The following is a 57,671-nucleotide window of genomic DNA, read 5'->3' on the forward strand; positions in this document are numbered from 1 at the left end:
TTGTGGATGATCAGGTTCGGCGTCTTGAAGTTGGCCGCGAATTTGTGCGGCGAGAACTTGTCGGCGTCGGGCGTCTCCCACGGGATGCCATGCTCCCACTCGTCGAACCAGACCTCCTCAGTGGTGCCATACATGCTGGAGAGGTTGAACACGCCGCAGTGCGTGATGAGCGTGCGGAAGCGGTCGGTGTGGCCTTGAAACCAGTTCATCATGTAGCCGCCGTAGCTCGCACCCGCCGCGGCGGCGCGCTTCGCGTCGATGAACGGCTGCTGCTCCAGCCAATCCATGCAGGCCATCAGGTCGGTGAAGACCTTGCCGCCCCAGTCCTTGGAAATCTCGTCGGTGAACTTCTGGCCGAAACCGGTCGAACCGCGCGGATTCGGCATCGCGAGCACGTAGCCCTGCGCGGCCCAGATTTGCGGATTCCAGCGCGTGCTCCACGCATCCATCCACGCGCCTTGCGGGCCACCGTGGACCCAGAAGACGAGTGGATACTTCTTCGCGGGGTCGAAGCCCGGCGGCTTGAGCAGCCACATCTGCACCGGCGTGCCACCCGCTCCGGCGACGGTGACGGACTCCAGCGCGTTCAGCTGCACGCCGGCGAGGAGCGCGGCGTTCGCTTGCGAGAGAGCGCGCGGTGCGTCGGCATCGGCGCCGACGAGGTTCAAGGCGCCGACTTCCGCCGGACGCGTGGCGCTGGCCTGCGTGAAGGCGAGCACGCCGCCGTCCGCCGTGATGCTCAAGCTGCCGAACACGCCGCCGCCGCTCGTCACGCGCGCAGGCGCGGACGCGGAACCGCTCGCGGCATCGATTGCCCACACCGGTTCGACGCCGGCGTCCTGCGCGGTGAAATAGAGTTTCTTGCCGTCCGGCGCCCAGACGAACGCCTCGGCGGAGCGGTCCCACTTTTGCGTGAGGCTGCGCGACTGGCCGGTGGCGAGGTCGAGCACCTTCAACTCCCAACGCTCCGCCTCGAAGCCGCTGCGCTCCTGCGCGCGGTAGGCGAGCGTCTTGCCGTCGGGCGAGAAGCGCGGATAACCCTCGGCGCCCGGCGCGGTCGTGAGGCGCTTGCGCTGGAGCGTCGCAAGATCGACGAGCCAGATGTCGTGATTCGTGCTCCACGCCTGCTCGCGTGTCGGCAGCGTCGGCGCGGTGAAGGCGAGCGATTTGCCGTCGGGTGAAAACGCAAACTCGTCGCCCGCGCTGAAGGTGTCGGAAGTCGGCACACCGTCGTTCTCGCCGGGCGTGACATTGCGCGGCGCGCCGGCAGCGGCACCGTCCTTCACCGGCACGACGAAGACATGCTGGCGCTTGCCCTCGACCCAGGAATCCCAGTGGCGATAGAGGAGCTGCGTGACGATGCGGGCCTTCACCTTGCTGGCTTCGCGCGCGGCGAGCTTCTCTTTGTTCAGCTTGTCCGCCTCGGCGAACGGCTGGTCGGAAAACTCCGGGAATACTTCCGACACGAACGCGATCTGATCGCCTTGCGCGGACCACACCGGCGAAGAGGCGCCGGTGGAGAACGTCGTGACCTGCCGCGCTTCGCCGCCTTCGAGCGGGAGCACGAACACCTGGTAGTCGTCGCCCGCGCGGTTCGATTCGAACGCGATCCACTTGCCGTCCGGCGACCAACGCGGGTGCCGTTCGTTTTTCGGCGTCGCGGTCAGCGCGCGGAGGCTGCCGCCCGTCGTATCGGCGATCCAGAGGTCCGACTGGGTGCGGTTCTCGGCGAACAGCACTTCGGTGACGACATAGACGACGTGACGACCGTCCGGGGAGATCTGCGGATCGGACACGCGCTTGAGCTTGAACATGTCGTCGAGCGACAGCGGCCGCGGATCGGCCGCCACGGCAGTCAGGGCGACCGCGAAAAACGAAACGCAAAGGGCGGCGCAGCGGCCGCGAAGAAGGCGGGAGAGCATAGGCGAGCCGCGAACGTAGCGAGCGCGCGCCGCAAGGAAAGCGTCTGTTTGAGGGGATCGGGAAATTGTCCGGCGCTGTGCGGGCGCGCCCGGCGATGCCCGCTTGTCACACCCATCGTCCTCTGTCTTCTGTGCTCCGTCCTCCGTCTTCCGTTTCCCGTCCTCCATCCCCATGCCCGCCCTGCTCTACACCGTTCGCGCGACCTGCAAGGATCTTCAACAACGCGGCCGCTTTCTCTCGTGGCTAACGCCGAATCACGTGGCCGAGGTGATGGCCGGCGGCGCCACCGCCGTGCGCATCGTGCTGCCCGACCGCGAGAGCGACACCGCGCCCGCGATCGTGGAGACCCAATACGTGTTTCCCTCCCGCAAGGCGTTCGACGCCTACGTGCGCGACCACGCGCCGCGGCTCCGCGCGGATGGCTTGAAGCATTTCCCGCCGGAGAGCGGCGTCACCTACGCCCGTCAGGTCGCGGAGATCGCGACGGAGCTCGGCGGCGAGTGAACTAGCGCGACTGGAGCGACCAAGGTCGCTCCCACGACAAATCACTGCGGGCGAAGGCTCACGGCGAGGCATCCATCGCGCTGTAGCCGAGGTCGCTGATCCCGGCCCGAGGGAAGAAACACCGACCGGGCTCAGCGAGCCCAGCTACAGCGATGCGGCCCGCGCTCAGAAGCGATAGCTCGCCGTCACGCCGATCTGGCGCGGGTCAGCGCGGTTTTCGTAGCGCGTCTCGATGTAGTCGGGATCCGCGTTGCCGAAGAAATACACGCGCTTGTCGTAGGTTTCGTCGCAGAGGTTCTTGGCCCACAGCGTCAGCGTCCACTCGCGCCAGGCGTAGCCGAAGCTGGCGTTGACGACATGGAAGGCGCGGCGCGCTTCGTTCTGGTTGTTCGAGTCGAACTGCTGTGCGCGCGCGACGAGTTCGGCGTTGGCGAAGAAGCCCTCGGCGGCTCCGTAGCGCGTGCCGAACGTGTAGCCGTAGTGCGGCGTGTTCGCGAGGTCGCGGCCGCCGCCGGTGTTGCCGTTGCGGAGCGTGAAACGGTTCAGCTCCGACTGCATGAGCGCGAGCGAGCCGCGCACCGTCCAATCGCGCGCGAGCGCGTAGGCGCCGGCGGCTTCGAGGCCGGTGACGTGCGAGTCGCGGCCGTTGTCGGTGAAGAATCGGTAGTTGCCGCCGAAGCCCGCAGAGTCGCGCACCTGCGTGTTGCGGCGCGCGAGATAGAACGCCGTCAACTCGCCCGTGAGGCGGCGATCGAGCCAGTGGCCGCGCAGGCCGGCTTCCCAGTTCCACAGCGTCTCGGTGCCGTAGGTGAGCGGGTCGGCGGCGACGTCGATGCGCGCGTCGACGTTGATGCCGCCGGCCTTGTAGCCGCGCGTCACCGAGGCAAACACGAGCGTGTGCGCGTCGAGGTCGTGCTCGAGCGTGACCTTGCCGCCGAAGAGCGTGTCGTCGAACGCCGGGCGCACGACGACGGGCGTGTCGAACGTGCCGCGACTGACGCGGTAGCGGGTCTTAGTGCCGTCGCCGTCCATCTCGATGCGCTCGCCGCGGAGGCCGACGATGAGGCGCGTGGTGGGCGAGAAGTCGTGCTGCACCTGGCCGAAGAGCGCGGCGTTTTCCGAGCGATAAACCGTGCGCAGGCCGCGAACGTTGCCGGGATCGGTGTTGGTGTAGCGCGACCACTCGCCGATGTCGGCGTAGAACGCGCCGGCGGTCCAGCGGTCGATCCAGCTCAGCGCGTGGCCGGGCTCGGAATCGAGGCGGAGTTCCTGATTAACCGTCCAGCGCGTGCGATGCAGATCCGAGAAACCCATGTAGGACGCGGCGGTCCAGTCGTCGTCGTAGGCGTAGCGCGAGCGCGTGCGGGCGACGCTCGTGACGGTCGTGAGGCGCGCGGCGCCGAGGCCGCGATAGGTGCCGCGCAGGCTGGCGGCGAGCGAGCGCTGCTCGTCGCGGCCGGGCTGATCGCTGTAGGTGAGCTTGCCGTTGTTATCGAGGGCGAACTCGTCGTAGCCGTTGTCGAAATCCGCGGCGAAGAGTGCGGCGTCCCAGCGCCAGAGGTCGTTGGGATTCCACGTGAGGCGGAGGCGCGCGGTGGTCTCGTCGCGGGCGTTGGTGTCGCGGTTGAGCGTGACGTTGCGCCGAAAGCCGTCGGCGCGCGTCTGCTGCACGGCGAGGCGCGCCATGAGTTCGTTCGGGCGCGCGGCGATGAGCGGGCCGCCGAGGGCGAAGGCGCCGCTGCGGAGATCGTCGCCGCCCACCGTGGCCTCGGCGGAGCCGGTCCAGACGGGCGTGGGGGCGTTCGTCACGAGGCGGACGAGACCGCCCGCGGCGTTGGCGCCGAACGCGCCGGCTTGCGGGCCGCGGAGCACTTCGACTTGTTGGACGTCGAACGTGCTCGCGACGGTGCCGAGGCCGGTGAAGTCGAAGTCGTCCACGAGGAAGCGCACCGCGGAATCGGGCGTCTCGCCCTCGAACTGGGAATTCTCGCCGATGCCGCGGATCTGGAGATAACGCGGGCGCGACGTGCCGCCGGTGTAAGTGAGGTTCGGGATTTGATCGACGAGATCGCTGAAGTGGCGGACGACGCCCGTGCGCAGGGCGTCGGCATCGTAAACGGAGACGCTCGCGGGGATGGTCGCGAGGGGCGATTGCCAGAGGTCGGCGGTGACGCGGAGAGCGTCGAGTTGGACGGGGGCGGTGGAGGGTAGCCCGGCCTCTCCGAGGGCGGGTGTAGCGCTGGCACTCGTCGAGCCCGCGCCCGGAGGTCGCGGGCTACCTTGCGGCGCGCGGGTTTCGTCGGGGCGTAAAGCCCCTCCCACATTCTGGGCGTGCGCGACGGCGAGTGCCGTCAGCGCGAGGGTGATGGAGATGATTCGTGTCGGGTGTTGCATCGTTTGATGCCCGACCCAAATCGGACTCCCGTTGAAGGGGCGCCGCTCCGACGCCACTCGGCGCGTTTCGCGGCGCCTGCTGTTTCCTTCGTCGGCATGATCCGTTCAGGTTCCAAGGGTCGAGCGGCCGTTCGCACCGCAATCTCAGCCTTCCGCGGAAGACACCCCTACAGGCGACGCGGAACGAAACGCCCCCCGCCCCTGCCGTCAATGGTGCAGTTCGTCACCGGAGGAATTGCCCCTCGATCGCGAGTGCAGTCCAGCACGCAGCGGACTGCGCCAACCATGGGCACAACGCGGCATGAATCGTTCATGGCAAGGCAGACGTCGGAAGATTCCTGCAATACTTATCCGGCATGACGAAGGAGAGGTAGGAAGCATTTCTCGCCTTCGCGTTCGGAAGCTAGAGTGGCCTTGCCATGAAACGCACCGAGTCTCTCGCCGCTCACGCTCTCCTCGCCATCGCCCGCCAACGCAGCGGATTCGATGCGGAGCGCTGCCGCTTGGTGCTGGAACATCTGGATACCAGCGCCGCAGTGCACGCCGCGATTCATCAGGCGCTCGCTCCGTATCGGCTCAGTGAGCTGCAGTTCGCCGTTCTCGTCGTTTTGTTTTCGTTGGACCCCGATCCCATCGGCTCCGCCGACCTCGCCGTGCACACGGCGGTCTCACGGTCCGCGATCACGGAGGCGCTGGACCATCTGGAGGCGCGAAAATTCGTCACCCGCACGCGCGACACGCGCGACCGCCGCATGATCTACGTGCGACTCTCCGCCGCCGGCCGCAAGGCCGTCGAGCCCGCCACACTCGGATTCCTCCAGGCGGTCCAAAACATCACGCGCCTGATCGACGCCAAAGTCCGGCAAGACGTGCTCACCGGCTGCGCTCTGCTGCAAGAAGGCGCGGTCACCGCTCAATCCTGAAATTTATCACCATGAATAAACGCGTCGTTCTCACCGCCGTCATCGCCCTCGCCGTTTTCGCTGCGATCTTCGGCTATAAATTCTATTCCATTCGGCAGACGATGGCCGCGATGGCCGGCATGAAGCCGCCGCCGGTCACCGTCAGCGCCGCCTCCGTGCGCGAGGAAACCTGGCCGAACACGATCCAAGCCGTCGCCGCGCTCAAGAGCTTCCGCGGTATCGTCGTGAAAACGGAACTCGAGGGCGCCGTCCGCGAAATCGCCGCCACTTCCGGCAGCGTCGTCGCGGCCGGCGCGTCGCTGGTGCGCCTTGACACTTCCGTCGAGGACGCGCAGCTCGCCGGCCTCGAAGCCCAGGCGCACCTCGCCGAGATCAACCTCGGCCGTGCCCGCGAACTCCGCGCCAACGGCACCAACACACCCAACGACCTCGACACCGCCGAGACGACGCTGCAGCAGACTCGTTCCGCGGTCGCGCAGCTGAAAGCCACGATCGCCAAGAAGAACATCGTCGCGCCGTTCGCCGGGCGCCTCGGCATCGTGCAGGTTTATCCGGGCCAGTTCCTCAGCAAGGGCGACGCCCTCGTCGTTCTCGAAAGCACCGACCCGATCTACGTCGATTTCTCGCTGCCGCAGCAGGAAGTCGCCCGCATCGCGGCGGGCCAGACCGTCCGCCTCAGCGTCGACGCCTTCCCCGACCGCCCGTTCGAGGGCAAGATCGTCGCCATCAGCCCCCGCCTCGACGATGCCACGCGCAGCATCGACATCCGCGCCGAGCTGCCCAATTCCGACGAAGCGCTGCGCGCCGGCATGTTCGCCCGCGTCCAGGTTCTGCTCGCCGCCAGCGAACACTCCGCCGTCATCCCGTCCGCTGCCATCGTCCACAATCCCTACGGCGAAACCGTCTACGTGATCGCGGAGGGCGCCGTGCAGCAGCGCTTCATCAAAACCGGATCCAGCCGCGGCGACCTCACGCAGGTGCGCAGCGGCCTCAAGGTCGGCGACCAAGTTGTCACCTCCGGCCAGATCAAGCTCCGCAACGGTGCCGCCGTGAAAGTCGACAACTCCGCCGCACCGCAGGCCAATCCCGCGCCCAAACCCGTCGAAAGCTAACCGGACGCCACCATGCGCTTCACCGATCTCTTCATCCGCCGTCCGATTCTCGCGACGGTGGTCAACCTCTTCCTGCTGCTCGGCGGCTGGCTCGCCTTCAAGGCGATGGTCATCCGGCAATACCCGCAGACCAACAACGCCGTCGTCAAAGTCACGACAGCGTATCCCGGCGCCAGCGCCGACCTCATCCGCGGCTACATCACCACGCCGCTCGAGCGCGAAATTGCCTCGGCCGACGGTCTCGACTACGTCGAATCCGTCAGCGGTCCCAACGTCTCCGTCATCACCGCCAAACTGCGCCTCAACTACGACCCGAACGCCGCGCTCACGCAGATCACCTCCAAGGTGAACCGCGTCCGCAGCGAGCTGCCCGCCGCCGCCGAGGATCCGATCTTCGACGTCTCCGTCGGCGAGACCACGGCGTCGATGTATCTGAGTTTCTCCAGCGACACGCTCGAAGCGAACCAGATCACCGACTACCTCGTCCGCGTCGTGCAGCCCAAGCTCTCGACGGTCGAGGGCGTGCAAAAAGTCGACATCCTCGGCGGGCGCACCTTCGCGATGCGCATCTGGCTCAAGGACGACCGCATGGCCGCGCTCGGCCTCAGCGCCGCCACCGTTCGCGCGAAACTCGCCTCGCAAAACTACCTCTCCGCCGTCGGCCAGACGAAGGGCTCGATGATCTCCGTCAACCTCACCGCGAAGACCGACCTGCATTCCGCGGAGGAATTCCGCCAGATCGTCATCGCCGAGAAAGACGGCCGCATCGTCCGCCTCGGCGACATCGCCGATGTTGTGCTCGGCGCCGAGGACTACAGTTCGAGCCTCACCTTCAACGGCCTGACCGCGACGGGCATGAGCATCAGCGTGCTGCCGACCGCCAACTCCATCGACGTGATCAAGCGCGTGCGCGCCGTCTGGCCCGACCTCGTCAGCCAGTTTCCCGCCGGCCTCCAGGCCGCGATTCTCTACGACGCCACCGAGTTCATCAACTCGTCCATCACCGAGGTCATGCATACGCTCGTCGAGGCGATGATCATCGTCATCATCGTAATCTACCTGTTCCTCGGTTCGTTCCGCTCCGTCGTCATCCCGATCGTCGCGATCCCGCTCTCGCTCGTCGGCTGCGGCATCCTGATGCTCGCGATGGGCTTCTCGATCAATCTCCTGACGCTGCTCGCCATGGTTCTGGCCATCGGCCTCGTCGTCGACGACGCGATCGTCGTCGTGGAGAACATCCACCGTCACATCGAGGAGGGTCTCACCCCCTTCGACGCCGCAATCAAAGGCGCCCACGAACTCATCGGCCCCGTCATCGCCATGACGATCACGCTCGCCGCCGTCTACGCGCCGATCGGCCTGCAGTCCGGCGTCACCGGCGCGCTTTTCCGCGAGTTCGCCTTCACGCTCGCCGGCTCCGTGCTCGTCTCGGGCTTCGTGGCGCTGACGCTGTCGCCCATGCTCAGCGCGAAGCTGCTGCGGCATAACCCGAACCCGAAGGGCATCGAGCATTTCCTCGATGTCACGTTCACGAAACTCCGCACGCGCTACGAACGTTTCCTCGATCACGTGCTCAACACCCGCGTCGCCGTCGTGCTCGTCGCCGTGATGATCTTCGCAAGCCTCGTGCCGTTCTTCCTCATGACCAAGAAGGAGCTCGCGCCCGCCGAAGACCGCGGCTTCGTGCTCGGCATCATCGGCGGCGCGCCGAACGCCACGCTCGAGCAAACGCAGCTCTACACCGGAAAACTGAATCCGATGGTCGCTGACGCGCTGCCCGAAGCCCGCGTGCGGTTCATGATCCTCGGCTTCGATCCCACCACCGGCCTCTCCAATCCCTCCGGCGGCATGATGGGCCTCGTGCTCAAGCCGTGGGAGCAACGCACCCGCAGCGCGGCGCAGGTCGCCGCCGCCACCACCGCGCTCGCCGGCAACGTTTCCGGCTTGAAGCTCGCGGCCGTCCTACCGCCGTCGCTGCCCGGCGCCGGCAACGGTTTGCCCGTGCAGTTCGTCATCAGCTCGACCGCCGACCACGCGCAAATCCTCGAAGTCGCCAACGAGCTCATGCAGCGCGCGCTCGCCAGCGGCAAATTCGTCTACGCCGACAACAGCCTCAAATACGACATGCCGCAGGCCGACCTCGTCATCGACAAGGACAAGGCCGCCGTGCTCGGCATCGACATGTCGCAGCTCAGCGCCGACCTCGGCTCGATGCTCGGCGGCGGCTACGTAAATCGCTTCTCGATCCAAGGCCGCGCCTACAAGGTGACGCCGCAGGTCACGCGCGTCTCCCGCCTCACGCCCGAACAGCTCGGCAACTACTACATCTCCACCGGCAAGGGCAAACTGGTGCCGCTCTCCAGCATCGCGAAGGTCGAGCAAACCACGCAGCCGCGCGCGCTGGAGCGTTTCCAGCAGCTCAACTCCGCCACGCTCGGCCTCGTGCCGCGCCCCGGCGTCGCACTCGGCGAAGCGCTCGACTGGCTCAATGCCGAAGCGAAACAAGTCTTCCCCGCCGGCTTCACCGCCGACTACAAGGGCGAACTCCGCCAATACGTCCAGGAAGGCAGCTCGCTCACCACCGCGTTCGCGCTCGCCATCGTCGTCATCTTCCTCGTGCTCGCCGCCCAATACGAAAGCTGGCGTGACCCGTTCATCATCATGATGGCTGTGCCGCTCTCCCTCGCCGGGGCGATGGTGTTCCTCTTCCTCGGCGCGGCGACGATGAACATCTACACGCAAGTCGGCCTGATCACGCTCGTCGGCCTCATCACCAAGCACGGCATTCTCATGGTGGAGTTCGCGAACGGCCTGCAGGAACAAGGCTACAGCGTCCGCGAGGCGATCGAACACGCCGCCGGCACCCGCTTGCGTCCGATCCTCATGACCACCGCCGCGATGGTGCTCGGCGTGCTCCCGCTCGTCATCGCCAAGGGCGCCGGCGCCGAGGCGCGCTTCAGCATGGGCCTCGTCATCGCGACCGGCATGTCCATCGGCACGCTCTTCACGCTCTTCGTCGTGCCGGTGTTCTACACGCTCATCGCGAAAGACCGCCAGGCCGAGGCCAAAGCCCAAGCGGCGCTGCCCGCCGCCGCATCGCACGGTGCGCCGACTCCCGACGCCGCGCACTAATCCACGTCCAACTTTGGCGGGACGAGCCGCAGGGACCGATCCACATCCCTGCGCGCAACGCTCGTCCCGCCACTCCCCTTCCATGAAAACTTTCCGCCTCTCTCTCCTCCTGTCGCTGCTCGGCGTCGCCGCTTTCGCGGCGACCGATCTCCCGACTCTGCCGCGTCCGCTCACGTTGGACGCCTCACTCGACTACGCGCTCGCGCACAGTCCCACGCTGCTCCGCACGCGCGAGCAGATCCGCGAGCAGGAAGGCGTGCTCGTCACCGCCAGCGCCGCCCGCTTGCCGAGCGTCTCTGCCTCCAGCAGCGCCTCGCGCGTCGACGATCGCCGCCTCGAATCCCCCCTCTACGACGACCGCTCGTGGAGCGTCAGCGTCACCGCCTCGCAAGTCATCTACGCCGGCGGCGGCCTGCAGGCGCAGGAACGCGCCCAGAGCGCGCAGCTCGACGCCGCGCGCCTCGCGTTCAATGCCGCCGTGAGCGACACGCTGCTCGGCGTCCGCCAGCAATTCTACGACGTGCTCCTCGCGCGCGAAGTCATCGCCGTGCGCGAAGAAGCGCTGAAGGTCCTGGAGAACGAACTCGCTTACGCGCGCAGCCGCCGCGATGCGGGCACCGGCTCCGACTTCGACCTGCTGCGCGCCGAAGTCGCGGTCGCCAACGCGCGCCCCGGCCTGATTCGCGCTCGCAACAGCTACAAGATCGCGCAGGAAAAACTGCGCACGACGCTCGGCGCCACTTCGACGCCCGCCGGCGACCTCGACGTGCAGGGCTCGCTCGTCGTGCCGGCGCGCGACGTCGCACTCGCCGATGCGGTTTCCGCGGCGCGCGCGCACCGGCCGGAACTACAACAGCAGGAGCGTCTCGTTCAGGCCGCCGACCAGGCCGTCGCCGGCGCGCGCAGCGGTTATCAGCCCACAGTCAGCGCCGTCGGCGGCTACGCGTGGTCGTCGCCGTCACTCACCACGACCGCCGGCAATCTTCACGGCTGGTCCGCCGGTTTGCAGGCGAGTTGGAACATCTTCGATTCGAAAGCCACCGCCGGCAAAGTCACCCAAGCCCGCGCCCGCGCGCAGCAATCGCGTTTCGCTCTCGAAGAACGCCAACTCGCCGTCGAACTCGAGGTCCGCACCGCGCACGCAAGTTTGCTCGAGGCCTCCGAGGTGCGCCAAGCGTCCGAGCAGGTCGTCGCGCAGGCACGCGAGAGTCTCCGGCTCGCCCAAACGCGCTACCAAGCCGGCCTCTCGACGCAACTCGACGTGCTCTCGGCCCAGTCATCGCTGACGGAAGCTCGTTCGAATCTCGCCCAAGCTCAACACGACTACGCCGTCGCGCTCGCCAGCCTGCAGCGCGCGACCGGTGCGCCGGGCGTGTGACCACCCCGGACGCTCCCGCCGCGATCCGTCCACGCCCCGTCTCGCCAATGAAATCCACGCTCTGGCTCTGCACACTCGTCCTCGCGCTCACCGTGCGCGCGCAGGACGAGACGGAAACTCCCTCACTCACGCTCTCGGCGCCGAGCGCCACACTGTCCGGCCACAGCCGCTGGCAAATCCAGCTCGTGGCGCTCAATCCCGGCACGCGCACGCTCTACTATCGACCGCCCACCTCGCTGGACGGTCGCGCCTACCTCGCGGGGGCGAGCCTGCCGGTCGTGTTCCGCACCGGCGATGAAGCGACGCTCGCGATCGCACCCGGCACGTTCGCCACGCGGCTCTACACCGCCGACCAGCCGCCACTGCTTTCCGGCGACATCGTGCTAGAGTTCGCGGCCGGGCTCCCGGCACCGCTCCGCACCGCACTCAAAGTCGACACCAGCGCCACGCCGCGCGTCGACACCGGCGATCCCGCGCAGCCGCTGCGCCACCTCACGAATCTCACGCCGGCGGTCAGCGCGCTCGAGCGGACATTTGCGGGCCGCTTCGGACTCCACGAGCCGATCTACTTCATCTACGGTCCCGACGCACCGGCCGCGAAGTTCCAGATCAGCTTTAAATACAAACTCATGGATCTGAACGAGCCTGCGCCCGGCGGCTTCACGCACACGTTGCAAGCCGGCTACACGCAGCGCTCGCTCTGGGACATCGAGGCGAATTCGAGTCCGTTCTACGACACAAGCTACATGCCCGAACTCATGCTCGAAAGTCTCGCACCGATGCCGACCGAGCGCGACGGCTGGTTCACGCGCCTCGGCTCGCAGCTGGCGCTCAAGCACGAATCCAACGGCCGCGACGGCCCCGAGTCGCGCAGCCTCAACACGATCAATTTGCGCGCCGCCGCGATGATCGGGCCGATCGACAACTGGCACCTGCTCGTGATTCCCGAGGTCTTCGCCTACCTGACGAGCCTCGACGACAATCCCGACCTGAAAGACTACCGCGGTTACGGGCAGTTGCGCCTCGGGATTTCCCGCGATGCCCGCCGGCCTTCCGTGCTCTACGCCGTGCGCGCCGGCAAGGACTTCAACCACTGGACGCACCAAGTCGATCTGACGCTCCCCTTCCGAACGAAATGGCTGAACATCGAGACGTCGTTCCTCGTCCAGTATTTCAGCGGCTACGGCGAAAGCCTGCGCGCTTATCGCGAACGCTCCGAAACCGTGCGCGCCGGCTTCTCGCTCGTGCGCTGAAGCGAGCCGCGCCTTGCCACGCCCCAACCGCCGCGCTACTCGTCCCTCATGGAGCTGCGTCACCTGCGCTATTTCAAGGCCGTCGCCGAGCTGCTGAATTTCAGCCGCGCCGCCGAACAGCTGCGCGTGGCCCAGCCCGCGCTCAGCCGCCAGATCCGTGCGCTCGAGGACGAACTCGGCACGACGCTGCTCGATCGCAATCATATGCGCGTCCGCCTCACGGATACCGGCCGCACCTACTACGCGCATACCTGCAAAATCCTCGCCCAAGTCGACATGGCCGCCGCGGCCGTGCGCGAAGTCACCGACGGCTGCGCCGGCGAACTGATCGTGTGCAACGACTGGCATCTCGGCGGGCGCATCGTGCCCGCCGCGTTGAACGAGTTCCGCCAGCTCCACCCACGCATCGACGTCGTGCTGCACGACCGCCGCGTGCACGACCAACTCGCGTTGATCGTGAACCGCCGCGTGCACCTCGGCTTCATGGTGCGCGAACTCCTCGGCAACCGCCGCGAACTCGAGTGTCTCGATATTCTCAGCTCGCAACTCATGGTTGTGATGCCGAGCGGACACGCCTTCGCCAAACGTCCGTCCGTGCGACTGGCCGAACTGGCGGAGGAGTCCTGGATCACGGTCGACCCCAAGGAGTCGCCGCAATATCGCAGCTATTTCAACCGGCTGTGTCGCTGGAGCGGATTCGCGCCGATCATCGGACCGACCGGCTCCACGCTGGAAGGCATCGCCGGACGCGTCGCCAGCGGCTACGGCGTCGCCATCATGCCGGAACACATGGTCGAGGCGATGGGCCCGGGATTGAGCGCCGTCGCCACCGATTGCCCGCCGGTCGAGCTCTGCGCCGTCTGGCACCGCGACGAAAAATCGAAACTGCTCGAGCAATTCGTCTCCGTGTTGCGCCGTCACGCCGTCGGCAATCCCGTGAAACCGGTCGCCGCGCGGCGCAAGCGATAGCAACGCGGCATAGCGGCACGCACGCAGCGGGTATTTCCGTCCGTCGCGCCGAGCCGGTATGCTGGGCGCCCTACCATGGCCGCCATCGTCGTCCTCGCGCTCCTCACCCTGCTCGTCATTCTCGACAGCAGCGGGGATTCGTCGGCGTGAAATTGATCAGAAGCCGACGGCGGCGTTCGTGCGGCGCGGGTCGGCGTAGCCGGTGTAGCTGCCGTCGGCGTGGCGCTCGATGACGTTGATGCCACCGAAGCGGCGGCCGGTGCCGGGCGCCTCGCTCAGGTCGACCTTCCACCCCAGCGCACGGAGCGCCGCGACCTCGGCCTCGGGCAGCGAGCGCTCGGCCTCGACGGTGTTGTCGTCGCCGCGGCGCCAGTTGTTGTCCCAATGCACGCGCGTATCGCCGATCGCGTCGGCGAACGGACGGTTGAGAACGATGCGGTCGAGCAACGCTTGCAGCATCGCGGTCGGGATGCGCGCGGCGCCGGGGATGCCCATGGCGAAGACCGGCTTGCCGTCGCGGAACGCGATCAGCGGCGAGATCGTGCTGCGGGAGCGGCGGCCGGGCGCGAGGTAGTTGAGGCTGCGCGGCTCGCTGAACGAGAAGTTGCTCATCGAGTCGTTCATCACGACGCCGGTGCCGGGCGGCACTACACCCGCGCCGAAGTGCAGGCTCTGCGATTGCGTCGCGCAGACGAAATTACCCTCGGCGTCGGCGACCGCGAAGTGCGTCGTGGCCGCGGCACAATCGGACGAGAAACCACCGTCGTCGAGCCAGGCAGCGGCTTTGGACGGAGCGAGGTGCGAGGCACGAACCTGCGCACGAAGCGCGGCGACGGAATCAGGCGCGACGAGTTTCTCGAAGTTGAACCACGACTGCGGTGCGTCGGCGATGTCACGATAGACGAGCGGTGAGACGACGCGCCACGTGCGACCAAGCAGATCGAGGTTGTCGGCGCGGCGCAGCGGGCCGCCGCCGAACTTTTCCTCCTCGAGCACTTTCATGATCGTCAGGAAAAGCGCCGGACCGCTCGCGGGCGGCGGAGCGGCAAGCAGGCGATAGCCACGAAAATCGAGGACGAGCGGTTCGCTGACGCGCGCCTCGTAGTGCGCGAGGTCGTCGGGCGTGATCGCTCCCCCGCCCTGCTTTGACGCGGCGACGAGCGCCTCGGCAACGGGGCCTTTGTAGAATCCATCGCGGCCGTGGGCGGCGAGGAGTTCGAGCGTGTGCGCGAGATCGGCGTTGGCGAGGCGCGTGCCGACGACCGGCAGTTCACCATTGGGCAGATAAAGGCGCGCGATCTCGGCATCGCCGCGACGAAGTTTCTTCTCCTGCTCGGCGAAGAAGTCGCGCGTCTTCGGCAGGACGAGGAAGCCTCGGCGCGCGAGCTGGATCGACGGTGCGACGTCGTCGGCCCACTTGAGTCGGCCCCACTTTTCGTGGGCGAGCGCCAAGCCGGCGGCGAGGCCGGGAACGCTGACCGATCCGTAGCCGTAGCTGCGGACTTCCTCGGGCCGCTTCACGTAGGTGGCGACGTCGACCGAGGGAGCGGCGTCCATCGCGTCGATGGCGTAGGTGCGGCCGGATTTCGCGTCGTGGTAGAGCAGCATCAGCTTGCCGCCGAGGCCGGAGCCGTAGGGCTCGGCGACACCGAGCGCGAGCGAGACGGCGACGGCGGCGTCGATGGCGTTGCCGCCCGCCTTCAGGATCTCGACGCCCGCTTGGGCTGCCTCGGGATGGCCGGCAACGACCATGCCGTGCGGCGCGGCGACGGGTTCGACGCGGACGGGAACCGTGGTCGTCGCGGCGAGCGCGACGACCGCGGAAAAGAGGCAGAGAACCGAGAATAGAGGGCGGAGGGCGGAAGACGCGCGAGACATGAGTGGTGAAGTCGAGACGTGATGCGTGGTTCGCGGCGGGCCCGGCGGTCCCGCCCTACCTCACGCTTCGGTAGCTAAGAACGCAGCACATTGGGAGCGCCCTCGGCCTTGGCGTCGAACGCGCGGTCCCATTTGGCAATGACGAGCGTGGCGACCGTGTTGCCGATGAAGTTGGTGATGGCGCGCGCTTCGGACATGAAGCGGTCGACGCCGAGGATGAGCGCCATGCCGGCAACGGGCACATGGCCGGTGGCGGAGAGCGTCGCGGCGAGCGTGATGAAGCCGCTGCCGGTGACGCCGGCCGCGCCTTTCGAGGTGAGCAACAGCACCGCGAGCAGGCCGAGCTGGTGCCAGAGGTCGAGCGGCGTGTCGGTCGCCTGCGCGATGAAGAGCGCGGCCATCGTCAGGTAGATGCAGGTGCCGTCGAGGTTGAACGAGTAGCCGGACGGCACGACGATGCCGACGACCTGCGGCGCGCAGCCGGCGCGCTCCATTTTCGTCATCAGGCCGGGCAAACCAGCCTCCGACGACGACGTGCCGATGACGATCATCAGTTCTTCGCGGATGAATTTCAGGATTTTCCAGAGCGAGAAACCGCTCGCGCGCGCGATGCCGCCAAGCACGACTACGATGAAGACGATGCAGGTCAGGTAGACGCAGGCCATGAGGCCGGCGAGGGACTTGAGCGAGCCGAGGCCGTATTTGCCGACGGTGAACGCCATGGCGCCGAACGCCGCGATCGGCGCGACCTTGGCAACGATGTTCACCATCATGAAAAACGCCTTCGAGACTTCGTGCAGCAGGTCGACGAGCGGGCGCGCCTTGTCGCCGAGTTTCGCGAGTGCGAAACCGAAGAGCAGCGAGACCATCAACACCTGGAGGATTTCGCCTTCGACGAAGGCGCTGACGAAGGTGTTCGGGACGAGGTGCATCGCCCAATCGACGAACGACATCTCCTTCGCGGCCTTGGCGTATTGCGCGACGGCGGCGGCATCGAGCGAGGCGGCGGTGGCGTGCACGCCGGCGCCGGGCTGGAAGAGGTTCGCGACGACGAGGCCGATGACGAGGGCGAGCGTGGTGACGACCTCGAAGTAGAGCAGCGCCTTCGCGCCGACGCGGCCGACCTGCTTGAGGTTGCCCATGCCACCGATGCCGGAGACGACCGTCGTGAAGATGATCGGCCCGATCAGCATCTTGATCAGCTTGATGAACACGTCGCCGAGCGGTTTGAGGTCGGCGCCGAGCGTGGGTTGATAGTGGCCGAGCAGGATGCCCGCGCCAATGGCGAGCAACACCTGCACGTAGAGGTGACGCAGGAATCTCATGTGGGGTAGCCGGCGTGGGGCACGCGCGGACGCGGCGGAAAAAAGCCCCGCGGGTGGCGCGGGGCGAGGTTATTCCGGAAGCGTCAGAGTTTCTTGGTCACCTGGACGGACCACGAGAGACCGCGCGCCATGAGATTGTAGACGGAGGTGTCGTAACCGCGCGAATCGGCGGCGAGCGGCGGCACACGATCGAAGAGGTTCACGACGCCGACGCGGATGGTGGTGTCGTTGGTCCACTTGTTCTTCGTCTGAAGGCGATACGAGACGTAGGCGTTGGTCATGATCGAATCGCGGACCTTGTAGCGGTAGGTCGTGGTGCCGTTGCTGTAGACGGGCACGATGTAGGTCGGCGAGCCGAGCGATTCCCACGTGGCCTGCGTGGTGGTCGCGTTCACGTCGGTGTAGGTGCCGGTGTAGTAGCCGGCGATACCGGCGCCCCACTGGTTACGGCGCCAAGTGAGCGAGGCGTTACCGCGCCACTTGGGCGTCGCACCGCCGACGTTCGTGGTGTTGGAGTCGCGGAGGTCGACGCGCGGGCCGCCGGCGGAGTTGTAGGCGTGGAAGTCGTTCAGGTAGGTCCACGTGGTGTTGAACGTGAAGTTGCCGATCGACCATTTCGGGAAGCGGTAACTCAGGTCGAAGTCGAAACCGTTCACGAACTCCGAGGCCTTGTTGAAGTAGGTCGTGCGCAGGATATCGATCGCGCCGACGACGGCGCGCTGGTTGCCCGGGGCGCGCGAGGCGTTGTAGGCGGCGAAGAAATCGCGGTCGGCTTGGGTGACCGGCAGGCGGACGACGGCCGGGTCGCCCTGGTAGTTCGCGGTGCCGGAACCGAGGTCGATGGAGCCGATGGCCTGACCGGCGGCGAGCGCGGCCTGCGTGGCAGCGAGGAGCGCGGCGGTGTCGTCGGCGATGGAGCCGGACGACGAGATGACGTTGCTCTGGCGGACTTCCCAGTAGTCGACGCCGAGGGAAAGGCCCTTCACGAACGGCACCTCGACAACGACGCCGGCGGATTTGCCCTTCGCTTCTTCGGGCGCGAGGTTCGGATTGCCGGAGGCGACGCTGCGGCGGTTGGACGGGCCGTCGGTCGGGAGGCCGGTGACGGTGCTGCGATAGGTGTCGGTGCTGCCGGTGACGGTGCGGATGAGCGTGCCGGTGAAGAGCTGCGCGAGGTTAGGCGCGTGGAAGCCCTCATTGTAGGAGGCGCGGACCATCGCCCAGCGCACGGGCTGCCAGCTGAGGCCGAACTTGGGCTTCGTGGTGTTGCCGAAGTCGGTGTAGCGCTCGTGGCGCGCGGAGGCGGTGAGCTCGAGCGACTCGACGAGCGGGAACTTGAGTTTCTTGCCGACGAGCGGAATGACGGTCTCGGCGTAGGCGGCGGTGACGTGGCGGTTGCCGTGCGTGTCGGAATTGGGCGAGAAGCCGAGGAAGTCGTTCGACGTCGGGTCGAGACCGGAGGAGGCGGGGTTCAGGCCGGCGAAGGGCGGGCGGAAGTCGTCGTAGACTTCGCGGCGATACTCGGTGCCGACGGCGAGGCCGATGGTGTTGCCGCCCCAGATGTCGAACACGTCGCCGCTGGCACGCGCGTCCCAGCTGCCGAGCTTGGTGATGCCGTCGCGGACGAACTGCGAGCGGAAGGTCTGCTGGACGCTCTCGGGATTCTTGTAGTCGCCGGTGACGACGAGCGTGCCGTTTTGCACGGCGAAGGTGCGGGTGAAGGGATTGAAGGCCTTCGCGGGATCGGTCTGGTTGATCGCGGCGATGAGGAGGCTCTTGCGGGATGGGCCGCCTTCGTCGTCGGTGACGCGCGACTCGCCGTAGAGGAGCGCGGATTCCCAGGACCAGCTGCCGTGCAACTTGCCGCGCACGCCGGCGACGCCGCGATAGACGGTGTTGTCGACGGTGGAGGTGCGCGTGGCGAGGTCGGTGAGGCGCTTGTTGCTGATGAGCACGGCGGCGGGCGTGCCGGTGAGGCGGGGGCTGCCGTCGGTGTTGGGCGCGCCGGTGGGCGACCAGAAGCGCGAACCGAAGGGGTTGAAGGGATTGTCGACCGGCACGATGATGTTGCCGTCGGTCGAGGCGGTGATGCCGTCGGGCTCGCGGTAGGTGACGGAGCGCGCGCGGTAGTAGTTGAAGTCGGCGAAGAGCGTGAGGTTTTCGCGGAGGTCGTATTCACCGGCGAGGAAAAGGTTGCCGCGCTTCGTCTCGGGCTGGAGGACGCGGTAGGCGTTGTTGTTCCAGTAATAGGTCGAGGTGACGCCCGCGCGGCTCGGCGTGCTGGTCTGGAAGCCGACGCCGGTCGTCGTGGGAACAAGGAAGAACTGGCCGGAGGACGCGACGAGCGACGAGGGAATGCCGCTGGTGCGGCCGGCGGTGAACACGCCGCCGGTAACGGTGCCGATGCTGTAGTTGCCGAATTCGCTGGTGGCCGAACGCGCGTTGAAGGTCGTGTTCGTGGAGACGTTCCACGGTGCGGGGGCGCGGTAGCTCATGTCGGCCTCGGCCATGAAGTCGCGATCGCGCGCGTAGGTCGCGTCGCGCTTGAACACATCGAGCGTGAGGATGCCGCGACCCTTGCCGTTGGCGAAATCGAAGCCGTGCGTCAGCGAGGCGCGCGCCTCGGCGCCGTCGCCGTAGCGCGTCTCGCCGTAGCGGAGCTGGAGTTCGGTGCCGCGAAATTCGCGGCGCATGATGTAGTTCACGACGCCGGCGACGGCGTCGGTGCCGTAGATGGAGGACGCGCCGTCGCGCAGGATGTCGATGCGCTGGATGCCGCGGTTCGGGAGGATGTTGACGTTGGTCGTGAGCGTGGGGACGCCGGCCTCGGACTGCGAAATCGGGTGCGGCGGGAGGCGGCGGCCGTTGAGGAGGATAAGCGTGTTGCTCGAGGGCAGGCCGCGGAGCGAGCTGGAGGAATTGTCGCCGCGCGCGGTGGCGCCGAGGGTCGCGGTCTCGTTGCCGGGCAGGCCGGTGACTTGCGGAATCGAGATGAGCAGGTCGGCGGGCTGGGAGGCGTCGCGCACTTCCATCGCGTCGCGGTCGATGACGGTGACAGGGAGCGTCTTTTCCTGGTCGAGACGTTTGAGGTTCGAGCCGGTGACCACGTATTGGTCGAGCTTCACGGGCTGTTCGTCGCGCGGGGCATCGGGCGCGGGAGCGGCGGATTGCGCGAACGAGGGCGAAGCGAGCGCGAGCGGCGCGAGGAGCGCGAGCAGGCGGAAGGTGCGCGAGGGTTGGTTCATGGGCGTGCGGGGTGTTGGGTCGGCTAGGTTCAGTGCGAAAAGAGAAGACGGGCGGCGGCGGGCGCCATGGCCTTGTTCTGGTGCGCGACACCGGGAACAGTCGAGAGCTTCCACCGGAAGTCTGCGTCACGTGCCGCGGCCGCCTGTTGGGCGAAGCGGAAAAAGAACTGGCCCCGCGCAAAGCGGTAGAGTCCCTGCTCGTCGGCCTCGGGCGTGCGGCGCAGGGATTGGTGGTTCGAATCGGTGTCCGCTTCGCCGAGCAAAACGATCAACGGGAAGGCAAAGACTCGGCGCAACGTCGCGGCATCGGCAGGCGTGCCACGAAGGCCATAGGGAAATCCCCGGTCGAGATCCGGGAGCATATACCAACCGGCGTTCGCAGCCACGGCGCGGGTGGCGCGGCTGGCGGGAACGAAGTAGAGGAAACGCTGCACGAACTGCGCGCCGGCGGAATGGCCGTAGATCGCGTAATCGTTGCGCGTGCTACCGAGGTGCGCGCGCGCGGCGTCGAAGATCGGCTCGATCATGCTGTAGGACCATTGCTCGCGGGGCCGCAGGTGGCCGGAAGCGTCGAAGAGATTGCCGGAGTTGAACGATTCCTCGCCGGGAAACTCCGTCTTCGAAAACTCCGGCACGATGAGCGCGAACTTCAGCGCGTCGGCCTGCTCGATCCAGTCCTGCAGGTATTCCTCGGCGTTGCGGCCCACGCCGTGGATCACCACGAGCACGGGCGCATCGGCCGGCACCTCGGCGGGCCGGTGATACCAGACGGTCAGATGGTGACCGCCGCCGGTGAACGCGAAGCTGTCGTGCGCCGCGCGCGTCACGGCCGGCATGGCGGCGGCCAGGCTCCAGCAAAACACGATGAGTCGAGCAAAGCTCACGCGAGGATCAATGCGGTCAGTGTGGGCAACGATGGATGAGGGGTAAGGGTGCCGAAACGAATGTTAACAGATTCGCGTGCGCCGCCCAGATGGGGCTCTGCCCGTTCCCATGGCGTATAACTACGTAACGGGCCGCGCGACCGGCGGTGGCGACGCGCGGGCTAGAGCGGGATGTAGCACACCGTGTTCGAGATCATGATCATGATGAACACCAGGCACGTCGTCAGCGGACCGAGGTAGATCCGGCCGGTGAGGTTGAAGAAGGCGCGGTTGAAATACGGCAGGACGAACATCATCGGCACGACCGCGAAGAGCAGGTTGATGTAGAGCCAGCCGTCGGTCCAATGCACCGTGCCCGTGCGGGCGAACGTCGCGTATTGAACGACGATGATGAGGAGCAGCCCGAGCGAGTTCGCCAAGCCGCCGAGCAGCCGGCTGCGCCACTCCGGCATGCCCGCGGGCCGCATCGCGCCGTTCACGCGAAGCGAGTTGGCGAGGAAGAACGGCAGGAACGCCGGTGCATACATCGCGAGGAAGATCAGCAGCGCGGGCTGGAAGACGCGCACGCCGAGAAACAGGAAGCGGTAGTCGACATGGAACACCGCGCTCACCACGAAGAGCAGGCCGTAGAATCCGGCAAATAACGTGAGCGCCAGCACGGCGGTGCGGGCTAGTTCACCGGGACTCGTCGCGGCGCCCCACATCGCGGGCGTCACGCCGTGGCGCCGTCCGTGCCAGCGATAGCCGACGTAGAAGAGCAAGAAGCCCACGGCGCCGTTGAGCAGCGCCCACAGCATCACGGCATTGTTCATGCGCTGCGGAAAAAACCACGTCTGCTCTCGCCCCGACGCGGCGACGAACAGGCGCTGCGACAGCTCCGCCAGCGGGATGTAGCTGAAGCACGCGACGACCGCGCCGGCGACGAGCAGGCCCCAAAACACGAACCGCCCTGCGCCTTGTGCGCGCGGCTGCTGCAGCGGCACCGGATGCGCCAGCGGCTGGAAAAAGCGCACGTGCGCGAGCAGCAGTTGCGCGGCCGGCACGAGCGCGACCAGCGCCGCGACGAGCGCCACGAGCGTCAGCAGTTCCTTCCAGAACCAAACCTGATCGCGACTCGAGAGGTCGCTTCGGAGATCGAACACGCGCTCGAAGAATTCGAGTTGGTTGGCCATCGCCTCGACGCTGTAGGGCTGGAACGGATGCAGCACGCGCTCGTTGTGCACGACTCGAAGGCTGCGCGCGGCGACGCTGCCGTAGTAGTGCCCCAGTTCCACTTCGGACACGGGGGACGTCGCGAGCGCCGCGGAGGAATTGACGAGACGCAGCGCCTCGGGCGCGCGCCGCATGTCGCCATGACCGAGTTCGTTCCGGTAGGCGCCTTCGTCGTAGAGCGCGTAACTGATGCCGATGTTCGAGCGCGCGCGATCGAGCAGCTTGTCGGTCAGCGACAGCACGTAGCCGGAGACGAACGCCGAGTGGAGCTTGCTGGGTCGACCCGCACGCTCCGCCTCGCGGCCGAAATACGCGGCGGCCTGCATGACGGCGTTGCCGCCCGCCGAGTGGCCGGTGGCGCCGAGGCGTGACTTGTCGACGTAGTTGAGCAAATCGGTGTTCGCGGCGAATTCCACCGCGGCGAACAGGCCATAGCCTTCCGTCGTGGCCGACTGCGGACTCATCGACGCGCTCGAGCTGCCTTGCGCGTAGGGATCGATCGCGATCGCCACGATGCCGCGGCGCGCGAGTTCGAGGGCGACGTTGGCCATCGTCTCCTTCGAGCGCTGGAAGCCGGGCACGACGACGACGAGCGGGGCCTTGTGTTCAGCAGTCGCGCTGCGCGGGCGGTAAAGGTCCGCCGCGAGCCACTGGCCGTTCTGCGTCGGCAGGTTCAGTCCGACCACCTGCACGCGGCCGCACAAATTTTGGATGAGTGAGGCGAGCAGCGCGCTCACGAGCACCAACAGCACGCAGAAGCCGAGCCGGCGCGCGGCGCGACGAGCGGATTGCTCGGCGTCCGCAGGGGGCGCCGACGACAATGGGGCAACGGGAGGAGGCATGGGCAACGCGGCGCGAGCAGCGTAGCAGGCAGGTCGCGGGCGTCTAGATGTGAGCCTCGCTGCCATCGTGGCGTAGTTCTACGCCATGGGCCGCGCGCTTGCGGTCTGGTAAGACTTCGGTGTGCTAGACGTGCCCATGGCCACTGCCCCTTCCGCCGCCCTCACGTTCGTCCTCGTCGACGACACGGCGACGTTCCGCGGTTTGTTGAAGGACGCGCTGCAACGGCGTTTTCAGCCGCGCGCGCTGCACGATTTCGGCAACGCGCACGAGGCGCTCGCTGCGTGCCTCGCGCAGCCGCCGGATTTGCTGATCGTGGATCTCTATCTGCGCGAGGCGGACGGCCGCGACCTGGTCCGCGCGCTGCGGCAACGCGGACTGGCCACGAAGGTGGTCGTGCTCACGGCGCATCCCGAAGCGCAACTGCCGGCGGAACTCGTCGCGCTCGGCGTGGCGGGATTCGTGGACAAGAATTCACCGTTCGAGCAGATCGATCGCGCCGTGCAATGCGTGCTCGATGGCGGCATGTTCTTCTCGGCCACGGTGCCGCCTCCGGTGCCGTCGTCGCTCGCGAGTTTGCCGGATTTGCCGCGCCTCGGCGCCGACGCGCTCTCGGAACGCGAGCGCGAGGTCGTGCGGCTCGTCGCGCGCGGCATGGTCTCAAAGGAGATCGGCGCGCAGCTAGACCTGAGCACGCGCACGGTGGAAAAGCATCGCGCGCGCATCCTGGCGAAACTCGGCCTGCACGATGTGGCAACGCTCGTGCGCTGGTGTCTGAGGAACGGGCTGGGTTGAGCGGCCGAGCGTTGTGGGAGCGAGCTAGCTCGCTCCCACAAGAAATCCTCACTTCGCCGCCACCGGCAGCAGCACGCGGAACACCGCACCTTTGCCGGGCTGCGATTGCACTTCGAGGCGACCGCCTTGCAGCGTCAGCAGCTCGCGCGCGATGAAAAGCCCGAGGCCGGTCGAGTCCTCCCCTTCCCCCGTCGGCTTCGCGGAGAGTTTTTGGTAGGGCGCGAAGATTTTCGCGAAGTCCGCCGGCCCAAGCCCAGGGCCGCTGTCGCGCACCTCGGCGAAGGCCCACGCGCCGGCTTCGCCAAGCGCGACGGTGATGTCGCCGCCGGGCGGGGAGAATTTCAGCGCGTTGCCGATGAGGTTGTCGAAGACCTGGCGCAGACGCTCCGGGTCGGCGAGCACGCGCGACACGGGCGCGGCGGCGGGAGCGAGCGTGAGGCGTTGTTCCTTTTGCGCGGCGATGGGGCGCAGGCTCTCGACGGCGGTGCGCGCGAGTTCGGCGAGATCGAGCTCGGTGGTGTGCAGCTGAAGGTTGCCCTCCTCCATCGCGGAAGCGTCGAGGAAGTCGCGCACGAGCGTGCGCATGCGCGCGGTGTCGGCCTGGATGCCGGCGGCGAGGCGGCGGACGTTGGGTTCGTCGTGCGGCGCGCGCGCGATGAGACCGGCGGTGGCATTGAGCGCGGTGAGCGGAACCTTGAGATCGTGCGACGCCATTTGCAGGAGGCGCGATTTCAGCGCCTCCGCCTCCTCGGCCTGCGCGCGGGCGCGCTCGGTGGCGGCGCGCATCTTGCGTTCGGCGCGCAGACGGACGAGTTGCACGAGAATGACCGCACCGAGCAGAGTGACGCCGCCGATCAAGCCGGCGGCGAGGGCGAGATTTTGCGAGCGGCGCTGCTCGAGTTCGGCGGTCTTCACATCCTGATCGCGGCGCAGGAGACGGATCTGGAGCTCGCGCTGCTCGTCGCGATAGCGCGCGCGCAACTCGTCCATGCGGCGCCGGTCCTCCTCGCGCTGGAGTTGCTCGGTGGCGGCGGCGAGTTTGCGCTGGCTGTCGAGGGCGAGAGCGAGTTCGCCGCGCGCCTCGTAGGTCACGGCGAGTTCGCGATGAATCTCGGCGAGCACCTCAGCGCTTTCGAGCGTGCAGGCAACTTGGAGGGCGGTGAGGAGGTGCGCGAGCGCCTCGTCGAGCCGGCCGGCGTGGCGGAGAACGGTGCCGAGTCGGCGGTGCGTGTTGGCGATGTAGCGACGATACTTGAGCGCCTCGAAGGTGGTCAGCGCGCGGCTGAGATAGCTGAGCGCTTTTTCGGTGTCGCCCTGGCCATCGGCCGCGAGGCCGAGATTGGTGAGCGATTCGGCGATGGCGCGGCGGTTGCCGTAGCCTTCGCGCACGTGGAGGGCTTCGCCGTGGATCGAGATGGCGCGCGGGTAATCTCGTTTGCCGAGGTAATAGTTGCCGAGGCTGTTGAGCAGACTGGCGCGCATGCGCTCGTCCTTCGCGTCGAGGGCGTAAGCGAGACCACGATTGAAGTGCTGCAGCGCGTCCTCGTCGCGCCCGTAGCGCTGGTAAGTCAGGCCGAGTCCGCCGTGGGTGCGCGAGAGCAGTGCGGCATCGCCGAGCGATTCGGCGAGGCGCAACTCCTCGAGGTGGCGCTCAAGCGAGCCGGGGTAATCGCTGAGGTTCCAGTAGAGGCGGCCGAGCAGGTAGAGAAAATCGATCTGCAGGCGGACGTCGCCGAGCTTGCGGGCGCGAGCGAGTCCGTCGCGCGCGCCGGCGAGGCCGTCCGAATAGTCGCCGCGGCGGCGCTGGAGGTTCACCACGGTGACGAGCGCGTGGAGCGCATCGGACTCGTTGGCCGATTGCGCGAGCGTCTGCCGCGCGGCTTCCCAAACCTCGTCGCCGTCGGGCGTCTCGGAGTCCGTGGCGGTGGAAACCGGTGGCCCCGGATCGCGAGCGACGCGCGGCGCCGATTGGGCGCCGGCGAAGAGCGGCAGCCCGAGCAGCACTAGCAACCAGCACGCGTGACGGAACACGGCCGGCAAATCGCCAGAAGCGCCGCGGGCTTTCAATGCCAATTCCCCGCCCCGGAAAACATGAAGGGGCCGCCTCTGCAGGCGACCCCTTCACGACCTAACACCAAGCAAACCGTAAGAACTATCGAGGGGAAAGACGCAGTGGCGGCGAAAACGTTGAATTTTTCTCGGAAATTTTTTCGGGACCGTGAAGAGGCGAACTTCGACCCCGGTAAACATGAAGGGCGCCCCTCGCGGGGCGCCCTGCATGACCTAACACCAAGCAAACCGTAAGAACTACAAACAATGTTCGTTTTGAACGACGCACTGATGCGTTCAGATAGACGCAGGCTCGCTCAGAAACGTTGAAAATTTCCCGAACGAATTTTGTGAACAACTTCTTCGGAATTCAGCTGGTGTTTCGCGTTGGCCCCAAGTGAGTTGTGCGACGGTTCGGTTCCGGTTTCAGGGCGCGGTAACGCGCCCCGCCTTGTCATAATCGCACGGAAACCATGAACCCTCGTCCCCACCTGTTCGGCGTCCTCGCCGGACTGTTTCTCGCCGCCGGCCTGGCCGGCTCGGCCGCCATCGTCGCCTCGACGCTCACGCGCCTGAACGACAGCAATTCCATCAACGTTACCGGCGCTGCACGCCGCAACGTCCGCTCCGATCTCGTGATTTGGAACGCCAGCTTCAGCGCCGATGCGCCGACGCTGCTCGAGGCGCAGCAGCGCCTGCAAGCCGACCTCGCGAAGGTCACCGAGTTTCTTCGCCAGCACAACGTCACCGAAATCGCGGCCGAACCGGTCGTCATCCGTGAGCTCACCACGAAGCGAAAGCTCGAAGGCGACGACGGAAACTACGCCGTCGTGCGAGTGGGCTACCGGCTCACGCAGGCGTTCGAAGTGCGCTCGAGCGACGTGGAAGGCGTGCCGAAGCTGGCTGCGAATTGCGGGCCGTTGATCGAGCAAGGCGTCGCGCTCGCGTCGGGCGGCTTCGCGTTCATCTACACGAAAGCCGGCGAAGCGAAGGTCGAAATGATGGCCGAGGCCACGAAGGACGCTCGCGCTCGGGCGGAGCTGATCGCCGCGCAAGGCGGTCGCCGCGTCGACGGGCTGCGCAGCGCGAAGGTGGGCGTCGTGCAAATCAACCCGCTGCACTCGAGCGCGACGAGCTGGGAGGGCAACAACGACACGACCGCCCTCGACAAGACGATCATCGCCACGATCAGCGCATCGTTCGCAATGAAGTGACGGCCGCGCGACGCGGAGCTGTCCGGTAGGGGCGCTTGCCCTCAAGCGCCCTTAAAGCGAGGCGCACGCGTGAGATTGCCGAGGGCCGTTGAGGGCAACGGCCCCTACCCTCTCCGCAGCGTCGTTGCGAGCAGGTGGGCGCTGACGTCCTCGGCGGCGCCGCGCGAACGTGGCCCATGCCGCGATCGCAGATCTCGCCGCCGCCGGGACGGCGGCGACCACCTCAGAGATGCACTTCCGCCGGCACGATCTTGCCGGCGTTTTCTTTTTCGCGCACCGGCGTGCTCTTGAGCGGGTAGCGGAATTGCCGGCCCTCGAAGTTGTGGAAGACCACTTCGTCGTCGGTGATTTGCTCCAGATACTCCGGGTTGATCGGCACCTTGCCACCGCCGCCGGGCGCATCGATGACGTATTGCGGCACCGCGTAGCCGGTGGTGTGGCCGCGCAACGCCTGGATGATCTCGATGCCCTTGCGGACGTCGGCCTTGAAGTGCGCGCCGCCCGTGATGAGGTCCATCTGGTAAATGTAGTAAGGCCGCACGCGCATCCGCAGCAGGCGATGCACGAGCGCCTTCATGACGTCGGCATCGTCGTTCACGCCGCGGAGGAGCACGCTCTGGTTGCCGAGCGGGACGCCGGCGAAGGACAGACGCTCGAGCGCGTCCTTCAACTCCTGCGTGGCTTCGCGCGGGTGGTTGGCGTGGATGCTCATCCAGATCGGGCCGTGCTTCTTGAACACCTCGCACAGCTCGGGCGTGATGCGTTGCGGCAGAAAAATCGGGATGCGCGAGCCGATGCGGATGAACTCCACGTGCTTGATCGCGCGGAGGCGGCCGAGGAGATGATCGAGCTTCTTGTCCGAGAGCAGCAGCGGATCGCCGCCGGAAAGGAGGACGTCGCGAATCTCCGGATGCGCCTCGATGTAGCGGAGGCCCTGCTCGTATTCTGGGTGGAAGTTGTAGTCCTGCGCGTTCGAAACGAGGCGGCTGCGCGTGCAATACCGGCAGTAGCTCGCGCAGCGATCCGTCACGAGAAACAACACGCGATCCGGATAACGGTGCACAAGTCCGGGCACCGGCGAGTGCTCATCCTCGCCGAGCGAATCGAGCATCTCTTCCTGTGACGTGATCGATTCGTCGATGCGCGGGATGACCTGCTTGCGGATCGGGCAGTTCGGGTCGTTGCGATCAATCAGGTTGAAAAAATACGGCGTGATCGCGAGGGCGAGCTTGTGGCTGGCGAAGAGGCAACCGGCTTTCTCCTCGGGCGTGAGCGTCATGAGGCGCTCGAGTTGCTCGACCGTCGTGATGCGGTTCTTCAGCTGCCACGTCCAATCGCGCCAGTCGCTTTCCGGGATGTGCTGCCAGAGACCCTGGCCTTCAAACCAGGCGGCGCGATCTTCGATGTAAGGCATGATGCTGTAAAACGGCTATGCGGTTGACCGGGGGTGTCAAACGGCGGTTTGCCAACATGACCCGCACAGTTCCACCCGAATTCCTCCAGTGCGCCACCGGATGCGGCCCGGATAAACCGCAGGCAATTAGCGATTTCTTAGCGTCCCGGCGTCGGGACTTAATTAGGCGGCCGGGGAGTGCGCCGGTATCGTCCGGACATGACCGCCGCCGATGTCACCTACCTTGCGCTCTTCGTCGCCCTCCTGACCATCGCAACGCCGCTGCTGGGTGCCTGGCTAGCAGCGGTCCTCCGCGGCGAACCGCCCGCCGGCCTCCGTTGGCTCGCGGCGGTCGAACGCGCGATCTACCGGCTGGGTGGAGTCGACGCGGCAACCGAGATGACATGGGGGCGCTACGCCGGAGCGCTGATCGCATTCAACCTCCTCGGCGGCGCCGTCGTGCTCGCCCTCCAGCTCGTGCAAGCGCACCTGCCGCTCAACCCGCAGGGCTTCGACCCCGTGCCGCTCGGTGTCGCGGTGAACACCGCCGTCTCCTTCCTGACCAACACCAACTGGCAGGCCTACTCGGGCGAGGCGTCGCTCAGTTACCTCACGCAAATGGCCGGCCTCGGCGTGCAAAACTTCCTCAGCGCCGCCACCGGGCTCGCCGTCATGGCAGCGCTCGCCCGCGGCTTCAGCCGCAAATCCGCCGCCGGACTCGGCAACTTCTGGGCCGACCTCGTGCGCTCCACGCTCTACGTGCTGCTCCCGCTCTCGCTCGTTTTCGCCGTCGTGCTGGTGTCGCAGGGCGTCGTGCAATCCTTCGCGCCCTACCCGACCGCCACCACGCTCGCCGGCGCCGAGCAAGTCATCCCGCTCGGTCCGGCCGCCTCGCAGATCGCGATCAAGCAGCTCGGCACGAACGGCGGCGGTTTCTTCGGCGTGAACTCCGCGCACCCGTTCGAGAATCCGACGCCGCTTTCCAACTTCCTCCAAACGCTCGCGATCCTGCTCCTGCCCGCTGCCTGCGTCTATGCCTACGGCCTGCTCGTCGGCGTGCGCCGCCACGCGTGGGTGCTCTACGGCGTGATGCTGGCCTTTTTTCTCGGCGCACTCGGCCTCTCGCTCTGGGCCGAATACGCGACGCCCGGCTCCGCGGCACTCGCGCTGGAGGGCAAGGAAGTGCGCTTCGGCGTCACGCCGTCGATCCTCTGGGCCAACGCCACCACCGTCGCGTCCAATGGCTCCGTCAACGCCATGCACTCGTCGCTCTCGCCGCTCGCCGGCGGCCTCGCGCTGTTCAACATGCTGCTCGGCGAAATCGTCTTCGGCGGCATCGGCTCCGGCCTCTACGGCATGGTCGTCGTCGCGATCCTCGCGGTCTTCCTCGCCGGCCTGATGGTCGGCCGCACGCCCGAATACCTCGGCAAGAAAATCGAAGCCTTCGAAGTCCGCATGGCCGTGCTCGCGATTTTGTTGCCCTGCGCCGCCGTGCTGCTCGGCTGCGCCGCCTCGTTCGCCACCGCCGCGGGCCGCGCCGCCGTCGGCAACGCCGGCCCGCACGCGTTGACCGAGATCCTCTACGCGTGGGGTTCGATGGCCAACAACAACGGCTCCGCCTTCGGCAGCCTCACCGCCACCGGCGACCTCTACACGTGGGGCGGCGCGCTCGCCATGCTCCTCGGCCGCTTCGGCGTCATCGTGCCCGTGCTCGCGCTCGCCGGCCGCTTCGCCGCCAAGAAAACCGTGCCGCCCTCGAGCGGCACCTTCCCGACCGACGGCCCGCTCTTCGCCGTGCTGCTCGCCGGCACAATCGTGATCGAAGTCGCGCTGATCTACTTCCCCGCGCTCACGCTCGGCCCCGTCCTCGAACACCTCCTCCTCGCCGCCGGCCGCACGTTCTGAACCAGCGGCCCCGGCAACGAGTAACCTAATAGGTTACCGCTCCGCCCTCCGCTCTCACTCATTTCCCCGTTCTCACACCTCGCTCGCTCCCCATGAAAACCATCCGCGCCTCCGCTTGGGACGCCGCCCTGCTCCGCCGCGCCGCGCTCGACGCCGTGCGCAAACTCGACCCGCGCGAACTCTGGCGCAATCCCGTCATCTTCGTCACCGCGCTCGGTGCCGTCGCCGTCACTTTTGTCGCCGCGCACGACCTTTTCGCCGGCACGCTCACGGGCTTCACGGTGCAGATCACGCTCTGGCTGTGGTTCACGGTGCTGTTTGCGACTTTCGCCGAAGCCATCGCCGAGGGCCGCGGCAAAGCCCAGGCTGATTCCCTCAAGCGCGCCCGCGCCCAAGTCTTCGCACGCCGCCTCCGCGCCGATCACACCGAGGAGCGCGTCGCGGCCCCGGATTTGCGCAAAGGCGATATCGTCGTCTGCGAAGCGCGCGACGTCATCCCCGCCGACGGCGAAATCATCGAAGGCATCGCCAGCGTCGACGAGTCCGCCATCACCGGCGAATCCGCCCCCGTGGTCCGTGAGAGCGGCGGCGACCGTAGCGCCGTGACCGGCGGCACGCGCGTGTTGAGCGACCGCATCGTCGTGCGCGTCACCGTCGAGCCGGGCGCGGGTTTCCTCGATCGCATGATCGGCCTCGTCGAAGGAGCCTCGCGCCAGCGCACGCCGAACGAGATCGCGCTCGGCATCCTGCTCGTCGCGCTCACGGCCGTCTTCCTCGGCGTCGTGGCGACACTGCCGTTTTTCGCGCGTTTCAGCGAGTCGCTCGCCGGCCAACCCGGCGCGGTCGACACTTCGTTGCCCGTGCTCGTGTCGCTCTTTGTCTGCCTCATCCCGACGACCATCGGCGGCTTGCTCAGCGCCATCGGCATCAGTGGCATCGACCGCCTCATCCGTCGCAACGTCATCGCCACGTCCGGCCGTGCCGTCGAGGCCGCGGGCGACATCGACGTGCTCCTCCTCGACAAGACCGGCACGATCACGCTCGGCAACCGCCAGGCCGTCGAGTTTCTCCCCGCGCCCGGCGTGGCCGCCGAACGCCTCGCCTCCGCCGCGCAACTCGCCTCGCTCGCCGACGAAACGCCCGAGGGCCGCAGCATCGCCGTGCTCGCGAAGGAAAAATTCAACCTGCGCGAGCGCGACGTCGCCGCGCCGCACGCGACGTTCGTTTCCTTCGCGGCGCAGACGCGCATGAGCGGCGTCGATCTCGCTGGCCGCTCCATCCGCAAGGGCGCCGCCGACAGCGTGCGCGCGTGGGCCGCCGCGCAAGGCGGCGCGTGGCCCGCCGAAGTCGCGGCCACCGTCGAGCGCATCGCCAAGGCCGGCGGCACGCCGCTGGTCGTCGCCGAGGACGCCGCCGTGCTCGGCGTCATTTACCTCAAGGACGTCGTGAAGGGCGGCATCAAGGAGCGCTTCGCCGAACTCCGCCGCATGGGCATCCGCACCGTGATGATCACGGGCGACAACCCCCTGACCGCCGCCGCCATCGCCGCCGAGGCGGGCGTGGACGACTTCCTCGCCCAGGCCACACCTGAGATGAAACTCGCGCGCATTCGCGCCGAGCAATCCGCCGGCCGCCTCGTCGCCATGACGGGCGACGGCACCAACGACGCACCTGCGCTCGCGCAGGCCGACGTCGGCGTTGCCATGAACACCGGCACACAGGCCGCGCGCGAGGCCGGCAACATGGTCGACCTCGATTCGAACCCCACGAAGCTCATCGAAATCGTCGAGATCGGCAAACAGCTGCTTATGACGCGCGGCGCGCTCACGACGTTCTCGGTCGCGAACGACGTGGCGAAATACTTCGCGATCATCCCCGCGATGTTCGCCGGCCTCTACGCCGTCACCGGCGGCAACGGCCCGCTCGCCACGCTCAACCTCATGGCGCTGCACTCGCCCCAGAGCGCGATCCTCAGCGCCGTCATTTTCAACGCGCTCATCATCGTTGCGCTCGTGCCGCTGGCACTGCGCGGCGTCACCTACCGGGCGTTGCCCGCCGCCGACCTGTTGCGCCGCAACCTCGTCGTCTACGGCCTCGGCGGCCTCGTGGCTCCGTTCGTGGGCATCAAGCTCATCGACCTCCTGCTCGTCGCCACGCACCTCGCATGAACCCACGCGCACGCTCAAACAGCCCAGTGCGGATGCTGACCTGCGCCTTCAGCCCGTGTCGGCGCCCCCCCGCCCACAGCCATCCATTTCCCGCCCATAACCCGAAAAGTGTAACCTAATAGGTTACACTTTTCGCAGTCACTCGCTCAGCCCACCAGACTCATCCACCATGAAAACCATCTTCGCCGCGTTCCGCTTGTTCGTCGTCCTCACGCTACTGACCGGCCTCGCCTACCCGCTCGCCGTCTGGGCCATCGGGCGCGCGTTTTTCCGCGACGCCGCCGAGGGCTCGCTCGTCCACCGCGACGGGCAACTTGTCGGCGCCGCGCTGCTCGCGCAAAAAACCACCGATCCGCGCTACTTCTGGCCGCGCCCTTCCGCGGGCGACTACGCCACGGTCGCCTCCGGTGCGAGCAACCAAGCCTGGACCAGCGCCGCGCTGGCGAAGTCCATCGCCGATCGCCGCGCCGCCTACGCGCCGCAAGCGGACGTTCCCGCCGAACTGCTCACCGCCAGCGGCAGCGGCCTCGATCCTGACCTCTCAGCCGACGCAGCGCGCTTCCAGATCGACCGCATCGCCACCGCTCGCCACCTCACGCCGGCCCAACGAAATACACTCGTCGAACTCGTTGCGCAGCACACCGAAGGCGGGCAGCTTAGTCCGGCCCGCATCAACGTCCTCCGCCTCAATCTCGCGCTCAACCGCACCTTCGCCGCTCTGTGAACGACACCGTCCGCCCTGATCCCGACAACTTGCTCGCCTCCCTGCAGGCGCGCGAGGCCCGGGCGCGGCGCGGACACTTGAAAATCTTCCTCGGGATGTGCCCCGGCGTGGGCAAAACCTACGCCATGCTCCGCGCCGCTCAGCGGGAGCGCGCCGCCGGCACCGACGTGGTCGGCGGCCTCGTCGAGACCCACGGACGCACCGAGACCGAGGCGCTGCTGGCGGGATTGACCATGCTCCCGCGCCGCGTGATCGAGCATCGCGGCGCGCAACTCGGTGAACTCGACCTCGAGGCCGCGCACGCCCGCTCGCCGCGCTTGCTGCTCGTCGATGAGCTCGCGCATACCAACGCCCCCGGCTCGCGCCACGCCAAGCGCTGGCAGGATGTCGTCGAGCTGCTCGAAGCCGGCATCGACGTCCTCACCACGCTCAACATCCAGCACGTCGAGTCACGCGCGGACGCCGTGCGCGAGATCACCGGTGCCGTGCAGCGCGAGACCGTGCCCGATTCCATGCTCGATCTCGCCGACGAGCTCGAACTCGTCGACCTCACGCCCGAGGGCCTGCTCGAGCGCTTGCAGGAAGGCAAAGTCTACCTCGGCGAACGTGCCGCGGCCGCCGCGCAGAATTTTTTCCAGGAATCCCACCTCGCTGCGCTCCGCGAACTCGCGCTCCGCTACACCGCCGAGCGCGTCGACCGCCAGCTCCGCGAACTGCGCTCCGGCACCGCCAAGCAGACCGTGTGGCGCAGCGGCGAGCGTCTGCTCGTCGCGGTGGGCGCGAGTCCCTTTTCCACCCAACTCGTGCGCTGGACGCGCCGCCTCGCCGCCGCGCAGGGGGCCGCGTGGGTCGCCGTGCACGTCGAGGCCTTGTCGCCGCTCCCGTCCGACGACCAGCGCCGACTCGACCAAAATCTCGCCCTCGCCCGCGAACTCGGCGCCGAGGTCGTGGTGACGCAGGATGAGGACATCGCCACCGCACTCGTCCGCACCGCGATCCAGCACAACGCCACGCAAATCGTCGTCGGCAAACCGCGCACGCGCCGCTGGCTCGACCTCTGGCGCGGCACGCTCGTCGACCGCCTGCTCCGCCTCGGCGGCAAGATCGACGTCTACGTCGTGCCGGTCGAGGACCGCGCGCCGCTGGTCGATTTCGCGCGTTTCGACCACGAGCTGCGCAGCGGCGCGGGCGAATACGCGTTCGCGGGCGCCACGATCGCAGCCATCACGGTCGGCGGCTTGCTGTTGCCGCCGAACTACTATCTCGCGTGCGGCCTCGTTTACCTGCTGGCGACGATTTTGCTGAGCTTGCGCGTCGGACGCGGGCCCGTGCTCGTCGCCGGCGTGCTGAGCGCGCTGGCGTGGAATTTTCTCTTCATCCCGCCGCGCTTCACGTTCCGCATCGAGAAGGTCGAGGACGGCCTGCTCTTCGGCACGTATTTCGTCGTCGCACTCGTCGCCGGGCAACTCACCGCGCGCATCCGCGCGCAGGCCGTGGCCGAGCGCCGCCGCGAAGGCCGCGCGGTGGCGCTTTTCCAACTGACCCGCGCGCTCGCCGCCGCCCGCACGCTCGACGAAGCCGTCTTCGCCGCGCTGCGCCAGGCCGACCAGCTCTTCGGCGCCAAGACCGCGCTGCTCCTCGGTCGCAGCCCTGACGCGCTCGTGCCGCACTTCGCCGGTTCGCTCGCGCTCGACGACAAGGAGCGCGGTGTCGCCGATTGGGTGCTGCTGCATCGGCGGTCCGCGGGGCGCTTCACCGACACGCTGCCCGCCGCGGCGGCGTTTTACCTTCCGCTCGTGCGCGAGGACCGGGCCATCGGTGTGCTCGGCGTCGCCGTGCCGCGTGACCGCGACCTCACGCTCGCGCAGCGCGACTTGATCGAGGCCTTCGCCCGCCAACTCGCGCTCAGCGTCGAACAGGAGCAGCTGCGCGAGGCCGGCGAACGCGAGAAGCTGCTGGCCGAATCGGAAAAGCTCCACCGCGTGCTCCTCGACAGCGTGTCGCACGAGCTGCGCACGCCGCTGGCGGTGATCACCGGCTCGCTCGAAAACCTCGCCGACGCCCCGGCCGATTTGCATGGCTCACTCGTCGACGAAGCACGCGCCGCCGCACGGCGGTTGAACCGACTCGTCGGCAACCTGCTCGACCAAACCCGCCTCGAAAGCGGCGCGCTGCGCCCGCGGCTCGATTGGTGCGACGCGCGCGACTTGATCAACGCCGCGCTCGAAGCCGTGCGCGACGAATTGGCGGGACATCCGCTCGAGATCGTCGTGCCGGCCGACTTGCCGCCGGTGCGCGCGGATTTCGCGCTGACGGAGCAAGCGCTGGCCAATCTGCTGCTCAACGCCGCACGTCACACGCCGGACGGCACGCTGGTCTTCGTCACGGCCGGCACGGAGCGCGGCGGGCAGCGGGTGTTTTTCACCGTGGCGGATCGCGGCCCGGGCTTCCCGCTGGAGATGCGTGAGCGACTGTTCAAGAAGTTCGAGCGCGGCGACGCGGCCAAGGCCGGCGGACTCGGCCTCGGCCTGTCGCTCGTGCGTGGCTTCGTCGCGGCGCAAGGCGGAGAAGTCGTGGTCGGCGCCAACCCGGGCGGCGGTGCGGTGTTCACGATTTACCTGCCGCACCACGAGCCCCAGCCTCCTCCGGCCGAATGAGCGCCCCCGCACCCAACGCCTCCCTGCTCGTCATCGACGACGAGAAGCAGATCCGCCGGCTCCTGCGCGTGACGCTGGAGTCGGGCGGTTATCGCGTCCGCGAGGCCGAGAACGCCACGCTCGGCTTGCAGGAAGTCGCGCATCAGGCGCCGGACGGCATCGTGCTCGACCTCGGCCTGCCGGACCTCGACGGCGTCGAGGTTATCCGCCGCCTGCGCGAGTGGTCGCGCGTGCCGGTGCTGGTGCTGTCCGTGCGCGAAGGCGAGGAGGACAAGATCGCCGCGCTCGACGCCGGTGCGGACGACTACCTCACCAAACCCTTTGGCGGCCGCGAGCTGCTCGCCCGCGTGCGAGCGATCCTGCGACGGGCGCCGGGCAGCGCAGAAGCGTCAGTGGCAAAATTTGGCGAGATCGAGGTCGACCTCGCTGCGCGCGTCGTGCGCCGGGCCGGCACGGAGGTTCACCTGACGGCCAAGGAATACGCGTTCCTCAAGCTGTTGGTGCAGCACCGCGGCAAAGTCGTGACCCAGCGCCAGATTCTCCGCGAAGTCTGGGGACCGGCCGCCGAGGAGCGCACCGACTACCTCCGCGTGCACATGACGCACTTGCGCCAGAAACTCGAAGCCTCGCCCGCCACCCCGCGCCACCTCCGCACCGAGGCCGGCATCGGGTATCGGTTGGTGGAGTGACCCCTACTGGAGAACGCGCCGAGCCTGTTGCGCATCGGGCGCGAGCGGGAGAATCCATTCCGGCTGCGCTACCGTTTCGTCGGCATCGAGACGTTTCCGCCAAGCGGCGTCATCGTATCGATTGGTCGAGCGGATCTCGTGGAACGGCAGCACGGCGCCGCGCGCGAGCACGAGCGTGCCTTTCCACGGATACAGAACGTAGAGCGCCCGCGGTCGACCGATGGCTGTGTGCAAGATTTCGCCTCGCTGCGGGTCGTGCCACACAGAGGCAATGCGCGGTGCATCATCCTCGGGGTCGTGAGCGGCCGAGCCGAAATAGCCCATGATGGTGCCGAGTGATTCCTGATAATTCTGGAGAAAATGCGCTTCGTCAGCGCGCCACTCGGCCTGTCGCAGCTGCTTCTCCACCATCGTCGCCAAACGCGCCGCTGTGGCGCGGAGTTCCTGCCACCGCTCGAAGAGTTGCCGGTCGGGATCGCGACGGTAGCTGCGACTGTCAAGCGGCACGACACGCTCACCCCGTTTCAAGCGGTCGACACGCGTGCGGATCGCCTTCAACAGCTCACGATAGTTCTGCTTCTGTGCTTCGCCTTTCAGGTTTTGGAAACCCCACACTTGAACCGGTGCACCGCCGCGCTCGGCAGCGGATTCCAACTCGACAACAAGATCCGTCTGCTCGCCGGGGATATCTTCGGTGATCTCCACTTTGCCCGCACCGATGCGTTCGAGGTATCTAATGCTCTCATTCAGAAACTCCATTTCTGCCTCGGCGCCTTCGCTAAAAACTCCCGCCGTCTGAAAACGCTCGATCGTCCGGTCCGCAAGCATAGTGAGCCGCTGGAAGAACAGCGGATTCGGCTCAACGAACCCTGCCGGACGCGTTTCCATTCCCGCGGTGAAAATAGCCAGTTTCGCCTGCAACTCCCATGCATGTCGCAACTGCGCCCAGCCGGAGAGCGCAGTTTGCAGTGACTTTCGTTGCCATAGTTCGGAGCGCATGAACTCCGGCGCTGCCGGGTCGACTGGCGCGAACAAGGATTCGAGCACCCAGTAATAACTCTCCGGGAGTCTCCCTGTGGGATAAAAATCGTCCCGATTGCGCCGGTGCGCATCGATCGCCTCTCGCCACGCCGCTGGAGACGAAGAGCGCGCACTAATCTGTTCAGCCAACGCCGAGCGGAGCCACGCGCCCACTTCGACCGAACCCGGCAAAGGACCGGCCGCGCCCGATTTTTCCGCCAAACGAACAAGCAGAACCGCGTCCGGCAGCGCAGTCCCGGCAAGGAGCGTGGTGCTGGCGATGCCGGCGTCTGTCGTCCGCAACGTGTCTCGCACCGTCGATTGCCGATATTTTTCCGAGCGCTGCAAGCCTTCGGTCGAGATACGCAGAGCCTCCATGATCGATTTCGTGGACACCGCCTCGAGAAACCGCGGCGACCCGAAGTCTGCTCCCGCAAAGGAGGGGCCGTCCTCGCCTCCCCAGATTTCCTCACCCGATTCCACGAAAGCCCGCAACCAATCCACATCGCGGTTCAAATCGAGAAACAGCGCAGCCGCCCCCACTTCGATCGGCCGCGACGAACGGAAGGGGACCATTTGCAGCCAGCGCACCGCGCGGTAGTAATCGCTCAGCGTCTCGGTGTCGGCGTAGAAGCCCGTCGGACGGCAACGCCGAAAGTCGATTGCGAGAAATTGCGGCGTTTGCGGCGCGAGCCAACTCGGCAGCAGAACCACGTCCGCCGCTCGAATTTTCGCGACGGTCGCGGCGACCTCGCTCTCCAATGCCGCATCGCCGAGAACAACCTCGCTCCCCAGCAGGCGCATCGCCGGACCGATGGCCAGCACGAGGTGCCGCGAGTAGGGCTCCACTTCTTGGCGTGGTATGTTCGTCGCGGCAAGGCGGCGCGGCAGCTGCGTCCAAGTATCTTCCAGCAGCGCGCGCAACCGAAGCGCGCGACGGCTCTCGAAACGTTTCAAGGTCGCCTCCAACAACACATGAAATCCGTTGAGCAAGGAGTCGCTCGTCACGAACGGCACCACTCCGCTTTCGCCGTAAACGGAGAAGGACTGCTTGTAGGAAGGCCCGGCAATCACCAAGCCGTCGCGCTGCAGTTGGACAACGGCCGCCGCGCTGAGCCCTTGTCCGACTGCATCAGTGCGCCACTCGTAATGTGTCGGAATGCCCACGGTGGACTTGGGTTCAGTCGTGTGCTCAACGCCGCTCTTTTCCTCCTCTGCGCGTTGCTGAATCCGTTGTTGTTGCCGAGCGACGGCGGCTTGAATGGCCGCTTCGCGCGCCGGAGCCTCCTCCTGTTTTTCCCATTCTGCATACGCCTGCCGGTAGACCGCGGCAGCGGCGGTGGCTTCCTCCTCGGACATCTTCGAGAAATCCGGGCGCAACGGCGGTGGTTTCGAAAAATAGTCCGTCGCGACCTCGCCCGATGCAACGGAGTTCAACAGCAACGCGATAAGGCAGATGCACCGGATCACGGCGAGACCTTGTCGCGGCCGCAACCACGGCTCAACGCCTATCTCGTCCACGCTTCGGCGTCCCAGTCTGCGTCACAGTCGGGCGATTTTTGGAAAACCTCTAGACAGCCCCGCGCGAACCGCCTTTCGTGCGTCTTTAATGTCCGCTCCCCAGCCCGCAGTTCTCGCCCTCGAAGACGGCACGGTGTTCCATGGCGCCGCGTTCGGCGCCGCCGCCACCATCGCCGGTGAGTGTGTGTTCAACACCTCGATGACCGGCTACCAGGAGATCCTGACGGACCCCTCCTACTTCGGCCAGATCGTCACGATGACCGCCGTCCAGATCGGCAACTACGGCATCAACGTCGAGGACGAGGAACACAGCGGCCCGAAGGCGTCCGGTTTCGTCGTCCGCGAGGTCTCGCCCGTCGTCAGCAACTGGCGCAGCCAGATGTCGCTCGACGCTTATCTCAAGAAATACGGCATCCCCGGCATCAGCGAAATCGACACCCGCGCGCTGACCAAGAAGCTCCGCGTCACCGGCGCGATGAAGAGCTGCCTGAGCACGCTCCCGATCTCCGACACCGATGCCGTCGCCCGCGCCCGTGGCTGGCAGGACATGGCCGGCAGCGACTACGTCAAGGATACGACCTGCAAGGTGCCCTACATCTGGAGCGACGTCGATCCCTCCCGCCACAACACCGCTTATCTCCCCGTCGGCACCACGCTGGGTGTGCAGCCGCCGCACACGAAGAAGTTCAAGGTCGCCGCGTTCGACTACGGCGCGAAATACACGATCTTCCGCAAGCTCGTCCGTCACGGCTTCGAGGTGCACGTCTTCCCCGCCACCGCCACGCACGAGCAGGTGCGCGAGGCCGGCGTCGATTGCCTGTTCCTCTCCAACGGCCCCGGCGATCCGGCCGCGTTGCCCTACATCCACCAGACGGTCAGCGCGCTGCTGCCGGATTATCCGACCTTCGGCATCTGCCTCGGCCATCAGATGATCACGCACGCGCTCGGCGGCACGACCTACAAGCTGAAGTTCGGCCACCGCGGCGGCAACCAGCCCGTGAAGAACCTCGAGACCGGCAAGGTCTCCATCACGGCGCAAAACCACGGCTTCGCCACCGACCCAAAATCGATCGAAGGCAAAGGCGCCATCGTCACGGAGATCAACCTGAACGACAACACGGTCGAAGGCCTCCGTCACACGGAGTTGCCCGTCTTCTGCGTGCAATACCACCCCGAAGCGGCCCCCGGCCCGAACGACGCCGACCCGCTCTTCGAAGACTTCTACCGGATGGTCGAGAAGCGCAAAGCGGGGAAAATATAAACCGACGAGGTGCCGAGCGAGGGAGTGCAGGCCGCGAGTAGCGACGCAGCGCGACGCCCGGACGGGCGGACTTTTCCGACGCCAGTTGATTGGCCAGTCGGTCCGGGCCGGGCGCACACCGGACGACTTTCCTCCGTCGAGGTAGCGGAGCATCCACCTCGCCTTGGCGCAGGTGAATGCTCACGAGAACGTTATCCGGTCACTTCGCCGGTGCGGGATTCGCAACGCACGGCACACTGCGCGCCATGTCTGCCGCCATGACTGGCCGCCACCGCCCCCAGCGCAAACCCGGCAAACGCACACAGCGAGAGAATGGCTAGGACGTCAGCGGCCTTGTCAGCTGCTTCGCGGGCTTTGGTTTCCATCGCCGTTTTCGCGGCAGCTAGCTCCGCCGACAAACGCTCATAGGTCGTCGTCCATTCCGTCAGCAATTTTTCGGCGTCGGCTTCACGCAGCCCCACGGTTGTCACGAGGGTGTTGACCAGTGCGGCGCGGTTGGCCGTGACTCTCCCCTGATTCGCGGGATTGAAAAGCGTCGCCAGGGCGAGTCCGACTTCGCGCTTGGCGCGGATGTTGCCGTTCGCGTTCGCCTCAGACGGGCGAAGACCCACCGCCTCATCCGTGAAACTCGCCAGCGTGTCGCTCGTCTGTTTGAGAGCGTCCTTGCCCGTCCCAGCCGCTTCGCCGGCCAGAGCGGCCGCCGGTTTGGCCGCCAGCGCCAGTCCGCCGCCCACGACTTTCGACAAGTCGCCGAGCGCCCAGCCCGCACCGAGGGAAACGAAGATCACCGCCACAACCGTGGCCGTGCACCAGACGCCGAAGCCATGCAGCCAACCCGTCAGCCGCGCCCCGATCGGCGTGAGCCGTCCCGCAACCCAGCCGCCGAGCCACAGGGAAAAGACCGCGCTGATCCCTTGGATGACCAGGGCGCCGCGACCGAGATCGGCCACGGGGTTGGCATCGGTGATCGGCGTGTAGAGGGCAAATCCCAGGCCCGCGCCGAGGAACATGAACACGACCTGCAGGGCCAGCGCCGCGCTCGTGCCGGCGAGGATCGCGCCCCAGTCGACGGTTCGTTTGCGGCAAGCGCAGCCGGGTTGGGTGGGCAAAAGGGAAACTTCAGAGGGAGCGGAGTGAACATTCATGATGAAAAGGAAACGGAAGGGCACGGCACGTCCCTATCGGAACGATGCCGCCAGGGAACAGGGGGCGAAAACGCCGGCGCCACGGCGCCCGCGCGGAAAAACTGCGGCCTACCGGCCCAGCAGTTTGGCGACGATGTAGATCAACAGCGCACCGCCGAGGCCGCCGCCGAACAAAAGGAAGATCATGGAGTAGCCCACGGCGGCGACGGGAAGGACAAAGGGAATGAAGGCGATCATGACGGGAGGCGCGGTTAATTCTTGGGAAGTTTCGTCGCGGGCACTTCACCGCCGGAGGCGAGGGCCTCGGCATTCACGGCGAGAGAGATCTCGCTGAGCTTTTTGTTCGTCTCGCCCTCCTCGTCCAAGGTCTCCTGTAGCAGGCCGGCCACGCGGTCCTCGCCCAACGCCTCCGCAAATGCGTGGGCCGTGCCGTAGCCGGCGATTTCGTAATGCTCCACGCGCTGGGCCGCCCCGATGAGCGCAGCGTCGCGCACCGCTGCGGGCCCCGTGATCTCGATCGCCTCGCCGCCCTCCTTGATCAGGCCAAGCATGGCGTGGCACGTCTTCCCTTTCGCTGCGCGCCCCAGGAGCTTCAGTGCCTGCGTCAGCCGCTCCACGTGCCGGCGGGTCTCACCGAGGTGGCTCGTGAAGCCGGCCTTGAGCGCGGGATTCGTCGCGGCTCTCGCCATTTTGGGCAGCGCCTTGATGAGGTGTTTTTCGGCAAACAGCAGATCCTGCAACTCGTCGATGAGGAGGGCGTGGAAGGTGAGAACGGAGGACATGGAGGATGATCAGGTTGGTGGCGGGCGGAGGTGTTTCTCAGCGCGTGCCGTGCACACCAGCTTGCCATCCCGCGCATGGCTCCACGATGGAGTGTTCACCTACTCTCGTGGCGGGCGCTTCGGAAGTCTCGCAGCGGCGGACGACAGTCCGCACAACACCCAACTCACCTACGCAGCCCCAAAGTTCAGGTCTCGGCGCCGGCAGTCGCCGGCCTCGAAGATGCGGCTGCCCCTCGGTTCGCCCGGGATCAATTCGTCGCGAGCAACGCCTCGAACTTCGCCGCGTCTTCGGCGGTGTCGACGCCGATGGTCGGGTCTTCGGTGACGTCGATCGCGATCGGGTAGCCGTTTTCGAGGACGCGGAGCTGCTCGAGTTTTTCGATCTGCTCCAGCTTGCCCGGCGCCATGCGCACGAATTGCTCCAAAAAGTCGCCGCGATACGCGTAGAGGCCGAGGTGCTTGTAGCAGCCGTTGGCGGCCAGCCAGGCGTCGTCGACCTTGCCGGCGAGGTCTCGGGCGTAGGGCATCGGGGAACGGGAGAAATACAGCGCACGGTTCGCGGCGAGGGCGCGGACGACCTTAACTTGGTTCGGATTGTAGAAATCCTCGGCTTTGCGGAACGGCGTGCAGAGCGTCGCCATCGGGGCGTCGCCTTGGATGAGCTTCTGGAGCGCGCGGATCTGGCCACCGGAGACGAGCGGCTCGTCGGCCTGGACGTTGATGACGTAGCTGGCGCGCACGGTGCGGTTGGCCTCGGCGAGGCGATCGGTGCCGCTCGGATGGCGCGCGTCGGTCAAAATCGCCCGAAACCCGGCACCCTCTATGCAGTCGGCGAGCATCGGATGATCCACGGCAAACCACAGCGGAAGGTCGGGCGCCTCGGCCGTGATGCGCTCGGCCACCCAGAGCACAAGCGGCTTCCCTTTAATGACATGCAGCAGCTTGCGCGGAAAGCGGGTGGACTCCAGACGACAGGGCACGATGAGCGCGAACGCGGGCATATTCGGGAATCTGGTTGCAAGCCGGGGGCGGAGCGGCTTTTTCGGAACCCTTTATTTTGAGCCGATAACTACCTGCAATGGAAAAGAGTGATACCAATACCGCCGCCACCCACGTGAGGGAGCTCCTTGTCGAAAACAAGATGGGCATTCACGCGCGCCCGGCCGCGATGATCGTGCGTGTCACCAACAAGTTCAAATCGGACGTCTTCGTCGAAAAGGACGACGAGCAGGTGAACGGCAAGAGCATCATGGGCCTCATGATGCTGGCCGCCGCCAAAGGCTCGAAGATCAAGTTCGTGGCCACCGGCGAGGACGCCGAGAGCATGCTCAACGAGCTCGAAGCGCTCTTCGCGAAGAAGTTCGACGAGGCCTGAGCGCGCCTCGCGGCGCGAAGACGCCAAGGAGCGAGTAACAAGTGCCAAGTAGGGCCGGTCTCCGACCGGCCTTTTTATTTGGCGGTGGTCGCTGGCGTCCCGACGGCACCGCGACAGAGACGCGAGTCGCCGCCGCTGGATTTCGCGCCCCGCGTTTGTCGCCGCCGGGACGGCAGCGACCACCTTACGACCCACGCGTCTCAAATTCCGAAAAATCGCCGGGCATTCGCGGTCGAACGCGCCGCCAGCTCGTCGACCGTCACGCCAAACACGCCCGCCGCGAACTCCGCCGTGTGGCGGAGGTAGGCCGGCTCGTTGGGCTTCCCGCGATGCGGCATCGGCGTGAGATACGGCGCATCCGTCTCGAGCATGACGCGGTCGAGGCCCTGCGCGCGGGCCGCCTCGCGGATGTTTTCCGCGGTCTTGTAGGTCAGGATGCCCGTGAACGACCCCACCCCGCCGCGCCGGTTCAACTCGGCAATCTCGGCCGTCCCTTCGGTGAAGCAGTGGAAAACCACCTTCGCCCACTCGACGCCGCTCGCATCGATCATCTCGACGCATTCGCGGAACGCCCCGCGCGAATGCACGACCACCGGACAACCCAGCTTCTTGGCCAGCGCCAACCCGGCGCGAAACGCCGCCTGTTGCGTGGCAAACACGCGCTCCTCCGCCGCCGGGTCGTCCTTGGGCAAGTGGAAGCGGTCCAATCCGATCTCGCCGAGCGCGACCGGTCCGGGAAGGTAGGGCGGGACCGCTGGGCCCGCCGCTTCGATTGAGTTCGTCGGCGCGCCCGGCGGTCGCGCCCTACCCCAAAAGCCTTCCAACAGCGCGAATCGCTCCTCCCAGCGTTCATCCACGCTGCAGGGATGGATACCAGCCGTGTAGTGAACGAATCCCGCGTGCGCCGCCGCGATGTCGCGGTAGAGCCCCCAGTCGTCCGCGTCGGTCCCGATCGTGATCATCGCCTCCAAACCGGCCGCGCGGGCGCGTTCGAGGATCGGCGCCAGCTCACCCCGCCGGGCGAAACTCTCGAGATGCGTGTGGGAATCGATCAGGCCCATCGCGCGGATTGAATGCCCATGAAAGCGAGAGGCCAGCGCTTTCGCGCTGGCCTCATGCACACACACCTGGCGTTAGGCCGGTGAAATTCAGTCGGCGCGAATCTTGATGTCACCGCCGCTCGAGCGGAGCTTGAGCCGCGGCCCGCCGCCGTTAACGGTGCCGGTGAGCCGGCTCTTGCCCATGCCGCCCTTTTCGATCGTGAGAGTGAGGCCCTCGGCATCGACGTCGCCGCCCGAGGTGCTGGCATCGAGCTTGAAGCCGGTGCCCTTCTTGACGTGCACGACGACCTGACCGCCGGACGCGTGGAGCTCGGTGTCCTGTTTGATGGGCCCGGTGATCGTCGCGTGGATGTCGCCGCCGGAGGTGCTGGCGCTGACGAGTTCCTCGACGGACTCGAGCTTGATGTTGCCACCTGACGTCGTCACGGACGTCGGGCCGCCGGCGCGGCCGACGAAAATGTCGCCGCCTGACGTATGAAGGTTGGCTTTGGCCGTGCCCTCTTCGAGACGGACGTTGCCGCCGGAGGTGTGGCCTTCGACCGCTCCGTCGATCTTGGCGAACTTGAGGTCGCCGCCGCTGGTGCGGGCCTTGACGGTGCCTTTCACGCTGCCGACTTCGATGTCGCCGCCTGAAGTGCGCAGGTCGAGGTTGAACTCGCGAGGAACGGTGACCGTGTAGGAAACACTGACCGGCGGCCAGCTGCCGAACCAGTTGGTGGCCTTCTTCTCGTAGCGGGACTCGGCGATCACGGTGTTGCCCTGTTGCTCGAGGCGGAAAGTCATCTCGGCCGCGATCTCGTCGGCCTCCTTCTCGGTGTCGGCGCGGAACGTCTGTTTGGCCACGACGCGCACTTCGGCCACGTCGCCGCTCGTCACCTTGATGTCGCCGCCCTGCGTGAGGCCGGAAAAATCACCGCCGGGCTGCACGGCGAAGGTCTTTTCCACGGTGCGAACGATCTTGGCGTCGACGGCGGCCGGAACGGCGAGCATCGCACCCACGGTGAGCAGGCAAAGCAGGGATTTCATGGTTGTGCCTCTGAATACCCGCCGCCACCGCCGAAGTTACACGAAACTTCGGGTCAAGCGGCCGTCTGGAGCCGCACTTTCATCCGCGCCAGCCGCCGCAACAGCCGCAGGTCGCCGCGAATCGGCCACCAGTCGTAGAGGTAAATCTCCAACGGCCGCCACATGGCGACCCAGCCGACGATGTGCAGCCCCAATTCGACGAACTCGCCCCAGCGCGCCGGAAACATCGGGCGCAGCACCGCCCCGAGCGTGAAACAGGCCGCGAGAAACACCACGCCGATCGCCATGCTGGCACGCCCGCGCCGCAGCAATTGCCGCAATTCCCGCTCCTTGATCGCCGCGCGGCTCGCGAAGTAGTGATGCACCGCCTCCTCGACGCCCGCGGCGCGCTCCGCGTCCGGCTTCTCCGCGAGGTGGATCAGCAATTCCAGTTCGCCTTGCGGCGGATGCTCACGCGCCCAGCTGACGATGAACTCCTCCGCGTCCGCATCGAGATCGCGGTCGATGAACGGCGAAGGGTCCAGCGAGTTGAACAACTGCGCCAGCTCGCGGAGCCGGACTTCGATGCGGGCGTTATCCACGCCCGCATCCAACCGCACCGCGCGCGCCGGCGCAATCTCCGTCGCGGCGACTTACTTCGCGAACAGCTCCGCGAAGAACAGCTTCATGTGCTCCCACGAGCGGCGCGCGGCCGGCTCGTTGTAGCGCACGGGGATGTTGTTCTTCTTCCCGAGTTCGTCGGCGCCGGGATTGCTGAAGGCGTGCACCGCGCCGGCATAGGAGATCCACTGCCAGTCGAACTTCCCCGCGTCGGCCGCCTTCTCGAACGCGGCGATCTCCTCCGGCTTGATGAACAAGTCCGCCGCGCCGTGCAGCATGAGGATCTTCGCGTGATTGCTCGCGCCTTCCCACGCCGAGACCGGCGTGCCGTGGAAACTCACGATGCCCGCCAGCGGCGCGCCGCTGTAGGCCAGCACTTGCGCGGCCGATCCGCCGAAGCAGAAACCGATCGCCGCCACCTTGTCCGGCGCGACCTTGCCCGTCGTCAGCAGCTGCTCGAGCCCGGCTCGTCCACGCGCGGCCCACTTCTTGGCGTCGCCGTAGAACGGCTTCGCCAGTTCGCTGGCGCGGCTGGCCTCGGTCGTCGTGACGCCCGCGCCGTAATAGTCGACCGCGAACGCCACGTAGCCGAGTTCCGCGAGCTGCTTCGCGCGGCTCTTCGCGTAATCGTTGAGGCCCCACCACTCAGGCAGCACCAACACACCCGGACGCGGGGCGGTGCTGGCGTCGTCGTAGGCGAGGAAGCCTTCGAGCTTCACGCCGTCGTGTTCGTAGGGGACGGCCTGCGTGACGACCTTGGCGGTCAGAAGCGTGGATGCGGCCAACACGGCCGCCGTGGCGAGGAGAGTGCGGAAGTGCATGCGCGCACCGTAGCGAAGCTCCCTCCGCGCGCAACTGCGGCGCAGCGCGGCCGCGCTCAAACCACCGGCGGCAGCCACCTCGCCAGGCACGCGCGCAGCTGGTCCTGCCGCACCGGCTTGGTCAGGAAATCGTTCATTCCCGCGGCGAGACAGGCATCGCGGTCTTCGGGCCGCACGTTGGCCGTGAGCGCGATGATCGGCAGCGGCTTGCCCTCAAGACGCTCGCGGATCAGCCGCGTCGCCTCCGTGCCGTCCATCCCGGGCATCTGCATGTCCATCAGGACGAGCGCCCAGCCGCCTTCCACGGCGCGCGCGACGGCATCGGCGCCGTTGTCGACCAACACCGTCTCGACTCCCAGTCGGTGCAGCATGAGCGCGATCACCTTCTGGTTGCCCCAATCGTCCTCCGCCACGAGCACGCGGCCGGCAAAGCGCATCGGCGTGTCCGCGGTCGCTGCCAAGGCCGGCGCCGCGACCGCGCGATGGGCCAACGGCCAGGTGAGCTCGAAGAAAAACTCGCTGCCGCGACCGTGCGTGCTCTCGACTTTGATCTCGCCGCCCATGCCGCGCACGAGGCTCTGCGAGATCGCGAGCCCGAGTCCGGAGCCGCCGTAGCGGCGGGTCATCGAGCTGTCGCCCTGCGTGAATTTCTCGAACAACCGCGGCAGCAGCGCCGCTTCGATGCCGATGCCGGTGTCGCGCACGCGGAAGCGCACCGTCGCGAACCCGCCCTCGAGTTTCGCGACCTCGATCGCCACATCGACGCGGCCGCGTTCGGTGAATTTCACGGCGTTGCCGATCAGGTTGAGCAACACCTGCCGCAACCGCATCGCGTCGCCGCGCAGGTGCGCCGGCAGCCGCGGATCGACGTTGAACGTGATGGCGATGCCCTTGGCGTCCGCGCGCGTGCCGAACAACGCCACGACCTCCGCCGCCACCTCCGTCGGCGAGAACTCGATGTCCTCGAACTCGAGCTTGCCGCTCTCGATTTTCGAAAGGTCGAGGATGTCGTTGAGCAGGTGCAGCAGGGTGTCCGCCGACTTGTTGGCCACGTCGACGTGCTGCCGCTGTTCCCCGTCCAGCCGCGATTCACCCAGCAGCTGCAGCATGCCGAGGATGCCGTTCATCGGCGTGCGGATCTCATGGCTCATCGTGGCGAGGAACTCGCTTTTCGCCTGATTGGCCGCTTCGGCGCGGCGCTTCGCCACGCTGAGGGTCGAGACGAGTTCGTCGTTCTCGAAGATGAGCCGGTAGAGCTTCGCGAGATCCGCGTGGTGCAGGTGCGCGGTGTTGAGGAGGAACAGCGCGTAAGTGAACGTGATCGCCCCGAGCATCCACGAGCCCGGCTCGTCCGCGGTGACGAAGCGCACCACCGCCGGCCCGAGCGTGGTGGCGACGTAGAGCCAGTAAGCCGGGCGCACCGGCGCCAACGACCGCGCGGCGCCCGCGTTCATGCCCGCGATGATGAAGGCCGCCAGGCAGCGCGGCACGATGCCGTCCGCGACGATGAAAAACCAACCGCCCACGCCCCACGCGACGCCAGCGAAGGCCAGCTCGACCACGAAGGCCGTGCGCCACCACCCGAGTTCCCCGTCCGCCCGCCCTTTGCGCGCGAAGGCCACGTTCGTCGCCAAGCGCACGCACGACAGGGCGAAAACTGCGGCCAGCCAGGTGACCGTGATGCGCGGCGGAAAATAATTCCAGACGCCCGCCGCCAGGATGGCCGCGAGCACGAAGTTCGAAAACAGCCCGAAGCCCGCCGAGCGATACAGCATCCGCGTGAGCTCGGCCTCCACCCGAAACTCGATCGTGCGCGCCGCTTCGAGCGGCGCCGGGCTCTGGTTCTCTCCGGCCATCTCCAGCAAGAACACTTTTCGCCCGAGGCGGCGGCAAGGGAATATGCCTAAGCTCTATCCCCTAGGCCGATCCGAGCGCATCCTACGCGCGCCGTCGCAATTCCACGACGTCGCCGGACTTCAGCTCGTGATCCTCGAGGCCCGCGCGCACGCGGCGCAGGTCCGCCGCGATGCGTTTGCTCCCGCGAAAAATCGTCGCCGCATCATACGCCTTCCCGAGCCGGCCGCTCTGCGCGGTCGTGTAGAGCCGCATGCCCTCCTGCCAAGGCAGCTCGGTCACCGTGCCGGAACTCGCGTCGACAGCCACGACCATGCCGGTGCGAGCCAGCTTGGCGGCCGACTCCATCGACATCGACGCGACATCGCCCGACGAAGTCACGGCGGACGACACCACCTTGCCGGTCGTCGTCACCGTCGCGACGGTCACCTTGCCCGCGGTCTTCACGGTCGCCGCCGTCACGGTCGCAACCGCGACGCCGGTGGCCACCACCACCGAGCAACCGCTCAACGCCAGCGCGGCCAGCAGCAGGAAAACGATGCCACCCGCGCCGCGTCTCACGCCGAGAGTCCGCCGCTGATGTATTGCCGGAGCGACTCCGCCTCGGCGCGGTGCGAGTTCGCGACCCAGCGCGAGACATCGCCGATCGAGATGATGCCGAGAATGGCGCCGTCCTTGATGACCGGCATGTGGCGGCAACGCTTCTCCGAGAACGTGTCCATCATCTGCTGCACTGTCGTTTCCGGTGCGATGGTCAGGACGTTGGCGGTCATCACGCGGGAGATCGGCGTGGATTTCGGGTCGAGGTCAGCGGCGACGACGCGCGTGAGCACGTCGCGCTCGGTGAAGATGCCGGCGAGGCGCGTGCCGTCCATGACGAGCACCGAGCCGATCTTGTGGCGGTTCATTTCCTTCACAGCGTCCGATACGGAAACCGTGCTGGCCACCGAGCGAACCGCCGCGCCCTTGTGTTCCAGCAAAGTCGCAATCGAGGTATTCATGCGTTTGGGGTGGGGTTGCGCGGGACGCTACCGGGCAGCGCTGCACCGGCAATCTCAAAGCCGTCGCTCAAGCACCGAACTTCAGCGCGGGAGATTTCCCAGCGCGCCGAAGCTCTTGAACACCGTCTTGCCTTGGGTCGGCAACGACACCGCCACCTTCGGCTTTGCGGGCGCAGCATCGCCACCCGCCGCCGCCTCGCCCTCCTTGCCCGCCGCCAGATCGCGCAGCACCTTTTCGAGACGCACGGCGGAAACCGGCTCCGCCGTGCCGAGTTCCTGCGCGAACAGGCTCACGCGAAACTCCTCCACCAACCAGCGGAACTCCCCCGCTTTGTCGCCGAGCCGCTGCAGGGCCTGAACGAACGGCTGCAGCTCGCGCGCCCGCGAAGCGTCCTTCGCCGGGTCGCGTTTCCAGCGCTCGGCGCGCGCCTGCATGCCCTTCAAGTAGCGCGGCAGCTCCTTCACGCGCGCGAACGGCGTGCGGCGCAGGAAATCCGGCGGCAGCAACGCCCCGAGATCGCCCTCCATGCCCGGATACGGCGTCTTGTGCGTCTGCAGCGCCAGCCGCAGCGTCAGCGTTTCACGCAACCAGTCGACGAGCTTCGGCACCAGCCCGCGCAGATCGGCTTTCGCGTCGCCGACGGCGCGCTCGAAATTTTCCTTCGTCAGGTAGGGGCGGTTGCCCCCAACCGCCTTCGCCTCGCTCGCGGCAGGGCCGTTGAGGGCAACGGCCCCTACCCGTCCGCCCTCCGTCACCCAGCGCCGGATCGATTCCAGCGCATCGGCCTGCAATTTCTCCAACGGCGCCAGCGTCACCGTCAGCGTGCCGATCGCCCGCAGGTCGCGCAGATCCTTCTCGAGCCAGCCGAGTTCATAGCGCAACGCCGTCTCGAGCAACCGCCGCAGACCGACGCGGGTCGCCGCGCGCGCCTCCTCGGAAGTGGCGAACAGCCGCACCGCCACGCCCGCGTCGCCCGCCTGCAAACCCGGATAAGCGAGCACCGGCACGCCGGCCTGCTCGCTCACGACGACCGACTCGGGCAGGTCACCGAACTTCCAGCCGTCCGCGGGCGGTTTCTCCCACTTCTCCCGCGCGGCGCGCCACGTCGCGTTGTCGGCTTTCGCCGCGCGCTGGCTGACCTCGCGCTGCTTCGTGCCGAGCTGGCTCTGCAATTCCGCGAGGTCGCGGCTCGCCCCGAGCACCGCACCGCGCCGGTCAAGCACCTCGACGCGCACGCGCAAGTGGTCGGGCAGCGTCCTCGCGTCCCAGACGCGCGGATCGATGCGCACGCCGAGGCGCTGCGTGAGCACCTCGGCCAGCGCCTGCGCGAGCGTCGGTTGCGGCGCGCGCGCCGCGATGAGTTGGATCTCGTCGGTGATTTTCTGCGCGGTCTCCGCGAGCGGGATCAGCGTGCGGCGCTGCTCCTTCGGGAGCGCTTTCAGCATCAATTCGATCTTCTCTCGCAAATGCCCCGGCACCGCCCAGTCGAGCGTCGCGGGCGAGAGATCGGCGGCCTCGTCGAGGTTCACGCGGAGCGTCACGCCATCGTCGTCCTGACCTGGCTTGTAGGCGTAATTGAGCGGCAGCGCGCGATTCTCGAGCGGGAGCTGCTCCGGGAACGCGCCGTGGTCGTGCGTCTCCTCGATCTGCGGCTTCAGGTCGTCCTCGCCCAGGAAAAGAAACTTCGGCTCGGTCGTCTGCCGGTGGCGGACGTAGTCGACGAGTTCGGGCACGCTGCTGATTCCGAGGTAGGGCGAGTCGTCCCGACGAGCCGCGCCCTGTCGCGCCGCGACCGGCGGCTCATCCGGAGGATTCGCCCTACCCTCCGGCATCAGGCGCCGGGCGTAGAACCGATACACCGCCTCGTCGAGGTTCATGTAACCCGCCGCGCGCAGGCGCGTGAGCACGCTCTCGGCCTTTTCGCGGATGCGACGGTTGTGCGCGATGAAATCGAGCGGGAACGTCACCGTGTCGCCGACAAGTCCCTCGCGGATGAAAATCTCCGTGGCGTGCTTCGGATCGATTTTGCCGTAGCCGACCGAGCGGGTGTCGAGCTCGAGATTGTAGAGCCGGCGGCGCTCCTTCACGAGCACGCGGCCGGACTCGATGCTCCAGAACGGCTCGCTGTGCGACACGCGCAGCAGGTGCGCGCCGAGGTCGAGGGCCCACAGCGGGTCGATGCGCGCGCAAGTGCGCGCGTAGATGCGGCCCGTCTCCATGATCTCGGACGCCATGAGCCAGCGGGCGACCTTGGGCTTCGCGGGGCCCTCTTTGCGCGGCGCGACGACCTTCTCGCGCTGCGGCCTTTCGAAGAGCGACGAGCCGGGAAACACCGCGACCTTGCGATCGTGGGCCGCGTGATAGGTGCCGTCGTCGAGTCGCGTGGCGATGTTGCCGAGCAGGCCCGCGAGAATCGCGCGATGGATCGCGCGGTAACCCGGCGAGCCGGGCACGAGGTCGCGCACCGACTCGGGCGTGGCCGCCGCCTTGCGCCGCGCCGCACGGCCGGCATCGCGCGGGTCGGCGCCGGCGCCGTCGAAGACCGATGTGTCCTCGAAGCCCTCGCCGCCCTCGATCGTGTCGATGAGTTGCGCGTGGACGTCGCGCCACTCGCGCATGCGCATGAACGACAGGAAATGGCTCGTGCAGAACTTCCGCAGCTTGCCGAGCGTCATCGTCTCGAAGTCGTCGTGATACGCCTCCCAGATCGAAAGCAGCGTGAGGAAGTCCGAATCGGGATGCGTGAACCGCCGGTGCGCGGCATCGGCTTTCTGCTGCGCGTCGAGCGGCCGTTCGCGCGGGTCCTGGATGCTCAGCGCGGCGGCGATGATGAGCGCCTCGGCCATGCATTTCTCGTCGCGCGCCTGCAGCACCATGCGGCCGACCGTCGGATCGACCGGCAGGCGGGCGAGGTCGCGCCCGAGCTCGGTGAGCACGCCCGCCTCGTCGATCGCGCCGAGTTCGTGCAGCAAAGCGTAACCGGCGCGAATACCCTTGGCCGGCGGCGCGTTGAGGAACGGGAACTCCTCGATGTCGCCGAGGCCGAAGGCTTTCATGCGCAGGATGACGTCCGCGAGATTGCTGCGCTGGATTTCCGGCTGCGCGAAACGCGGGCGCTCGTTGAAATCCTGCTCCGAATAGAGGCGGATGCACACGCCGTTGCTCACGCGGCCGCAGCGGCCCTTGCGCTGGTCGGCGCTGCTCTGCGCCACCGGTTCGACGGGCAGCCGGCGCGTGCGGCTCTGCGGCACGTAGCGGCTGATGCGCGCGAGGCCGGTGTCGATGACGAAGCGGATACCGGGAATGGTGAGCGAGGTCTCCGCGATGTTCGTCGCGACGACGATTTTCCGTTTCTGCGTCGGCGCGAAGACGCGTTGCTGCTCGGCGTTGGTCAACCGGCCGAAGAGCGGCACGATCTCGATGTGTCGCGCCTTGCGCCCTTCGAGTTGATCGGTGACTTCGCGGATGTCGCGCTCCGTCGGGAGAAACACGAGGATATCGCCGTCCGCGCTCTCGCGCAGCACGCGCTCGACCGCCTCGACCGCACCGTCGATGTAGGTGAACTCGTCGCGATCGCGCCGTGTAGCCGAGGGCGTCGACCCCGGCCCGGGGCCATCGGCCCCGGCTACAGCCATTTCCTCCAGCGGCGCATAAATCACCTCCACCGGATACGTGCGCCCCGACACTTCGACGATCGGTGCGCCGTCAAACGCCTCGGAAAACGCCTGCGTGTCGATCGTCGCCGAGGTGATCACGATCTTCAGGTCCGGCCGGCGCAGGCGCAGGCGGCGAAGGTGGCCGAGGATGAAATCGATGTTGAGCGAGCGCTCGTGCGCCTCGTCGACGATGATGGCGTCGTATTCGCGCAGCTCGGGATCGCCCTGCAACTCGGCGAGCAGCATGCCGTCGGTCATGAACTTCACGACGGTTTGCGACGAGGTCTGGTCGGCGAAGCGGATTTTGCAGCCGACCTCCTTGCCCCAATCGACGTTCAGCTCCTCGGCCACGCGGCGCGACACCGACGCCGCCGCAACGCGGCGCGGCTGCGTGCAGGCGATCTTGCCGCGCGTGCCACCGCCGGCGGCGAGGACCATTTTGGGAATCTGCGTCGTCTTGCCCGAGCCGGTTTCGCCGGCGAGCACGATCACCTGGTGTTTCAGCAGCAGGCCGATGATTTCGTCCGCGCGCGCGCTGATCGGCAGTTCCGGGGGGAACTCGATGCGGAAGCTCGGTTGTGGGCGTGGCGGCGGCATGCGCGAAGAGACAGAGTGAAAGCGCGAACGTTGCCGCGTCGAGGCACGAAAAACGCGCCCCACCCACCCTCGAACCAATAACACGCTTGGCACGCATGGCGGCGGCGCCCATCGATGACGGTTCACATGTCCCGCGTCACGCCGCCGCTCCTGCCCGAACAACGCCTCGAAAAGGTGCTGGGCGTCGCGCGCGCGGACGCGTTGGGCGTCTTCGTCTGCGCGGGCGCGAGCGTTCTCGTGAGCGGCGCGCAGGAGGATTGGATCATGTGCGGGTTCTCGCTGCTCGCGCTCGTGGCCGGCGGGATGGAATGGCACGGTTACCAACGCTTGCGCGATCGCGACCTCGGCGGCCTGCAGTGGCTGCTCGGCGCGCAGGGTTGCCTCTATACCGTCATCGCGGCCTACGCGCTGTGGCGGCTGCAGCATTTCAACGCGATGGCGTATTGGGCGGAGCTGCCCGAGGAGGCACGCACGCAGATCGACGAGCAGTTGAAGCAGAACGGCCTCAACGCCGACACCGATCGCGCCCTCCTGTTGCGCACGATGAATTTCCTGGTCTGCACCGTGTTGATTTTCGTGAGCACGCTCTACCAAGGCGGCCTCACGTGGTTTTACCGGCGCCATCGCGGCGCGATTGCCGAGGCGCTGCACGGCAAGTGAGCGCTCCGGCGAGATTGTCACCTGCTGAGGATCGCGGGATGAAGTGGCGAAGCGTGTGGTAGGGCAGGACGGACGCGGGCTAAAACCCCCTCGACGACTGCGTCATACTGCGGTTCACTGCCCGCCCCATGAGCAAGGCTGCGTTCTTCCCCCAAGACATCATCATCAAAAAGCGCGACGGTGCCGCGCTGACCAAAGAAGAGATCGAATTCTTCGCCGCTGGCGTGGTGAACGGCCAGTTCGCCGACTACCAAGCCACGGCGCTGCTGATGGCGATTTTCCTGCGCGGCATGACGCCGCAGGAAACCGCCTGGCTGACCGACGCCATGATGCGTTCCGGCGACGTGATCGATCTCCGCGATTTCCCCGCCGCCAAGGTCGACAAGCACTCGACCGGCGGCGTCGGCGACAAGGTCTCGCTCATCCTCGCCCCGCTCGCCGCCGCGTGCGGCGTGCTCGTGCCGATGATGTCCGGCCGCGGTCTCGGCCACACCGGCGGCACGCTCGACAAACTCGAGGCGATCCCCGGCTTCCGCGTGCAGCTCGATGTGCCGGAATTCCGCGCCATTCTCCAAAAAGTCGGCATGGCCATGATCGGCCAGACCCCGAAAGTCGTCCCCGCTGACCGCAAACTCTACTCGCTCCGCGACGTCACCGGCACCGTCGAGTGCATCCCGCTGATTTGCGCGAGCATCATGTCGAAGAAACTCGCCGAAGGCATCGACTCGCTCGTGCTCGACGTGAAGTTCGGCAAGGGCGCGTTCATGAAGAAAAAGGACGACGCGCTCGCGCTCGCCCGCGCGATGGTCGGCACCGGCAAGGCCGGCGGAAAACCCGTCCGTGCGCTGCTCACCGCGATGAACCAGCCGCTCGGCCGCTGCGCCGGTCACACGACCGAAGTCATCGAATCGGTCGAGTGCCTGAAGGGCCGCGGCCCGGCCGATCTCATGGAGGTCACCTACGCGCTCACCGGCCACATGCTCATCCTCGCCGGCGTCGCGAAGGACGAAGCCGACGCGCAAAAGAAAATGGAAGCAGCCATCGCCGACGGCAGCGCGCTCCAGAAATTCCGCGAAATGTGCGTCGCCCAAGGCGGCGACCCGCGCGTGGTCGACGACTACACGATTCTCCCGACGGCGAAGCGCATCTACGCCGTCGCCGCGCCGGCCGGCGCGAGCGGCTTCGTCAGCGAAGTCGACGCGCTCAAGTGCGGCCACGCCATCATGGCGCTCGGCGGCGGACGCGCGGCGGTGACCGACAAGGTCGACCACGCCGTGGGCATCGCGGATCTGATCAAGATCGGCGAACCGGTCGCGCCCGGCACGCGTCTCTGCACGTTGCACGTGAACGACGACGAGAAGGCCGCGCGCGCCGAGGCGCTCATCCGCGAGGGCATCAAGTTCGCCCCGAGCGCTCCGATGCAGGAGCCGTTGGTGCAGGATTTGATTTCCTGATCCGTCGCAGACCGGACTATTGCGACCTCGCCGCGTAGCGTGCGGCGAGTTCCGGCTTGCCCATGCCTTGGTAAAGCCGGACCAACCGCTCGCGCGTCGCCTTGGTCTCCCAACCGCGCGGGCCGGCGATGTCGGGCAGCACCGCGTGCGCGGCGAGGAGCAGCGGCTCGGCTTCGGCCCAGCGCTGCTGCTGGAGGAGCGCCTCGGCGAGCAGGCTTTGCGTGCTCAGGACCCGCCAGCCCTCCGGCGGGTAGCGGTGGCGCTGGATCTCGACCGCGGAACGGAGGAATTTTTCGGCCTCGGCGGCCATGCCGCCACGGACCAGGAGCACGCGGGCCAGCTCGAGTTGGGTGACGGCGATGTGCGTCGGGTTGTTGGTGGGATCCTCGCTCATGAGCGCGAGCGCGGTGCGCAACTCGCGTTCGGCGGCGTCGAGCCGCCCGGCATGGCACCACGCGGCGCCGAGGCGGCCGCGCGCGGAGGCGACGCGCCAGTCCTTCGGACCAAGCAGGCGAGTGTAGAGCGTGATGGCGTCCTGGAAGAATTTCTCCGCACCGGCGATATCGCCCATGTCGACGTGGACCCGACCAAGCGCCACATAACTCGCCGCAATATTCGGGTGCTCCGCGGTGACGAGGCGGCGGAACATGTCGGAGGCGAGGCGAAGATCGCGCTCGGCCTCGATGAGCTGGCCGAGATGCCACTCGACATCGGCGATGTCGCCGAGGACGGTCGAAATCTGGCCGTGCTCCGCGCCGAATTGCGCATGACGCAGTTCGAGCGCGCGGCGGAAGTTCACCTCGGCACGCTCGACCTGCTCGAGCGCCATGTAGTTGCGGCCGAGCTCCAAGTAGGTGGACGCGAGGTTGTCCATGCCATCTGTGCCGGGGAGCTGCCGATCAATTTTCACAGCGCGCTCGAGGCACGCGACGGCGCGCATGAAGTCGCCGCGTCCGCGGTAGATGACCGCCAAATCCTCGAGCGCCCGCGCGAGCGCCACGGTGGGAGTCGGCAGATCGCGCGCGGCTTGCAGGGCGCGTTGCAACAGGGCCTCGGCCTCGCTGCGCTTTCCGCCGCGCATGATGGTGCGCGCGGTGGTGCCGAGGATCTCGACCTGCATCGCCGGGTCGTCGGCGAAGTCGCGCTGCACGCTCGCGAGGGCCTCGTCCCGTTCCTTCGGCCCGAAGATTTTTTGCGGGTCGTTGGAGCTGAGTTGGAGCATGAGCAACTCGCTGACGGCGGCGGAGCGCTTGCTGGCGCGCTCGGCGAG

The 57,671-nt window shown here is 67.1% G+C and carries 40 protein-coding genes and 1 riboswitch (2 of these 41 running past the window's edge); of the genes, 18 read left to right on the forward strand and 22 right to left on the reverse strand.

All coding sequences use genetic code 11. The features are described from left to right. Nucleotides 1-1,922 carry the 5' portion of a S9 family peptidase gene (locus HZA32_03565; protein ID MBI5423137.1) on the reverse strand. The gene continues 181 nt to the left of window position 1, outside the view, so only the first 1,922 of its 2,103 coding nucleotides appear in the window; its start codon is at nucleotides 1,920-1,922; the stop codon falls past the left edge of the window. A gap of 172 nt (nucleotides 1,923-2,094) precedes the next feature. Here HZA32_03565 and HZA32_03570 point away from each other — a divergent pair, with 172 nt between their 5' ends. Then, nucleotides 2,095-2,427, forward strand: a complete 333-nt coding sequence (locus HZA32_03570; GenBank protein MBI5423138.1) for a DUF4286 family protein — start codon at nucleotides 2,095-2,097, stop codon at nucleotides 2,425-2,427. Nucleotides 2,428-2,592: 165 nt separating this feature from the next. On the opposite strand, the gene HZA32_03575 is transcribed toward HZA32_03570, so the two are convergent. Continuing rightward, nucleotides 2,593-4,821: a TonB-dependent receptor gene (locus HZA32_03575; GenBank protein ID MBI5423139.1), complete on the reverse strand. Its 2,229-nt coding sequence runs from the start codon at nucleotides 4,819-4,821 to the stop codon at nucleotides 2,593-2,595. 66 nt (nucleotides 4,822-4,887) lie between these two features. After that, a riboswitch (TPP riboswitch) is annotated at nucleotides 4,888-5,000 on the reverse strand. A 240-nt stretch (nucleotides 5,001-5,240) separates the two neighbouring features. Between HZA32_03575 and HZA32_03580 the strand changes: the two genes are divergently transcribed. The 6 genes from HZA32_03580 to HZA32_03605 all read left to right on the forward strand — a co-directional run bounded on the left by HZA32_03580 (nucleotide 5,241) and on the right by HZA32_03605 (nucleotide 13,588). Next, the gene (locus HZA32_03580; GenBank protein ID MBI5423140.1) at nucleotides 5,241-5,744 is read left to right on the forward strand and encodes a MarR family transcriptional regulator; all 504 of its coding nucleotides are present in this window, start codon (nucleotides 5,241-5,243) and stop codon (nucleotides 5,742-5,744) included. 11 nt (nucleotides 5,745-5,755) lie between these two features. Further along, complete coding sequence (locus tag HZA32_03585) at nucleotides 5,756-6,856, forward strand: efflux RND transporter periplasmic adaptor subunit (GenBank protein MBI5423141.1); 1,101 nt, start codon at nucleotides 5,756-5,758, stop codon at nucleotides 6,854-6,856. 12 nt (nucleotides 6,857-6,868) lie between these two features. Continuing rightward, entirely contained in the window at nucleotides 6,869-9,988 is a 3,120-nt protein-coding gene (locus HZA32_03590) for an efflux RND transporter permease subunit (GenBank protein MBI5423142.1), read from the forward strand. A gap of 82 nt (nucleotides 9,989-10,070) precedes the next feature. Continuing rightward, nucleotides 10,071-11,366 (forward strand): TolC family protein, encoded by a 1,296-nt coding sequence (locus HZA32_03595; GenBank protein MBI5423143.1) that lies wholly within the window; start codon nucleotides 10,071-10,073, stop codon nucleotides 11,364-11,366. 47 nt (nucleotides 11,367-11,413) lie between these two features. Further along, a complete protein-coding gene (locus HZA32_03600; protein ID MBI5423144.1) occupies nucleotides 11,414-12,619 on the forward strand; it encodes a phospholipase A in 1,206 nt (401 codons plus the stop codon). Nucleotides 12,620-12,667: 48 nt separating this feature from the next. Continuing rightward, nucleotides 12,668-13,588, forward strand: coding sequence for a LysR family transcriptional regulator (locus tag HZA32_03605; protein ID MBI5423145.1), 921 nt, complete (start codon nucleotides 12,668-12,670; stop codon nucleotides 13,586-13,588). 156 nt (nucleotides 13,589-13,744) lie between these two features. On the opposite strand, the gene HZA32_03610 is transcribed toward HZA32_03605, so the two are convergent. The 5 genes from HZA32_03610 to HZA32_03630 all read right to left on the reverse strand — a co-directional run bounded on the left by HZA32_03610 (nucleotide 13,745) and on the right by HZA32_03630 (nucleotide 22,884). Next, nucleotides 13,745-15,466, reverse strand: a complete 1,722-nt coding sequence (locus HZA32_03610) for a gamma-glutamyltransferase family protein (GenBank protein MBI5423146.1) — start codon at nucleotides 15,464-15,466, stop codon at nucleotides 13,745-13,747. 74 nt (nucleotides 15,467-15,540) lie between these two features. Beyond that, a complete protein-coding gene (locus HZA32_03615) occupies nucleotides 15,541-16,791 on the reverse strand; it encodes a dicarboxylate/amino acid:cation symporter (GenBank protein MBI5423147.1) in 1,251 nt (416 codons plus the stop codon). A gap of 83 nt (nucleotides 16,792-16,874) precedes the next feature. Then, nucleotides 16,875-20,036: a TonB-dependent receptor gene (locus tag HZA32_03620; GenBank protein MBI5423148.1), complete on the reverse strand. Its 3,162-nt coding sequence runs from the start codon at nucleotides 20,034-20,036 to the stop codon at nucleotides 16,875-16,877. Between the two features lie 29 nt (nucleotides 20,037-20,065). Beyond that, nucleotides 20,066-20,920, reverse strand: coding sequence for an alpha/beta hydrolase (locus tag HZA32_03625; GenBank protein ID MBI5423149.1), 855 nt, complete (start codon nucleotides 20,918-20,920; stop codon nucleotides 20,066-20,068). A 161-nt stretch (nucleotides 20,921-21,081) separates the two neighbouring features. Beyond that, nucleotides 21,082-22,884 (reverse strand): dienelactone hydrolase family protein, encoded by a 1,803-nt coding sequence (locus tag HZA32_03630; protein ID MBI5423150.1) that lies wholly within the window; start codon nucleotides 22,882-22,884, stop codon nucleotides 21,082-21,084. Between the two features lie 226 nt (nucleotides 22,885-23,110). Between HZA32_03630 and HZA32_03635 the strand changes: the two genes are divergently transcribed. Further along, on the forward strand, nucleotides 23,111-23,767 hold the full coding sequence (locus HZA32_03635) for a response regulator transcription factor (GenBank protein ID MBI5423151.1): 657 nt from the start codon (nucleotides 23,111-23,113) through the stop codon (nucleotides 23,765-23,767). A gap of 48 nt (nucleotides 23,768-23,815) precedes the next feature. On the opposite strand, the gene HZA32_03640 is transcribed toward HZA32_03635, so the two are convergent. After that, on the reverse strand, nucleotides 23,816-25,798 hold the full coding sequence (locus HZA32_03640) for a tetratricopeptide repeat protein (protein ID MBI5423152.1): 1,983 nt from the start codon (nucleotides 25,796-25,798) through the stop codon (nucleotides 23,816-23,818). A gap of 491 nt (nucleotides 25,799-26,289) precedes the next feature. On the opposite strand from HZA32_03640, the gene HZA32_03645 reads away from it, so the two are divergent. Beyond that, the gene (locus tag HZA32_03645; GenBank protein MBI5423153.1) at nucleotides 26,290-27,030 is read left to right on the forward strand and encodes an SIMPL domain-containing protein; all 741 of its coding nucleotides are present in this window, start codon (nucleotides 26,290-26,292) and stop codon (nucleotides 27,028-27,030) included. 223 nt (nucleotides 27,031-27,253) lie between these two features. On the opposite strand, the gene HZA32_03650 is transcribed toward HZA32_03645, so the two are convergent. Then, nucleotides 27,254-28,444, reverse strand: a complete 1,191-nt coding sequence (locus HZA32_03650) for a KamA family radical SAM protein (GenBank protein MBI5423154.1) — start codon at nucleotides 28,442-28,444, stop codon at nucleotides 27,254-27,256. A 198-nt stretch (nucleotides 28,445-28,642) separates the two neighbouring features. Between HZA32_03650 and kdpA the strand changes: the two genes are divergently transcribed. From kdpA to HZA32_03675, 5 genes are all read left to right on the forward strand, one after another. Then, nucleotides 28,643-30,328, forward strand: coding sequence for a potassium-transporting ATPase subunit KdpA (kdpA, locus tag HZA32_03655; protein ID MBI5423155.1), 1,686 nt, complete (start codon nucleotides 28,643-28,645; stop codon nucleotides 30,326-30,328). A gap of 92 nt (nucleotides 30,329-30,420) precedes the next feature. After that, nucleotides 30,421-32,496, forward strand: a complete 2,076-nt coding sequence (kdpB, locus tag HZA32_03660; GenBank protein ID MBI5423156.1) for a potassium-transporting ATPase subunit KdpB — start codon at nucleotides 30,421-30,423, stop codon at nucleotides 32,494-32,496. Between the two features lie 169 nt (nucleotides 32,497-32,665). Beyond that, a complete protein-coding gene (gene kdpC / locus HZA32_03665; GenBank protein ID MBI5423157.1) occupies nucleotides 32,666-33,220 on the forward strand; it encodes a potassium-transporting ATPase subunit KdpC in 555 nt (184 codons plus the stop codon). Beyond that, complete coding sequence (locus HZA32_03670) at nucleotides 33,217-35,877, forward strand: sensor histidine kinase KdpD (protein ID MBI5423158.1); 2,661 nt, start codon at nucleotides 33,217-33,219, stop codon at nucleotides 35,875-35,877. The genes kdpC and HZA32_03670 overlap by 4 nt, the downstream gene beginning before the upstream one ends. After that, nucleotides 35,874-36,566: a response regulator gene (locus HZA32_03675; protein MBI5423159.1), complete on the forward strand. Its 693-nt coding sequence runs from the start codon at nucleotides 35,874-35,876 to the stop codon at nucleotides 36,564-36,566. Before HZA32_03670 ends, HZA32_03675 begins: the two co-directional genes overlap by 4 nt. Nucleotides 36,567-36,569: 3 nt before the next feature. Here the strand turns inward: HZA32_03675 and HZA32_03680 are convergent, their stop codons facing one another. Next, a complete protein-coding gene (locus HZA32_03680) occupies nucleotides 36,570-39,056 on the reverse strand; it encodes a DUF3160 domain-containing protein (GenBank protein ID MBI5423160.1) in 2,487 nt (828 codons plus the stop codon). Nucleotides 39,057-39,195: 139 nt separating this feature from the next. Between HZA32_03680 and carA the strand changes: the two genes are divergently transcribed. Further along, nucleotides 39,196-40,368, forward strand: a complete 1,173-nt coding sequence (gene carA, locus HZA32_03685; protein ID MBI5423161.1) for a glutamine-hydrolyzing carbamoyl-phosphate synthase small subunit — start codon at nucleotides 39,196-39,198, stop codon at nucleotides 40,366-40,368. Nucleotides 40,369-40,559: 191 nt separating this feature from the next. Here carA and HZA32_03690 read toward each other — a convergent pair whose 3' ends face one another. The 3 genes from HZA32_03690 to kdsB all read right to left on the reverse strand — a co-directional run bounded on the left by HZA32_03690 (nucleotide 40,560) and on the right by kdsB (nucleotide 43,296). Continuing rightward, nucleotides 40,560-41,513, reverse strand: a complete 954-nt coding sequence (locus tag HZA32_03690; GenBank protein MBI5423162.1) for a hypothetical protein — start codon at nucleotides 41,511-41,513, stop codon at nucleotides 40,560-40,562. A gap of 251 nt (nucleotides 41,514-41,764) precedes the next feature. Beyond that, nucleotides 41,765-42,295: a ferritin-like domain-containing protein gene (locus HZA32_03695; protein MBI5423163.1), complete on the reverse strand. Its 531-nt coding sequence runs from the start codon at nucleotides 42,293-42,295 to the stop codon at nucleotides 41,765-41,767. Between the two features lie 248 nt (nucleotides 42,296-42,543). Next, nucleotides 42,544-43,296 carry a 3-deoxy-manno-octulosonate cytidylyltransferase gene (kdsB, locus tag HZA32_03700; protein ID MBI5423164.1) on the reverse strand — a complete coding sequence of 251 codons (753 nt, stop codon included), beginning with the start codon at nucleotides 43,294-43,296 and terminating at the stop codon, nucleotides 42,544-42,546. Nucleotides 43,297-43,373: 77 nt separating this feature from the next. Here kdsB and HZA32_03705 point away from each other — a divergent pair, with 77 nt between their 5' ends. Continuing rightward, the gene (locus HZA32_03705) at nucleotides 43,374-43,670 is read left to right on the forward strand and encodes an HPr family phosphocarrier protein (protein MBI5423165.1); all 297 of its coding nucleotides are present in this window, start codon (nucleotides 43,374-43,376) and stop codon (nucleotides 43,668-43,670) included. Nucleotides 43,671-43,870: 200 nt separating this feature from the next. On the opposite strand, the gene HZA32_03710 is transcribed toward HZA32_03705, so the two are convergent. The 8 genes from HZA32_03710 to hrpA form a co-directional block, all read right to left on the reverse strand. Next, a complete protein-coding gene (locus tag HZA32_03710; protein ID MBI5423166.1) occupies nucleotides 43,871-44,731 on the reverse strand; it encodes a TatD family hydrolase in 861 nt (286 codons plus the stop codon). A gap of 87 nt (nucleotides 44,732-44,818) precedes the next feature. Further along, nucleotides 44,819-45,757, reverse strand: coding sequence for a DUF4097 family beta strand repeat protein (locus HZA32_03715; GenBank protein MBI5423167.1), 939 nt, complete (start codon nucleotides 45,755-45,757; stop codon nucleotides 44,819-44,821). A 53-nt stretch (nucleotides 45,758-45,810) separates the two neighbouring features. After that, nucleotides 45,811-46,338 carry a hypothetical protein gene (locus tag HZA32_03720; protein MBI5423168.1) on the reverse strand — a complete coding sequence of 176 codons (528 nt, stop codon included), beginning with the start codon at nucleotides 46,336-46,338 and terminating at the stop codon, nucleotides 45,811-45,813. A gap of 51 nt (nucleotides 46,339-46,389) precedes the next feature. After that, nucleotides 46,390-47,178 carry a dienelactone hydrolase family protein gene (locus tag HZA32_03725; protein ID MBI5423169.1) on the reverse strand — a complete coding sequence of 263 codons (789 nt, stop codon included), beginning with the start codon at nucleotides 47,176-47,178 and terminating at the stop codon, nucleotides 46,390-46,392. A 56-nt stretch (nucleotides 47,179-47,234) separates the two neighbouring features. Next, nucleotides 47,235-49,034, reverse strand: a complete 1,800-nt coding sequence (locus HZA32_03730; protein MBI5423170.1) for a response regulator — start codon at nucleotides 49,032-49,034, stop codon at nucleotides 47,235-47,237. An 82-nt stretch (nucleotides 49,035-49,116) separates the two neighbouring features. Then, nucleotides 49,117-49,593, reverse strand: coding sequence for a hypothetical protein (locus HZA32_03735; GenBank protein MBI5423171.1), 477 nt, complete (start codon nucleotides 49,591-49,593; stop codon nucleotides 49,117-49,119). Beyond that, nucleotides 49,590-50,033: a CBS domain-containing protein gene (locus HZA32_03740; GenBank protein MBI5423172.1), complete on the reverse strand. Its 444-nt coding sequence runs from the start codon at nucleotides 50,031-50,033 to the stop codon at nucleotides 49,590-49,592. The genes HZA32_03735 and HZA32_03740 overlap by 4 nt, the downstream gene beginning before the upstream one ends. A gap of 81 nt (nucleotides 50,034-50,114) precedes the next feature. Next, nucleotides 50,115-54,287 carry an ATP-dependent RNA helicase HrpA gene (gene hrpA / locus HZA32_03745; protein MBI5423173.1) on the reverse strand — a complete coding sequence of 1,391 codons (4,173 nt, stop codon included), beginning with the start codon at nucleotides 54,285-54,287 and terminating at the stop codon, nucleotides 50,115-50,117. 126 nt (nucleotides 54,288-54,413) lie between these two features. On the opposite strand from hrpA, the gene HZA32_03750 reads away from it, so the two are divergent. Both HZA32_03750 and HZA32_03755 read left to right on the forward strand, forming a co-directional pair. Next, complete coding sequence (locus HZA32_03750; GenBank protein MBI5423174.1) at nucleotides 54,414-54,947, forward strand: hypothetical protein; 534 nt, start codon at nucleotides 54,414-54,416, stop codon at nucleotides 54,945-54,947. Nucleotides 54,948-55,075: 128 nt separating this feature from the next. Then, nucleotides 55,076-56,401 (forward strand): thymidine phosphorylase, encoded by a 1,326-nt coding sequence (locus HZA32_03755; GenBank protein MBI5423175.1) that lies wholly within the window; start codon nucleotides 55,076-55,078, stop codon nucleotides 56,399-56,401. Between the two features lie 16 nt (nucleotides 56,402-56,417). Here HZA32_03755 and HZA32_03760 read toward each other — a convergent pair whose 3' ends face one another. After that, a protein-coding gene (locus HZA32_03760) for a serine/threonine protein kinase (GenBank protein ID MBI5423176.1) crosses the window boundary here: on the reverse strand, nucleotides 56,418-57,671 show its end. It continues 1,263 nt past the right edge of the window; the window shows 1,254 of its 2,517 coding nt (coding positions 1,264-2,517); the start codon falls outside the window, past its right edge; its stop codon occupies nucleotides 56,418-56,420.

It is taken from the genome of Opitutia bacterium (genome assembly GCA_016217545.1).
Classification (GTDB): Bacteria; Verrucomicrobiota; Verrucomicrobiia; order Opitutales; family Opitutaceae; genus Didemnitutus.

Excerpts from the sequence above, each read along its gene's own strand:
- HZA32_03650 (MBI5423154.1), bottom strand. The coding sequence starts at position 28,444 with ATGCCTTACATCGAAGATCGCGCCGCCTGGTTTGAAGGCCAGGGTCTC.
- HZA32_03755 (MBI5423175.1), top strand. The coding sequence starts at position 55,076 with ATGAGCAAGGCTGCGTTCTTCCCCCAAGACATCATCATCAAAAAGCGC.
- hrpA (MBI5423173.1), bottom strand. The coding sequence starts at position 54,287 with ATGCCGCCGCCACGCCCACAACCGAGCTTCCGCATCGAGTTCCCCCCG.
- kdpA (MBI5423155.1), top strand. The coding sequence starts at position 28,643 with ATGACCGCCGCCGATGTCACCTACCTTGCGCTCTTCGTCGCCCTCCTG.
- kdpB (MBI5423156.1), top strand. The coding sequence starts at position 30,421 with ATGAAAACCATCCGCGCCTCCGCTTGGGACGCCGCCCTGCTCCGCCGC.
- HZA32_03740 (MBI5423172.1), bottom strand. The coding sequence starts at position 50,033 with ATGAATACCTCGATTGCGACTTTGCTGGAACACAAGGGCGCGGCGGTT.
- HZA32_03615 (MBI5423147.1), bottom strand. The coding sequence starts at position 16,791 with ATGAGATTCCTGCGTCACCTCTACGTGCAGGTGTTGCTCGCCATTGGC.
- HZA32_03585 (MBI5423141.1), top strand. The coding sequence starts at position 5,756 with ATGAATAAACGCGTCGTTCTCACCGCCGTCATCGCCCTCGCCGTTTTC.
- HZA32_03730 (MBI5423170.1), bottom strand. The coding sequence starts at position 49,034 with ATGGCCGGAGAGAACCAGAGCCCGGCGCCGCTCGAAGCGGCGCGCACG.
- HZA32_03715 (MBI5423167.1), bottom strand. The coding sequence starts at position 45,757 with ATGAAATCCCTGCTTTGCCTGCTCACCGTGGGTGCGATGCTCGCCGTT.
- kdpC (MBI5423157.1), top strand. The coding sequence starts at position 32,666 with ATGAAAACCATCTTCGCCGCGTTCCGCTTGTTCGTCGTCCTCACGCTA.
- HZA32_03600 (MBI5423144.1), top strand. The coding sequence starts at position 11,414 with ATGAAATCCACGCTCTGGCTCTGCACACTCGTCCTCGCGCTCACCGTG.
- HZA32_03580 (MBI5423140.1), top strand. The coding sequence starts at position 5,241 with ATGAAACGCACCGAGTCTCTCGCCGCTCACGCTCTCCTCGCCATCGCC.
- HZA32_03690 (MBI5423162.1), bottom strand. The coding sequence starts at position 41,513 with ATGAATGTTCACTCCGCTCCCTCTGAAGTTTCCCTTTTGCCCACCCAA.
- HZA32_03645 (MBI5423153.1), top strand. The coding sequence starts at position 26,290 with ATGAACCCTCGTCCCCACCTGTTCGGCGTCCTCGCCGGACTGTTTCTC.
- HZA32_03675 (MBI5423159.1), top strand. The coding sequence starts at position 35,874 with ATGAGCGCCCCCGCACCCAACGCCTCCCTGCTCGTCATCGACGACGAG.
- HZA32_03695 (MBI5423163.1), bottom strand. The coding sequence starts at position 42,295 with ATGTCCTCCGTTCTCACCTTCCACGCCCTCCTCATCGACGAGTTGCAG.
- HZA32_03620 (MBI5423148.1), bottom strand. The coding sequence starts at position 20,036 with ATGAACCAACCCTCGCGCACCTTCCGCCTGCTCGCGCTCCTCGCGCCG.
- HZA32_03570 (MBI5423138.1), top strand. The coding sequence starts at position 2,095 with ATGCCCGCCCTGCTCTACACCGTTCGCGCGACCTGCAAGGATCTTCAA.
- carA (MBI5423161.1), top strand. The coding sequence starts at position 39,196 with ATGTCCGCTCCCCAGCCCGCAGTTCTCGCCCTCGAAGACGGCACGGTG.
- HZA32_03575 (MBI5423139.1), bottom strand. The coding sequence starts at position 4,821 with ATGCAACACCCGACACGAATCATCTCCATCACCCTCGCGCTGACGGCA.
- HZA32_03610 (MBI5423146.1), bottom strand. The coding sequence starts at position 15,466 with ATGTCTCGCGCGTCTTCCGCCCTCCGCCCTCTATTCTCGGTTCTCTGC.
- HZA32_03590 (MBI5423142.1), top strand. The coding sequence starts at position 6,869 with ATGCGCTTCACCGATCTCTTCATCCGCCGTCCGATTCTCGCGACGGTG.
- HZA32_03750 (MBI5423174.1), top strand. The coding sequence starts at position 54,414 with ATGTCCCGCGTCACGCCGCCGCTCCTGCCCGAACAACGCCTCGAAAAG.
- HZA32_03705 (MBI5423165.1), top strand. The coding sequence starts at position 43,374 with ATGGAAAAGAGTGATACCAATACCGCCGCCACCCACGTGAGGGAGCTC.
- HZA32_03595 (MBI5423143.1), top strand. The coding sequence starts at position 10,071 with ATGAAAACTTTCCGCCTCTCTCTCCTCCTGTCGCTGCTCGGCGTCGCC.
- HZA32_03605 (MBI5423145.1), top strand. The coding sequence starts at position 12,668 with ATGGAGCTGCGTCACCTGCGCTATTTCAAGGCCGTCGCCGAGCTGCTG.
- HZA32_03725 (MBI5423169.1), bottom strand. The coding sequence starts at position 47,178 with ATGCACTTCCGCACTCTCCTCGCCACGGCGGCCGTGTTGGCCGCATCC.
- HZA32_03635 (MBI5423151.1), top strand. The coding sequence starts at position 23,111 with ATGGCCACTGCCCCTTCCGCCGCCCTCACGTTCGTCCTCGTCGACGAC.
- HZA32_03710 (MBI5423166.1), bottom strand. The coding sequence starts at position 44,731 with ATGGGCCTGATCGATTCCCACACGCATCTCGAGAGTTTCGCCCGGCGG.
- kdsB (MBI5423164.1), bottom strand. The coding sequence starts at position 43,296 with ATGCCCGCGTTCGCGCTCATCGTGCCCTGTCGTCTGGAGTCCACCCGC.